At 55.1% G+C, this 57671-nt stretch carries 47 protein-coding genes, 3 rRNA genes and 2 pseudogenes (2 of these 52 cut by a window edge); 24 read left to right on the forward strand and 28 right to left on the reverse strand.

Annotated features, from left to right (window positions below; genetic code table 11):
• The 6 genes from mnmG to rpmH all read right to left on the reverse strand — a co-directional run.
• Positions 1-258, reverse strand: the 5' end (the start) of a protein-coding gene (gene mnmG, locus KZH41_RS01065) for a tRNA uridine-5-carboxymethylaminomethyl(34) synthesis enzyme MnmG (protein WP_094949098.1). Its footprint begins 1635 nt before the window's first position; 258 of the gene's 1893 nt are visible here — the first part of the coding sequence; its start codon is at positions 256-258; its stop codon lies beyond the left edge, outside the window.
• Positions 259-810: 552 nt separating this feature from the next.
• Entirely contained in the window at positions 811-2181 is a 1371-nt protein-coding gene (mnmE, locus tag KZH41_RS01070) for a tRNA uridine-5-carboxymethylaminomethyl(34) synthesis GTPase MnmE (RefSeq protein ID WP_263274227.1), read from the reverse strand.
• Positions 2182-2260: 79 nt separating this feature from the next.
• Positions 2261-3940 carry a membrane protein insertase YidC gene (gene yidC, locus KZH41_RS01075; protein ID WP_263274228.1) on the reverse strand — a complete coding sequence of 560 codons (1680 nt, stop codon included), beginning with the start codon at positions 3938-3940 and terminating at the stop codon, positions 2261-2263.
• A 2-nt stretch (positions 3941-3942) separates the two neighbouring features.
• Positions 3943-4188: a membrane protein insertion efficiency factor YidD gene (gene yidD / locus KZH41_RS01080; protein ID WP_083355989.1), complete on the reverse strand. Its 246-nt coding sequence runs from the start codon at positions 4186-4188 to the stop codon at positions 3943-3945.
• Positions 4181-4585, reverse strand: a complete 405-nt coding sequence (gene rnpA / locus KZH41_RS01085; protein ID WP_218193654.1) for a ribonuclease P protein component — start codon at positions 4583-4585, stop codon at positions 4181-4183. Before rnpA ends, yidD begins: the two co-directional genes overlap by 8 nt.
• A 16-nt stretch (positions 4586-4601) precedes the next feature.
• Positions 4602-4736, reverse strand: a complete 135-nt coding sequence (rpmH, locus tag KZH41_RS01090; protein WP_003213577.1) for a 50S ribosomal protein L34 — start codon at positions 4734-4736, stop codon at positions 4602-4604.
• A 585-nt stretch (positions 4737-5321) separates the two neighbouring features.
• Between rpmH and dnaA the strand changes: the two genes are divergently transcribed.
• From dnaA to rrf, 7 genes are all read left to right on the forward strand, one after another.
• A complete protein-coding gene (dnaA, locus tag KZH41_RS01095; protein ID WP_083355988.1) occupies positions 5322-6842 on the forward strand; it encodes a chromosomal replication initiator protein DnaA in 1521 nt (506 codons plus the stop codon).
• A gap of 38 nt (positions 6843-6880) precedes the next feature.
• Positions 6881-7984 (forward strand): DNA polymerase III subunit beta, encoded by a 1104-nt coding sequence (gene dnaN, locus KZH41_RS01100; RefSeq protein ID WP_083355987.1) that lies wholly within the window; start codon positions 6881-6883, stop codon positions 7982-7984.
• A 20-nt stretch (positions 7985-8004) separates the two neighbouring features.
• Complete coding sequence (gene recF, locus KZH41_RS01105) at positions 8005-9108, forward strand: DNA replication/repair protein RecF (protein ID WP_094949093.1); 1104 nt, start codon at positions 8005-8007, stop codon at positions 9106-9108.
• Between the two features lie 4 nt (positions 9109-9112).
• A complete protein-coding gene (gyrB, locus tag KZH41_RS01110) occupies positions 9113-11530 on the forward strand; it encodes a DNA topoisomerase (ATP-hydrolyzing) subunit B (RefSeq protein ID WP_094949094.1) in 2418 nt (805 codons plus the stop codon).
• Between the two features lie 907 nt (positions 11531-12437).
• Positions 12438-13974, forward strand: a 16S ribosomal RNA gene (locus KZH41_RS01115).
• Between the two features lie 280 nt (positions 13975-14254).
• Positions 14255-17146 (forward strand): 23S ribosomal RNA (locus tag KZH41_RS01120).
• 170 nt (positions 17147-17316) lie between these two features.
• Positions 17317-17432 (forward strand): 5S ribosomal RNA (rrf, locus tag KZH41_RS01125).
• Together the 16S, 23S and 5S rRNA genes form the textbook arrangement of a ribosomal RNA operon.
• Positions 17433-17998: 566 nt before the next feature.
• Here the strand turns inward: rrf and KZH41_RS01130 are convergent.
• Positions 17999-18721 (reverse strand): response regulator transcription factor, encoded by a 723-nt coding sequence (locus tag KZH41_RS01130; protein ID WP_094949734.1) that lies wholly within the window; start codon positions 18719-18721, stop codon positions 17999-18001.
• A gap of 335 nt (positions 18722-19056) precedes the next feature.
• Here KZH41_RS01130 and KZH41_RS01135 point away from each other — a divergent pair, with 335 nt between their 5' ends.
• Complete coding sequence (locus KZH41_RS01135) at positions 19057-21333, forward strand: CHASE2 and HATPase_c domain-containing protein (RefSeq protein ID WP_263274229.1); 2277 nt, start codon at positions 19057-19059, stop codon at positions 21331-21333.
• A 182-nt stretch (positions 21334-21515) separates the two neighbouring features.
• Here the strand turns inward: KZH41_RS01135 and KZH41_RS01140 are convergent, their stop codons facing one another.
• The 4 genes from KZH41_RS01140 to glyQ form a co-directional block, all read right to left on the reverse strand.
• Positions 21516-22286 carry a lysophospholipid acyltransferase family protein gene (locus KZH41_RS01140; RefSeq protein ID WP_094949733.1) on the reverse strand — a complete coding sequence of 257 codons (771 nt, stop codon included), beginning with the start codon at positions 22284-22286 and terminating at the stop codon, positions 21516-21518.
• A gap of 82 nt (positions 22287-22368) precedes the next feature.
• The gene (gene gmhB / locus KZH41_RS01145; RefSeq protein ID WP_242155984.1) at positions 22369-22908 is read right to left on the reverse strand and encodes a D-glycero-beta-D-manno-heptose 1,7-bisphosphate 7-phosphatase; all 540 of its coding nucleotides are present in this window, start codon (positions 22906-22908) and stop codon (positions 22369-22371) included.
• Complete coding sequence (gene glyS, locus KZH41_RS01150) at positions 22908-24962, reverse strand: glycine--tRNA ligase subunit beta (RefSeq protein ID WP_094949732.1); 2055 nt, start codon at positions 24960-24962, stop codon at positions 22908-22910. Before glyS ends, gmhB begins: the two co-directional genes overlap by 1 nt.
• Positions 24959-25912 (reverse strand): glycine--tRNA ligase subunit alpha, encoded by a 954-nt coding sequence (gene glyQ / locus KZH41_RS01155; protein WP_003213601.1) that lies wholly within the window; start codon positions 25910-25912, stop codon positions 24959-24961. The genes glyS and glyQ overlap by 4 nt, the downstream gene beginning before the upstream one ends.
• 81 nt (positions 25913-25993) lie before the next feature.
• Here glyQ and KZH41_RS01160 point away from each other — a divergent pair, with 81 nt between their 5' ends.
• From KZH41_RS01160 to KZH41_RS01170, 3 genes are all read left to right on the forward strand, one after another.
• Positions 25994-26551 (forward strand): DNA-3-methyladenine glycosylase I, encoded by a 558-nt coding sequence (locus KZH41_RS01160; protein WP_094949731.1) that lies wholly within the window; start codon positions 25994-25996, stop codon positions 26549-26551.
• 40 nt (positions 26552-26591) lie between these two features.
• Positions 26592-27479 carry a lysophospholipid acyltransferase gene (locus tag KZH41_RS01165; protein ID WP_094949730.1) on the forward strand — a complete coding sequence of 296 codons (888 nt, stop codon included), beginning with the start codon at positions 26592-26594 and terminating at the stop codon, positions 27477-27479.
• 113 nt (positions 27480-27592) lie between these two features.
• Positions 27593-28968 (forward strand): IS3 family transposase gene (locus tag KZH41_RS01170; protein WP_406991834.1). Its coding sequence is split into 2 segments (ribosomal slippage): positions 27593-28072 and positions 28075-28968, totalling 1374 coding nucleotides; the frame shifts between segments, so codons are not numbered across the junction.
• A gap of 105 nt (positions 28969-29073) precedes the next feature.
• Here KZH41_RS01170 and KZH41_RS01175 read toward each other — a convergent pair.
• The 5 genes from KZH41_RS01175 to def form a co-directional block, all read right to left on the reverse strand.
• The gene (locus KZH41_RS01175) at positions 29074-29385 is read right to left on the reverse strand and encodes a hypothetical protein (protein WP_094949729.1); all 312 of its coding nucleotides are present in this window, start codon (positions 29383-29385) and stop codon (positions 29074-29076) included.
• 136 nt (positions 29386-29521) lie between these two features.
• On the reverse strand, positions 29522-30895 hold the full coding sequence (gene trkA, locus KZH41_RS01180; protein ID WP_094949728.1) for a Trk system potassium transporter TrkA: 1374 nt from the start codon (positions 30893-30895) through the stop codon (positions 29522-29524).
• Positions 30896-30916: 21 nt separating this feature from the next.
• The gene (rsmB, locus tag KZH41_RS01185; RefSeq protein WP_094949727.1) at positions 30917-32227 is read right to left on the reverse strand and encodes a 16S rRNA (cytosine(967)-C(5))-methyltransferase RsmB; all 1311 of its coding nucleotides are present in this window, start codon (positions 32225-32227) and stop codon (positions 30917-30919) included.
• Positions 32224-33177, reverse strand: a complete 954-nt coding sequence (fmt, locus tag KZH41_RS01190) for a methionyl-tRNA formyltransferase (RefSeq protein WP_263274230.1) — start codon at positions 33175-33177, stop codon at positions 32224-32226. Before fmt ends, rsmB begins: the two co-directional genes overlap by 4 nt.
• Before the next feature lie 69 nt (positions 33178-33246).
• Positions 33247-33753 (reverse strand): peptide deformylase, encoded by a 507-nt coding sequence (gene def, locus KZH41_RS01195; RefSeq protein WP_094949725.1) that lies wholly within the window; start codon positions 33751-33753, stop codon positions 33247-33249.
• Between the two features lie 135 nt (positions 33754-33888).
• Between def and KZH41_RS01200 the strand changes: the two genes are divergently transcribed.
• The 4 genes and pseudogenes from KZH41_RS01200 to KZH41_RS01215 all read left to right on the forward strand — a co-directional run bounded on the left by KZH41_RS01200 (position 33889) and on the right by KZH41_RS01215 (position 37293).
• Positions 33889-34668, forward strand: coding sequence for a peptidoglycan-binding protein (locus tag KZH41_RS01200; protein ID WP_263274231.1), 780 nt, complete (start codon positions 33889-33891; stop codon positions 34666-34668).
• Positions 34669-34731: 63 nt separating this feature from the next.
• A pseudogene (locus KZH41_RS01205) lies at positions 34732-35418 on the forward strand (DNA-processing protein DprA); the annotation flags it as partial.
• Positions 35419-35505: 87 nt separating this feature from the next.
• The gene (locus tag KZH41_RS01210; RefSeq protein WP_263274232.1) at positions 35506-36402 is read left to right on the forward strand and encodes a nucleotide-binding protein; all 897 of its coding nucleotides are present in this window, start codon (positions 35506-35508) and stop codon (positions 36400-36402) included.
• A 501-nt stretch (positions 36403-36903) separates the two neighbouring features.
• Positions 36904-37293: a hypothetical protein gene (locus KZH41_RS01215; protein WP_263274233.1), complete on the forward strand. Its 390-nt coding sequence runs from the start codon at positions 36904-36906 to the stop codon at positions 37291-37293.
• A gap of 21 nt (positions 37294-37314) precedes the next feature.
• Here the strand turns inward: KZH41_RS01215 and KZH41_RS01220 are convergent, their stop codons facing one another.
• From KZH41_RS01220 to KZH41_RS01255, 8 genes are all read right to left on the reverse strand, one after another.
• Positions 37315-37557, reverse strand: a complete 243-nt coding sequence (locus tag KZH41_RS01220; protein ID WP_263274234.1) for a hypothetical protein — start codon at positions 37555-37557, stop codon at positions 37315-37317.
• 292 nt (positions 37558-37849) lie between these two features.
• A complete protein-coding gene (locus KZH41_RS01225; RefSeq protein ID WP_263274235.1) occupies positions 37850-39259 on the reverse strand; it encodes a hypothetical protein in 1410 nt (469 codons plus the stop codon).
• Between the two features lie 246 nt (positions 39260-39505).
• On the reverse strand, positions 39506-41278 hold the full coding sequence (locus KZH41_RS01230) for a hypothetical protein (RefSeq protein ID WP_263274236.1): 1773 nt from the start codon (positions 41276-41278) through the stop codon (positions 39506-39508).
• Between the two features lie 329 nt (positions 41279-41607).
• Positions 41608-41832 carry a hypothetical protein gene (locus KZH41_RS01235; RefSeq protein WP_263274237.1) on the reverse strand — a complete coding sequence of 75 codons (225 nt, stop codon included), beginning with the start codon at positions 41830-41832 and terminating at the stop codon, positions 41608-41610.
• 70 nt (positions 41833-41902) lie between these two features.
• The gene (locus KZH41_RS01240; RefSeq protein ID WP_263274238.1) at positions 41903-42703 is read right to left on the reverse strand and encodes a zinc ribbon domain-containing protein; all 801 of its coding nucleotides are present in this window, start codon (positions 42701-42703) and stop codon (positions 41903-41905) included.
• 32 nt (positions 42704-42735) lie between these two features.
• Positions 42736-44247: an IS66 family transposase gene (gene tnpC / locus KZH41_RS01245; protein ID WP_263273809.1), complete on the reverse strand. Its 1512-nt coding sequence runs from the start codon at positions 44245-44247 to the stop codon at positions 42736-42738.
• A gap of 17 nt (positions 44248-44264) precedes the next feature.
• The gene (tnpB, locus tag KZH41_RS01250; protein WP_242151908.1) at positions 44265-44624 is read right to left on the reverse strand and encodes an IS66 family insertion sequence element accessory protein TnpB; all 360 of its coding nucleotides are present in this window, start codon (positions 44622-44624) and stop codon (positions 44265-44267) included.
• Between the two features lie 70 nt (positions 44625-44694).
• Positions 44695-45594, reverse strand: coding sequence for a recombinase family protein (locus tag KZH41_RS01255; protein ID WP_263274239.1), 900 nt, complete (start codon positions 45592-45594; stop codon positions 44695-44697).
• Between the two features lie 44 nt (positions 45595-45638).
• Here KZH41_RS01255 and KZH41_RS01260 point away from each other — a divergent pair.
• Both KZH41_RS01260 and KZH41_RS01265 read left to right on the forward strand, forming a co-directional pair.
• Positions 45639-46052, forward strand: a pseudogene (locus KZH41_RS01260) (DNA-processing protein DprA); the annotation flags it as partial.
• Positions 46053-46106: 54 nt separating this feature from the next.
• Positions 46107-46664 carry an L-threonylcarbamoyladenylate synthase gene (locus tag KZH41_RS01265; protein ID WP_094949722.1) on the forward strand — a complete coding sequence of 186 codons (558 nt, stop codon included), beginning with the start codon at positions 46107-46109 and terminating at the stop codon, positions 46662-46664.
• A gap of 133 nt (positions 46665-46797) precedes the next feature.
• On the opposite strand, the gene KZH41_RS01270 is transcribed toward KZH41_RS01265, so the two are convergent.
• Complete coding sequence (locus KZH41_RS01270) at positions 46798-47775, reverse strand: NADPH:quinone reductase (protein WP_242153675.1); 978 nt, start codon at positions 47773-47775, stop codon at positions 46798-46800.
• 159 nt (positions 47776-47934) lie between these two features.
• Here KZH41_RS01270 and hemF point away from each other — a divergent pair, with 159 nt between their 5' ends.
• Positions 47935-48867, forward strand: a complete 933-nt coding sequence (hemF, locus tag KZH41_RS01275; RefSeq protein WP_094949720.1) for an oxygen-dependent coproporphyrinogen oxidase — start codon at positions 47935-47937, stop codon at positions 48865-48867.
• On the forward strand, positions 48867-49685 hold the full coding sequence (gene aroE / locus KZH41_RS01280) for a shikimate dehydrogenase (protein ID WP_263274240.1): 819 nt from the start codon (positions 48867-48869) through the stop codon (positions 49683-49685). Before hemF ends, aroE begins: the two co-directional genes overlap by 1 nt.
• 128 nt (positions 49686-49813) lie before the next feature.
• On the opposite strand, the gene KZH41_RS01285 is transcribed toward aroE, so the two are convergent.
• The 3 genes from KZH41_RS01285 to betC form a co-directional block, all read right to left on the reverse strand.
• Entirely contained in the window at positions 49814-51382 is a 1569-nt protein-coding gene (locus tag KZH41_RS01285; RefSeq protein ID WP_094949718.1) for a SulP family inorganic anion transporter, read from the reverse strand.
• A gap of 172 nt (positions 51383-51554) precedes the next feature.
• On the reverse strand, positions 51555-52469 hold the full coding sequence (gene choX / locus KZH41_RS01290; RefSeq protein ID WP_094949717.1) for a choline ABC transporter substrate-binding protein: 915 nt from the start codon (positions 52467-52469) through the stop codon (positions 51555-51557).
• Between the two features lie 18 nt (positions 52470-52487).
• Positions 52488-53999, reverse strand: a complete 1512-nt coding sequence (gene betC / locus KZH41_RS01295) for a choline-sulfatase (RefSeq protein WP_242153679.1) — start codon at positions 53997-53999, stop codon at positions 52488-52490.
• 103 nt (positions 54000-54102) lie between these two features.
• On the opposite strand from betC, the gene KZH41_RS01300 reads away from it, so the two are divergent.
• The 5 genes from KZH41_RS01300 to dgoD all read left to right on the forward strand — a co-directional run.
• Positions 54103-55053: a choline sulfate utilization transcriptional regulator gene (locus tag KZH41_RS01300; RefSeq protein WP_263274241.1), complete on the forward strand. Its 951-nt coding sequence runs from the start codon at positions 54103-54105 to the stop codon at positions 55051-55053.
• A 30-nt stretch (positions 55054-55083) separates the two neighbouring features.
• The gene (locus KZH41_RS01305) at positions 55084-55410 is read left to right on the forward strand and encodes a DOPA 4,5-dioxygenase family protein (RefSeq protein ID WP_242153681.1); all 327 of its coding nucleotides are present in this window, start codon (positions 55084-55086) and stop codon (positions 55408-55410) included.
• A gap of 162 nt (positions 55411-55572) precedes the next feature.
• A complete protein-coding gene (locus KZH41_RS01310; RefSeq protein ID WP_263274242.1) occupies positions 55573-56532 on the forward strand; it encodes a 2-dehydro-3-deoxygalactonokinase in 960 nt (319 codons plus the stop codon).
• A 1-nt stretch (position 56533) separates the two neighbouring features.
• The gene (locus tag KZH41_RS01315; RefSeq protein WP_242153685.1) at positions 56534-57154 is read left to right on the forward strand and encodes a 2-dehydro-3-deoxy-6-phosphogalactonate aldolase; all 621 of its coding nucleotides are present in this window, start codon (positions 56534-56536) and stop codon (positions 57152-57154) included.
• Positions 57155-57215: 61 nt separating this feature from the next.
• Positions 57216-57671, forward strand: partial view of a galactonate dehydratase gene (gene dgoD, locus KZH41_RS01320; RefSeq protein ID WP_017137927.1) — the start only. The gene runs 693 nt beyond the window's last position; only the first 456 of its 1149 coding nucleotides appear in the window; the start codon lies at positions 57216-57218; the stop codon falls past the right edge of the window.

Raw genomic sequence — 57671 nt, forward strand, 5'->3', positions numbered from 1 at the left:
GCTGTTGAGCACGCGAAATTGAATACCACCTTTGTCGGTAGCCGTGGCCATGACGCCGCCCAGGGCATCGATTTCCTTGACCAGGTGGCTTTTGCCGATCCCGCCAATGGCGGGGTTGCAACTCATGGCACCGAGGGTTTCCACGTTGTGCGTCAGCAACAGGGTTTTGACGCCCATGCGTGCTGAGGCCAGTGCTGCCTCGGTACCGGCATGACCGCCGCCGATGACGATCACTTCAAAACGGGAAGGGAAATCCACCACGCACCTCGTGCCTGCTTATGTAGGTAATTAGGAATTGATTGGTTGAGCTGGTTTTAGAGCAATGGCCGCAAGTATAGGGACTTAGCCCTTCCTAAAGAACCCTTTGCACAAAATTTAACCAGCTGTGGATGAATCACAGACAATAGAATTTAAAAGAGAGAACTTTATAAGCTCTTTGTTTTTATGTTTATTTCTACTGAGCCTACTTTCTGTGGATAGATCTCTACAGCCCTTTATTTACGTTGTGTACAGCGATTCAAAAGTCTGTGGTCATGTGCCAATGTGGCCCTTGGATAAGTGCTTTAAGCCTGTGGATTAAACAGGTGGTTATCCACAAGGGGGTTTTTACTCAGGTTTCAAGCCCTGTTATCAACTGGGCACAGGGACGGTTATTCACAGGGCTTAATCCACAGAAAAGTGCTCACGCGACCAAATAACGCCCACGCAAAAACCGCCACAACCTGGGTGGTGAATCAGAAGATGCAATGGAATGCCCTCGAGCGGGCGAAACAGACAGGCGCGAATGGCCTGTCTGTGGACAACGAAGGGTTATTTACCGATACAGAAGCTGGAAAAGATCCGCCCCAGCAAATCATCTGAGCTGAATGCGCCAGTGATCTCACCCAACAGCTGCTGCGCCTGACGTAAATCCTCAGCCAGCAGCTCCCCTGCCCCCGCCAAGGTCAGCTGTGCCCGACCGTGCTCCAACGCCGCGCTGGCATGGCGTAGCGCCTCCAGGTGCCTGCGGCGTGCACTGAAGCTGCTTTCCGAGGTTTGCTCATAGCCCATGCAAGCCTTGAGGTGGTCGCGCAGCAATTCCAGACCATCGCCGGCCGACTTTGCACTCAGGCTGATGGTGACGTGGCCATCCTCGCTGGTTTCCATGGAGATGGCTTCACCCGTCAGGTCGGCCTTGTTACGGATCAACGTCACGTTGGCCGGGTCCGGCCGCTGCTCGAGGAATTCCGGCCACAAGGCAAAAGGATCCACAGCCTCTGGCGCCGTGGCATCCACCACCAGCAGCACCCGATCTGCTTCGCCAATGGCCTTGAGGGCGCGTTCTACCCCGATCTTTTCCACCTGGTCATCGGTGTCGCGCAAACCGGCAGTGTCGACCACGTGCAGCGGCATGCCGTCGATGTGGATATGTTCACGCAGAATATCCCGGGTGGTGCCGGCAATCTCGGTAACGATGGCCGCCTCGCGACCTGCCAGGGCATTCAGTAGGCTCGACTTGCCGGCATTCGGTCGGCCGGCAATCACCACCGTCATACCGTCACGCAGCAGGGCGCCCTGCCCGGCTTCGCGCAGCACTGTGGATAACTCATCACGGACTTTATCCAGCATCGCCAGCACATGCCCATCGGCGAGGAAGTCGATTTCTTCCTCCGGAAAATCAATCGCGGCCTCGACGTAGATACGCAAGCTGATCAATTGCTCGGTCAGGTTATGCACACGCAATGAAAAGGCGCCCTGCAATGAGCGCAAAGCGTTGCGGGCTGCCTGTGCAGAACTCGCTTCGATCAAGTCGGCAATGGCTTCAGCCTGAGCCAGGTCGAGTTTGTCATTCAGGAATGCACGCTCACTGAATTCTCCCGGACGCGCCAAGCGGCAACCCAACTGCAGGCAGCGCTGCAGCAACATATCCAGCACAACCGGGCCGCCGTGGCCCTGAAGTTCCAGCACATCTTCACCGGTGAACGAGTTGGGGCCTGGAAAATACAGCGCCAAGCCTTCATCCAACACCGTTTCATCGGCATCCAGAAAGGGGCCGTAATGCGCGTATCGGGGTTTCAACTCGCGGCCGCTGATGGCCTGGGCTGCCACGCTGGCCAGCGGCCCGGAAATTCGAACGATACCGACACCGCCGCGACCTTGAGCGGTAGCGACAGCAGCGATGGTTTCACGAGGAGCGCTCATCAGCAGGTTCCAGAATAAAAGTGACGGAAAGCAAAACGCCCCACTAGGGGGCGTTTTGAGTGGTTATCCACAGAGTAAACTACGCCGCAGCTTTGGTAGCCGCTTCGATTTTACGCGTGATGTACCACTGTTGAGAGATCGACAACACGTTGTTGACCACCCAGTACAGCACCAGACCGGCTGGGAACCACAGGAAGAAGAAGGTGAAGATGATTGGCATCATTTTCATTACCTTGGCCTGCATCGGATCCGGCGGAGTCGGGTTCAAGCGCTGCTGGATGAACATGGTCGCGCCCATGATGATCGGCAGGATAAAGAACGGGTCTTTGATCGACAGGTCAGTTATCCACAGCATGAACGGAGCCTGGCGCATTTCCACGCTTTCCAGGAGAACCCAGTACAGCGACAGGAACACGGGCATCTGTACCAGAATCGGCAAGCATCCACCCAGCGGGTTGATCTTCTCTTTCTTGTACAGCTCCATCATGGCCTGCGACATTTTCTGCCGGTCATCACCATGTTGCTCTTTCAGAGCGGCCAGTTTCGGCGCCACAGCACGCATGCGTGCCATCGACTTGTAGCTGGCTGCCGACAGAGGGAAGAAGATCCCTTTGATCAGCATGGTCAGGAAGATGATCGAGAAACCCCAGTTACCGACGATGCTGTGGATATGTTGCAGCAGCCAGAAGATCGGCTGGGCAATGAACCACAGAATGCCGTAATCCACAGTCAGTTCCAGACCTGGGGACAACTCTTTCAGTACAGCTTGGCTTTTCGGGCCGGCATACAGCGTGGCGCTGGTTTCAGCCTTGGCACCTGGCGCGACGGTCAACGCCGGGCCAGTAAAACCAATGATGTAGTTGCCTTGGCTGTCTTTGCGGGTTTGAACCAGGTTGGCTTCACCCTTGTTCGGGATCCATGCGGTCACGAAGTAGTGTTGCAACCAGGCAACCCAGCCGCCTTGTACAGTCTCTTTCAGCGAGCCCTTGTCGATATCTTTCATCGACACTTTTTTGTACGGCTCGCCACTTGTCCACAGGGCTGCGCCCAGGTAAGTCGCGGTGCCGGTGGCGGTGCTGGAAGAAGGATCGGCACTGTTGTCCCGCTTGAGCTGGGCAAACAGGTTGCCCGTCCACGGTTTGGCGCTTTCGTTGTCGATCAGGTAAGTGACCTTCAAATCGTACAAACCACGGGTGAAGCTGAAACGTTTGATGTAGTTGATGCCGTCCTGACTGAATTTCAGGTCAACATTCAACTGGTTCTGGCCATCCGCCAGTTGATAAGTCTTCTGTTCGGTCGAATAAACCGGACGACCGGTAGCACGAGCATCCGGACCGTCAGTGCCGGTCAGGCCACTTTGTGCCAGATAAGTACGTTCACCACCGTTGTCGAACAGTTGGAACGGTACATCTGGATGGTCTTGACGACGTGGATACAGCGGCAGTTTCAACTGCGCGATATCACCACCTTGTGGGTCGATAGCCAGGTCGAGCACATCCGTTTTCACGTGGATGAGGTCTTTGTTGGTGACCACTGGCGTTTCTAGAGGGGCGCTTGTCTCGCCATTCGCGCTGGGAACATCGGCACTCGCGGACGCATTGTTACCCAGCGGGGTGTCCGGAATAGCCGGCGCAGCCTGATTGGTAGCAACATTCTGAGTCGGCAGGGCAGCTTGGCCGTAGTCCTGGTTCCACTTAAGAACCATGACGTAGGACACGATTGCCAGGGCGACGATCAGGATCGTGCGTTTAATATCCATGATTACTCGGCCATCGAAGAAGAACGGGAGGTAGGGATAGGCGGAACCGGGTCATAACCACCGGGATTCCACGGATGACAGCGGCCTAAACGACGAAAGGCCAGCCAGCCACCGCGCAGAAGACCATGATTTTCTATGGCCTCTAACGCGTAGCAGGAACAACTGGGGTAGAAACGACAGTGGTCAGCCATCAGAGGACTAATGGCATAGCGGTAAAACTGGATCGGAACGAGGGCCAGTTTACGCATTGGTGCTGTCTACCCCTACAGTTTCGGTGCTGACTGCTGGTGCTGGCTTGTTGGTACGCGCCAAACGTTTCCAGAGCTTGCCGAAATGCTGAATCAATTCGGGGTTTTCTACGTCCCCCAAGCCTTTGCGCGCGACGATAACAATATCCCAACCAATCAGAGTTTCCTGGTGGAGGCGAAACGATTCGCGCATCAGACGCTTGAGGCGATTGCGCTCAACGGAGAGCTTTACGCTCTTCTTGCCGATCACCAACCCGAGACGGGGGTGATCCAGATCGTTGTTACGCGCAAGGAGCAGGAGATTTTTCCCCGGAACCTTGCCGGTGGGGGAGTCAAAGACTGCCTTGAAATGCCGGGGGGTTAGCAGACGCTTTTCCCGACTGAAGTCCTGACTCACCACCAGTACCGGATTATCAAACTGCCAGACGCGCACGACCTTTGGCGCGGCGACGCGACAGGACAGCACGGCCGTTCTTGGTAGCCATGCGAGCACGGAAGCCGTGAGTACGGGCGCGTTTGATGGTGCTTGGTTGGAAAGTACGTTTCATGGCGTTGTTACCTGGTTCGTCCACAACGGGCCGGAATGGCCCCCGTTTTAAGAGACCGGCGATTCTAGAGAAAGCAAGCCTCTAGGTCAATTTCCAACCAGCTTTTCCTTTAATTAGTTCTTCGCAGGCATTCCGGCCTTTTCTGTTCGCTGGCCGTTCATGAGCAATGCCATAGATATAAAAATAAAGAAGGAAGTTATTTAAAGCTTTTCTGTAAAGCTTATAAAAGCTAGGGAGGCGGTTATCTGTGGATAACCGCCTTGAGCCCATATTCTGCCTGATGTACAGAGGATGACAACTAGGCGGGGAAACGGTGCTTAGCCTGTGCTGCGCTATCGGATAAGCTGTGGGTGGAATGGCTTGTTATCCACAGGCCAGTTACCCACAGACTTTCGACCCCACTTGTACAACGAGCTTAGGGGCGCTTATCCACAGAGCTTATGCACAGACCATTGGTCGCCTTTTTTACGGTTAACGCATTGATTTTGGGTGCCCTGTGCGCAACCTACATGTGGATAAGTGGACGGCTGGCCGCTACAATGGCGGCTGTTTTTGCCTCACCGGCTTTCAACTTAGGGGATATCCGTGTCAGTGGAACTTTGGCAGCAGTGCGTGGAGCTTTTGCGCGAAGAGCTGCCTGCCCAGCAATTCAACACCTGGATCCGTCCGCTACAGGTCGAAGCCGAAGGCGACGAGTTGCGTGTCTACGCGCCGAATCGTTTTGTTCTCGATTGGGTTAATGAGAAGTACCTGAGCCGCGTTCTCGAATTGCTCGATGAACACGGCAACGGCCTTGCGCCTGTGCTTTCTTTATTAATAGGCAGCAAACGTAGCTCTGCACCTCGTGCAGCGCCGAATGCACCGTTGGCGGCGAGCGCCTCGCAGGCTCAGGCCGCAGCGGCACCTGTTAATAACTCGCCTGCGCAAATTGCCCAGACGCCTTCGAAATCCTCGGCACAGAAAAACGCGCCTATAAATGAAGAGCCGTCCCGCGACAGCTTTGACCCGATGGCCGGCGCCAGCTCTCAACAGGCACCAGTTCGTGCCGAACAGCGCACCGTCCAGGTAGAAGGCGCGCTCAAGCACACCAGCTACTTGAACCGCACGTTCACCTTTGAAAACTTTGTCGAAGGTAAATCCAACCAGTTGGCCCGCGCGGCTGCCTGGCAGGTCGCCGACAACCCCAAGCACGGTTACAACCCGCTCTTCCTTTATGGCGGCGTCGGTTTGGGTAAAACTCACTTGATGCACGCTGTGGGTAACCACCTATTAAAGAAGAACCCAAATGCCAAGGTCGTGTACCTGCACTCGGAGCGCTTCGTCGCTGACATGGTCAAGGCCTTGCAGCTCAACGCAATCAACGAGTTCAAGCGGTTCTACCGCTCCGTTGATGCCTTGCTGATCGATGACATTCAATTTTTCGCTCGCAAGGAACGTTCTCAGGAAGAGTTTTTCCACACCTTCAACGCCCTGCTCGAAGGCGGCCAGCAGGTCATCTTGACCAGCGACCGTTACCCGAAGGAAATCGAAGGCCTGGAAGAACGCTTGAAGTCGCGTTTTGGCTGGGGTCTGACCGTTGCGGTAGAGCCGCCGGAACTGGAAACCCGCGTCGCGATCCTGATGAAGAAGGCCGACCAGGCGAAAGTCGATTTGCCGCATGACGCTGCTTTCTTCATTGCCCAACGCATTCGCTCCAACGTGCGTGAGTTGGAAGGCGCGCTCAAGCGCGTCATCGCTCACTCGCACTTCATGGGCCGCGACATCACCATCGAGTTGATTCGTGAATCCCTGAAAGACCTGCTGGCGCTGCAAGATAAGCTGGTGAGTGTGGATAACATCCAGCGCACCGTGGCTGAGTACTACAAGATCAAGATTTCCGACCTGCTGTCCAAGCGCCGCTCGCGTTCGGTGGCACGTCCACGTCAGGTAGCGATGGCGCTCTCCAAAGAGCTGACCAACCACAGCCTGCCGGAAATCGGTGATGTGTTTGGCGGTCGCGACCACACCACGGTCTTGCACGCGTGCCGCAAGATCAACGAACTTAAGGAATCCGACGCGGATATTCGCGAGGACTACAAGAACCTGCTGCGTACACTGACTACTTGATGACACCAGCGCAGCTTATTAAGGCAAGGGACTAGACCATGCATTTCACCATTCAACGCGAAGCCCTGTTGAAACCCCTGCAACTGGTCGCAGGCGTCGTCGAGCGCCGACAGACCTTGCCGGTGCTCTCCAACGTATTGCTGGTTGTCGAAGGCCAGCAACTGTCCTTGACCGGTACCGACTTGGAAGTCGAGCTGGTCGGTCGTGTGCAGCTGGAAGAGCCTGCTGAACCGGGCGAAATCACTGTGCCGGCGCGCAAGCTTATGGACATCTGCAAAAGCTTGCCTAATGAAGCGCTTATCGACATCAAGGTCGATGAGCAGAAGTTGGTGGTCAAGGCCGGTCGTAGCCGTTTTACGCTGTCCACGTTGCCAGCCAATGACTTCCCGACTGTCGAGGAAGGCCCTGGCTCGCTGACCTGCAGCCTGGAGCAAAGCAAACTGCGCCGTTTGATCGAGCGCACCAGCTTCGCCATGGCTCAACAGGACGTTCGCTACTACCTCAACGGTATGTTGCTGGAAGTCTCGGAAGGCATTATCCGCGCCGTGGCCACCGACGGACACCGTTTGGCTATGTGCTCAATGCGTGCCGATATTGGTCAGCCGGATCGGCACCAAGTGATCGTCCCGCGCAAAGGTATCCTCGAATTGGCGCGTCTGCTTACCGAGCCGGATGGTAACGTCAGTATCGTTTTGGGCCAGCACCACATTCGCGCCACCACCAGTGAATTCACGTTCACTTCCAAATTGGTCGACGGCAAGTTCCCGGATTACGAGCGCGTACTGCCTAAAGGCGGCGACAAACTGGTGATCGGTGATCGTCAGGCCCTGCGTGAAGCGTTCAGCCGTACCGCGATTCTGTCGAACGAAAAGTACCGTGGTATCCGTCTGCAACTGGCCAACGGTCAGCTGAAAATCCAGGCGAATAACCCGGAGCAGGAAGAAGCGGAAGAAGAAGTGGGCGTTGACTACAACGGCGGCTCGCTGGAGATCGGCTTCAACGTGAGCTACCTGTTGGACGTACTGGGTGTAATGACCACCGAACAGGTTCGTCTGATTCTGTCGGATTCCAACAGCAGCGCCCTGGTGCAAGAATCCGATAACGACGACTCGGCTTACGTTGTTATGCCGATGCGTCTGTAATCATGTTCAGCAGAAGCTAGATGTCCCTCAGTCGTGTCTCGGTCACCGCGGTGCGCAATTTGCACCCGGTGACCTTCTCCCCTTCCCCCCGCATCAATATTCTCCACGGCGCCAACGGTAGTGGCAAAACCAGCGTGCTGGAAGCCATTCATTTGCTTGGGCTCGCCCGTTCCTTTCGCAGCGCCCGTCTGTTGCCAGTGATTCAGTACGAGCAATTGGCGTGCACAGTGTTTGGCCAAGTCGAATTGGCTGAAGGCGGCCATAGCAGCCTGGGGATATCTCGCGATCGCGGTGGGGAGTTTCAAATTCGCATTGACGGGCAAAATGCCCGCAGTGCAGCGCAACTGGCGGAAATTCTGCCATTGCAACTGATCAACCCCGACAGCTTCCGCCTGTTGGAAGGTGCACCAAAAATCCGCAGGCAATTCCTCGATTGGGGAGTGTTCCACGTGGAACCGCGGTTCATGGCCACTTGGCAGCGCCTGCAGAAGGCCCTGCGGCAGCGGAACTCATGGCTGCGGCATGGTACACTTGACGCCGCTTCACAAGCAGCCTGGGACCGGGAACTGTGCCTGGCCAGCGATGAAATAGATGAATACCGCCGCGCCTATATCAAAGCCTTGAAACCAGTCTTTGAGCAGACCTTGAGTGAGTTGTTGGATCTCGAGGGGCTGACGCTGAGCTACTACCGTGGTTGGGATAAAGAGCGTGACCTGAGCGCAGTGCTCGCCACGTCCTTGCAACGGGATCAGCAAATTGGCCATACACAGGCAGGCCCCCAACGGGCTGATTTGCGCCTTAGATTAGGCGCACACAATGCCGCGGATATCTTGTCCCGTGGCCAGCAGAAGTTGGTGGTGTGCGCACTGCGTATTGCCCAAGGGCATTTGGTTAGCCAAGCCCGACGCGGTCAGTGTATTTATCTGGTGGATGACTTGCCGTCCGAACTCGACGAGCAACATCGACGGGCGTTGTGCCGCTTGTTGGAAGACTTACGCTGCCAGGTGTTTATCACCTGTGTAGACCACGAATTATTGAGGGAAGGCTGGCAGACGGAAACGCCAGTCGCCTTGTTCCACGTGGAACAAGGCCGTATCACCCAGACCCACGACCATCGGGAGTGAAGGCATGAGCGAAGAAAACACGTACGACTCGACCAGCATTAAAGTGCTGAAAGGTTTGGATGCCGTACGCAAACGTCCCGGTATGTACATTGGCGACACCGATGATGGTAGCGGTCTGCACCACATGGTGTTCGAGGTGGTCGACAACTCCATCGACGAAGCTCTGGCCGGTCACTGCGACGACATCAGTATTATCATCCACCCGGATGAGTCCATCACCGTGCGCGACAACGGTCGCGGTATTCCGGTAGATGTGCACAAAGAAGAAGGCGTTTCGGCGGCAGAGGTCATCATGACCGTGCTCCACGCCGGCGGTAAGTTCGACGACAACTCCTATAAAGTCTCCGGCGGTTTGCACGGTGTAGGTGTGTCGGTGGTGAACGCCCTCTCCGAACTGTTGGTGCTGACCGTGCGTCGCAGTGGCAAGATCTGGGAGCAAACTTACGTTCACGGCGTTCCGCAAGAACCGATGAAAATCGTCGGCGAAAGCGAAACGACCGGTACCCAGATTCACTTCCGTCCCTCCGACGAAACCTTCAAAAATATCCACTTCAGCTGGGACATCCTGGCCAAGCGGATTCGTGAACTGTCCTTCCTGAACTCCGGTGTTGGCATCGTCCTCAAGGACGAGCGCAGCGGCAAGGAAGAGCTGTTCAAGTACGAAGGCGGTCTGCGTGCGTTCGTTGAATACCTGAACACCAACAAGACTGCGGTCAACCAGGTGTTCCACTTCAACATTCAGCGTGAAGACGGCATCGGCGTGGAAATCGCCCTGCAGTGGAACGACAGCTTCAACGAGAACCTGTTGTGCTTCACCAACAACATTCCACAGCGCGATGGCGGTACTCACTTGGTGGGTTTCCGTTCCGCACTGACGCGTAACCTGAACACCTACATCGAAGCCGAAGGCTTGGCCAAGAAGCACAAAGTCGCCACCACCGGTGACGACGCACGTGAAGGCCTGACCGCGATTATCTCGGTAAAAGTACCTGATCCTAAGTTCAGCTCCCAGACCAAAGACAAGCTGGTGTCTTCCGAAGTGAAGACCGCAGTGGAACAGGAGATGGGTAAATACTTCTCCGACTTCCTGCTGGAGAACCCGAACGAAGCCAAGCTGGTTGTCGGCAAGATGATCGACGCTGCACGTGCCCGTGAAGCGGCGCGTAAAGCCCGTGAGATGACCCGCCGTAAAGGCGCGCTGGATATTGCCGGCCTACCGGGCAAACTGGCTGACTGCCAGGAGAAGGACCCTGCCCTCTCCGAACTGTACCTAGTGGAAGGTGACTCTGCTGGCGGTTCCGCCAAGCAGGGTCGTAACCGTCGCACCCAGGCCATCCTGCCGTTGAAGGGTAAGATCCTCAACGTCGAGAAGGCCCGCTTCGACAAGATGATTTCCTCTCAGGAAGTCGGCACCTTGATCACGGCGTTGGGCTGCGGTATCGGCCGTGACGAGTACAACATCGACAAGCTGCGCTATCACAACATCATCATCATGACCGATGCTGACGTCGACGGTTCGCACATCCGTACGCTGCTGCTGACCTTCTTCTTCCGTCAGTTGCCGGAACTGATCGAGCGTGGCTACATCTACATCGCTCAGCCGCCGTTGTACAAAGTGAAAAAGGGCAAGCAAGAGCAATACATCAAAGACGACGACGCCATGGAAGAGTACATGACGCAGTCGGCCCTGGAAGATGCCAGCCTGCACTTGAACGACGAAGCACCGGGTATCTCCGGTGAGGCGCTGGAGCGTCTGGTTAACGACTTCCGCATGGTGATGAAGACTCTCAAGCGTTTGTCGCGCCTGTACCCTCAGGAGCTGACCGAGCACTTCATCTACCTGCCATCGGTAAGCCTGGAGCAGTTGGGCGATCACGCTCACATGCAGAACTGGCTGGCTCAATATGAAGTTCGCCTGCGCACTTCTGAGAAGTCCGGCCTGGTGTACAAAGCCAGCCTGCGTGAAGACCGTGAGCGTAACGTGTGGCTGCCGGAGGTTGAATTGATCTCCCATGGCCTGTCGAACTACGTCACGTTCAACCGCGACTTCTTCGGCAGTAACGACTACAAAACCGTCGTTACCCTCGGCGCGCAATTGAGCACCCTGCTGGACGACGGTGCTTACATTCAGCGTGGCGAGCGCAAGAAGCAGGTCAAGGAATTCAAAGAAGCCCTTGATTGGCTGATGGCAGAAAGCACCAAGCGCCACACCATCCAGCGATACAAAGGTCTGGGCGAGATGAACCCGGATCAGCTGTGGGAAACCACTATGGACCCAGCCCAGCGTCGCATGCTGCGTGTGACCATCGAAGACGCCATTGGCGCAGACCAGATCTTCAACACCCTGATGGGTGATGCGGTCGAGCCTCGTCGTGACTTCATCGAGAGCAATGCCTTGGCGGTGTCCAACCTGGACTTCTGATCAGGTGTAGGTTCACAGATTAAATGGTGACATTAACAAATAGATGGTTCGGCTAAGCCCCAATGATTAGCTGACCATTCGAAGGAGAGCCCGCTGAAAGCGGGCTTTTTTTCGCGTCAATAAAAGTGGTTTTCCCCCTGTGTCGTGAGTCGGTAGCGGGAGTCAGCTGACAGGCGAGAGGCGTGTTTCAAGAGTGGTTTGCCAGAGTACGAGTGTTGCAGGAGTTTATGGCGAGGTTCCCTAAGCCAGCGCGTACCTCCAGCGGTTCTTAGGGCATTGAGGGTCGGCGGCTGATGTTTTAAAGCGTAGAGCTACGTCAGCCAGAGGATAATAATCCTGCCGTCATTACGGCGAATCGTAGAGTTTTTTTTTCAGTGAGGTTACGAGGGTTCTAGAGAATTCGGGGCGATTCACCGTGAACATCAGTCAGACCGGGTGATATGGCTGCTTTATAACGGCATGGCGATGATGTGGTATGTGCTCTCCTCCGCCCTGATCCTTTGTACAGACCTTTGGAAATTTCATAATGACAAACCAAGCTTTTTTAGTATGTGGAAAATAATTTTAGATGGGGGTTGACCAAGTATTTTAATACTGTATTATTCGCCTCCCGCTGACAAGCAACTTGAAGAAAGTTGCTACATAAATCTCTGATTTTATTGAAAAAATCTTATGATTTAAGTGTGTTAGCTGAGGTGCTGCTTTGGAAAGCACGCCTGGGTTTAGACGAAAGATCTTAACCAACCGCTCTTTAACAACTGAATCAAGCAATTCGTGTGGGTGCTTGTGGAGTCAGACTGATAGTCAACAAGATTATCAGCATCACAAGTTACTCCGCGAGAAATCAAAGATGTAACCAACGATTGCTGAGCCAAGTTTAGGGTTTCTTAAAAACCCAAAGATGTTTGAACTGAAGAGTTTGATCATGGCTCAGATTGAACGCTGGCGGCAGGCCTAACACATGCAAGTCGAGCGGTAGAGAGAAGCTTGCTTCTCTTGAGAGCGGCGGACGGGTGAGTAATGCCTAGGAATCTGCCTGGTAGTGGGGGATAACGTTCGGAAACGGACGCTAATACCGCATACGTCCTACGGGAGAAAGCAGGGGACCTTCGGGCCTTGCGCTATCAGATGAGCCTAGGTCGGATTAGCTAGTTGGTGAGGTAATGGCTCACCAAGGCTACGATCCGTAACTGGTCTGAGAGGATGATCAGTCACACTGGAACTGAGACACGGTCCAGACTCCTACGGGAGGCAGCAGTGGGGAATATTGGACAATGGGCGAAAGCCTGATCCAGCCATGCCGCGTGTGTGAAGAAGGTCTTCGGATTGTAAAGCACTTTAAGTTGGGAGGAAGAGCAGTTACCTAATACGTGATTGTTTTGACGTTACCGACAGAATAAGCACCGGCTAACTCTGTGCCAGCAGCCGCGGTAATACAGAGGGTGCAAGCGTTAATCGGAATTACTGGGCGTAAAGCGCGCGTAGGTGGTTTGTTAAGTTGGATGTGAAATCCCCGGGCTCAACCTGGGAACTGCATTCAAAACTGACTGACTAGAGTATGGTAGAGGGTGGTGGAATTTCCTGTGTAGCGGTGAAATGCGTAGATATAGGAAGGAACACCAGTGGCGAAGGCGACCACCTGGACTAATACTGACACTGAGGTGCGAAAGCGTGGGGAGCAAACAGGATTAGATACCCTGGTAGTCCACGCCGTAAACGATGTCAACTAGCCGTTGGGAGCCTTGAGCTCTTAGTGGCGCAGCTAACGCATTAAGTTGACCGCCTGGGGAGTACGGCCGCAAGGTTAAAACTCAAATGAATTGACGGGGGCCCGCACAAGCGGTGGAGCATGTGGTTTAATTCGAAGCAACGCGAAGAACCTTACCAGGCCTTGACATCCAATGAACTTTCTAGAGATAGATTGGTGCCTTCGGGAACATTGAGACAGGTGCTGCATGGCTGTCGTCAGCTCGTGTCGTGAGATGTTGGGTTAAGTCCCGTAACGAGCGCAACCCTTGTCCTTAGTTACCAGCACGTAATGGTGGGCACTCTAAGGAGACTGCCGGTGACAAACCGGAGGAAGGTGGGGATGACGTCAAGTCATCATGGCCCTTACGGCCTGGGCTACACACGTGCTACAATGGTCGGTACAGAGGGTTGCCAAGCCGCGAGGTGGAGCTAATCCCACAAAACCGATCGTAGTCCGGATCGCAGTCTGCAACTCGACTGCGTGAAGTCGGAATCGCTAGTAATCGCGAATCAGAATGTCGCGGTGAATACGTTCCCGGGCCTTGTACACACCGCCCGTCACACCATGGGAGTGGGTTGCACCAGAAGTAGCTAGTCTAACCTTCGGGAGGACGGTTACCACGGTGTGATTCATGACTGGGGTGAAGTCGTAACAAGGTAGCCGTAGGGGAACCTGCGGCTGGATCACCTCCTTAATCGACGACATCAGCTGCTCCATAAGTTCCCACACGAATTGCTTGATTCATGCGTTTGTAAAAGTGCAGAGCTAACTATTCGAATCGAATAATTAGCTCTGATCTTTTTCAGAACCGTTCTTTAAAAATTTGGGTATGTGATAGAAAGATAGACTGAACGTTACTTTCACTGGTAATGGATCAGGCTAAGGTAAAATTTGTGAGTTACTCGTAATTGAGTATTATCGAATTTTCGGCGAATGTTGTCTTCACAGTATAACCAGATTGCTTGGGGTTATATGGTCAAGTGAAGAAGCGCATACGGTGGATGCCTTGGCAGTCAGAGGCGATGAAAGACGTGGTAGCCTGCGAAAAGCTTCGGGGAGTCGGCAAACAGACTTTGATCCGGAGATGTCTGAATGGGGGAACCCAGCCATCATAAGATGGTTACCTTACACTGAATACATAGGTGTAAGGGGCGAACCAGGGGAACTGAAACATCTAAGTACCCTGAGGAAAAGAAATCAACCGAGATTCCCTTAGTAGTGGCGAGCGAACGGGGACTAGCCCTTAAGTGGCTTTGAGATTAGCGGAACGCTCTGGAAAGTGCGGCCATAGTGGGTGATAGCCCTGTACGCGAAAATCTCTTAGTCATGAAATCGAGTAGGACGGAGCACGAGAAACTTTGTCTGAATATGGGGGGACCATCCTCCAAGGCTAAATACTACTGACTGACCGATAGTGAACTAGTACCGTGAGGGAAAGGCGAAAAGAACCCCGGAGAGGGGAGTGAAATAGATCCTGAAACCGTATGCGTACAAGCAGTGGGAGCCCACTTTGTTGGGTGACTGCGTACCTTTTGTATAATGGGTCAGCGACTTATTTTCAGTGGCGAGCTTAACCGAATAGGGGAGGCGTAGCGAAAGCGAGTCTTAATAGGGCGTCTAGTCGCTGGGAATAGACCCGAAACCGGGCGATCTATCCATGGGCAGGTTGAAGGTTGGGTAACACTAACTGGAGGACCGAACCGACTACCGTTGAAAAGTTAGCGGATGACCTGTGGATCGGAGTGAAAGGCTAATCAAGCTCGGAGATAGCTGGTTCTCCTCGAAAGCTATTTAGGTAGCGCCTCATGTATCACTGTAGGGGGTAGAGCACTGTTTCGGCTAGGGGGTCATCCCGACTTACCAAACCGATGCAAACTCCGAATACCTACAAGTGCCGAGCATGGGAGACACACGGCGGGTGCTAACGTCCGTCGTGAAAAGGGAAACAACCCAGACCGTCAGCTAAGGTCCCAAAGTTATGGTTAAGTGGGAAACGATGTGGGAAGGCTTAGACAGCTAGGAGGTTGGCTTAGAAGCAGCCACCCTTTAAAGAAAGCGTAATAGCTCACTAGTCGAGTCGGCCTGCGCGGAAGATGTAACGGGGCTCAAACCATACACCGAAGCTACGGGTATCACTTAGGTGATGCGGTAGAGGAGCGTTCTGTAAGCCTGTGAAGGTGAGTTGAGAAGCTTGCTGGAGGTATCAGAAGTGCGAATGCTGACATGAGTAACGACAATGGGTGTGAAAAACACCCACGCCGAAAGACCAAGGTTTCCTGCGCAACGTTAATCGACGCAGGGTTAGTCGGTCCCTAAGGCGAGGCTGAAAAGCGTAGTCGATGGAAAACAGGTTAATATTCCTGTACTTCTGGTTATTGCGATGGAGGGACGGAGAAGGCTAGGCCAGCTTGGCGTTGGTTGTCCAAGTTTAAGGTGGTAGGCTGGAATCTTAGGTAAATCCGGGATTCTAAGGCCGAGAGCTGATGACGAGTTAACTTTTAGTTAACGAAGTGGTTGATGCCATGCTTCCAAGAAAAGCTTCTAAGCTTCAGGTAACCAGGAACCGTACCCCAAACCGACACAGGTGGTTGGGTAGAGAATACCAAGGCGCTTGAGAGAACTCGGGTGAAGGAACTAGGCAAAATGGCACCGTAACTTCGGGAGAAGGTGCGCCGGTGAGGGTGAAGGACTTGCTCCGTAAGCTCATGCCGGTCGAAGATACCAGGCCGCTGCGACTGTTTATTAAAAACACAGCACTCTGCAAACACGAAAGTGGACGTATAGGGTGTGACGCCTGCCCGGTGCCGGAAGGTTAATTGATGGGGTTAGCTAACGCGAAGCTCTTGATCGAAGCCCCGGTAAACGGCGGCCGTAACTATAACGGTCCTAAGGTAGCGAAATTCCTTGTCGGGTAAGTTCCGACCTGCACGAATGGCGTAACGATGGCGGCGCTGTCTCCACCCGAGACTCAGTGAAATTGAAATCGCTGTGAAGATGCAGTGTATCCGCGGCTAGACGGAAAGACCCCGTGAACCTTTACTATAGCTTTGCACTGGACTTTGAATTTGCTTGTGTAGGATAGGTGGGAGGCTTTGAAGCGTGGACGCCAGTTCGCGTGGAGCCAACCTTGAAATACCACCCTGGCAACTTTGAGGTTCTAACTCAGGTCCGTTATCCGGATCGAGGACAGTGTATGGTGGGTAGTTTGACTGGGGCGGTCTCCTCCTAAAGAGTAACGGAGGAGTACGAAGGTGCGCTCAGACCGGTCGGAAATCGGTCGTAGAGTATAAAGGCAAAAGCGCGCTTGACTGCGAGACAGACACGTCGAGCAGGTACGAAAGTAGGTCTTAGTGATCCGGTGGTTCTGTATGGAAGGGCCATCGCTCAACGGATAAAAGGTACTCCGGGGATAACAGGCTGATACCGCCCAAGAGTTCATATCGACGGCGGTGTTTGGCACCTCGATGTCGGCTCATCACATCCTGGGGCTGAAGCCGGTCCCAAGGGTATGGCTGTTCGCCATTTAAAGTGGTACGCGAGCTGGGTTTAGAACGTCGTGAGACAGTTCGGTCCCTATCTGCCGTGGACGTTTGAGATTTGAGAGGGGCTGCTCCTAGTACGAGAGGACCGGAGTGGACGAACCTCTGGTGTTCCGGTTGTCACGCCAGTGGCATTGCCGGGTAGCTATGTTCGGAATAGATAACCGCTGAAAGCATCTAAGCGGGAAACTAGCCTCAAGATGAGATCTCACTGGGACCTTGAGTCCCCTGAAGGGCCGTCGAAGACTACGACGTTGATAGGTTGGGTGTGTAAGCGCTGTGAGGCGTTGAGCTAACCAATACTAATTGCCCGTGAGGCTTGACCATATAACACCCAAGCAATTTGACTACTTCGGACTTGGAAACAAGTAGAGGCATCAGATTGCGGTGTGTGAAGACGATAGAACCGAAAGTTCGATCTCACAAAACACCGAAAGCTATCACATACCCAATTTGCTGAAGCGAGGCCATAAGGTCACGACTCAGTACCCGAATTTCTTGACGACCATAGAGCATTGGAACCACCTGATCCCATCCCGAACTCAGCAGTGAAACGATGCATCGCCGATGGTAGTGTGGGGTTTCCCCATGTGAGAGTAGGTCATCGTCAAGATCAAATTCCGAAACCCCTATCTGCGCATACAGTTAGGGGTTTTGTTTGTCCTCAAAAAACATCCCAATTGCCAAAATATAGATCAAATACCTAGCTATGTTTAGCTGGGATTATCTGCTCGAGTTTGAAAAGTAGGCCGGGCCTCTTAGGTCAATGAGACCCTACCCCGCCACCAATGGTGTTGGCGGGACCAAGCTCAAGAACTCGGCGGCATGGGCGCTCACCTTGCGGCATTACCGGCATGCGCACTCTTATGGCTTCCTCTGCTGAGTGCACAAACCTCGTTGATGAACTGCCAACCTGTGAAAACTACGCCCGTTCCGATAGATCATCTATTTTGTGAATCCAGCAGGCTTTTCTCATCTTTTCTGTTACTCCTCCCCCGCTCCGCACTCACAGAAAAGATGATTTTTTCCCAGCGTTTGCCGGGCCTCCTGAGTCAGCTATTTTGTGTACCTACATCAGGCAAACCCGCTAATACAAAAAGGCCAACGCTTAGCGTCGGCCTTTTTTATTGGGTGTTAAACCAGCAATTTTTTAATGCTCCACGTGGAACATCGAGGTTTTCAACCCGACGTTGCCGCCGCGACACTCTCCAACCGGTAGCCATATCCGTAGATCGTCAACAGCTGCCAGCCCCGGTCGGCGGTTAAACCCAGCTTGTTACGCAGACGGTAGATGTGCGTATCCAGCGGCCGCGACGACACCATTTCTTCATGCGACCAGAACCGCTCGTACAGATATTCCCGGGACAGCGGGCGGGCCAGGTTGGCGAACAAGCAACTGGCCAAGCGGTATTCACGCTCGGTGAGGTTGATAGGTTTGCCCGCGCGGGTGACGGTCAATTCAGCATCGTCGAAGGTCAGGTCGTTGAAGCTCTGTACTTCATGGGTAGTGGACTTCTGCAGGCCATGGCGACGCAGAACGGCACTGACCCGGGCCTTGAGTTCATTCGGTCGAAAGGGCTTGCTGACGTAATCATCCGCCCCGCTGTTCAGCGCCGTGACGATATCGCTCTCGGCATCCCGGCTGGTGAGCATGATGACGGCGGGCGGTGACTCCATGTGTTCACGGGTCCAGCGCAGCAATGCTATACCGCTGATGTCCGGCAGTTGCCAGTCGAGTATCAGCAGGTCGAAGGTTTCCCGGCGCAGTTGTCGCAGCAGGTCTTCACCGCGTTCGAAGCAATGCAATGACCAGGGTTGTTCTGCGGTGCTGGGGATTTGTCGAAGTGTCTGCTCAACCCGACGCAATTCCGCGGGCTCGTCATCCAATATTGCGACACGCATGGGTGGGTCCTTTCTACTTAAAAAATACGGCGCAAATGCCAGTCATTGAATCTGAATAATTGTGGTCAGATTCATCGACCCTTGAATCTCTCGATACGCTGATATCAAAGAGCCTTTAATCCATTGAAAGACCTCGATACCTTGGAGGAAAGATACCGACTCCTGCCCGTAAGGAAAAGGTTCTGCACCAAGCACTCAGGAAAGTCTAACAATGAGACCGAAATGAGCTTCACTGGGTTCAGTACGCCGTACACATCGAACAGGGAGACGCCAGGGCATATGGCACGTTCAATTATCCATTATCAGCGTAGATGCAAACCTGCGGCGGTATCCCGATGATGCTCTGGCGCAAAGCCGAAAAACGCCAACCCACCCGGGCGCAACTGCTGTTCCATGGTTTGGTACGCGAATGGCTGTGGATTGGCCTGGTCTTGCTACCCTTCACCGCCTATCTGTCCCTCAGCCCGGGCCTAGCCCTCAACAACCCGCTGTATGACAGCCTTCGGCGCCTGACCCCGTTGCCGGTCGACCCACGCATCTTGCTGGTGACCATTGATGACCAGAGCCTGAAACAACTCGGCCATTGGCCATGGCCGCGTAGCCTGCATGCAGACCTGATCGAGCGGCTGAGTGCCGCTCGGCCAGAGGGTATATTGTTCGATGTCATCTTCAGTGAACCCGGCGATGCAGCGGATGACCAACGACTGGCCGACGCCGTGTGCAACGCCGGCAATGTGTTATTGCCGCTGGTGAACGATGGCGCTGCGAGCGCTGACTCACTAGGTGAGCACTTATTGCCGCTGCTCAAGTGCGCCAAAGGCGTGGGGCATATCAACGTCGAAGCGGATAACGATGGCGTCGTCCGCAGCCTATACATGCGTGAGGGGCCGCCAGGTAAGACGCTTCCGCAATTAGCGTGGCTGGCTTATACGTTAAGTGGGCAAACAGCTCCCATGCCGGGGCTGCCCGAGGAACCGAGCAGTGAGCATTGGCATCGTGAGCACGCGATTCGTGTGCCGTTCACCGCGCAGAGTCATTTTCCCAGTGTGTCCTATGTCAGCGTATTACGCGGCGAGGTGCCGCCCGAAGTATTACGTGGTCGGCTGATACTGGTCGGCGCGACCGCCTATGGCATGGGTGATAGGTTTGTCACGCCGCTCTCCTCCACCGTCGGGTTCACTGCCGGGGTGGAGCTGCAGGCCAATATCCTTAATGGTTTGTTGCAGGGGCGTAGCATTGTCGATCTTCCCGGTTGGCTCGCGGCGCTGCTGGCAACTGCCTTGGTGGCGCTGCTACTAGGCCTGCTGCTGTACCGGCCGCGTTATGCGCTGTGGATGACCTTCGCGTGCATGGGCACCGCGTTGCTCGGCTCATGGGCCCTATTGATCCTGGGGTATTGGTGGTCGCCCGCAGCCTGTCTGATCGGCCTGCTGCTGAGTTATTTGATCTGGAATTGGCGCCGCCTGAGCGTGATCCTTGCGTACTTCGGCTGGGAACTGGCACGGCTGGATAACGAACCCAAAGTGCTGCCAGAGCGCCGCCGTGCGCCGGCCAGCAAAGGCGACGTGTTGCAGGGGCGCATCTTTGCGCTTGAACAGGCGGTAAGCCGTACGCGCGACACGCGACGCTTTATGGCAGATGGCTTGGAATGCCTGCCGGTGGCGACATTGATTACCGATCCACAGGGCAGCATTCTGCTGGCCAACCGTATTGCGCGTGATGTGTTCGGTAATGATTTGGTGAGTAGAAACTTGCTGGAACAACTCGCTGACCTGGGCTATCCGCCTCTGCACAACGGTGTACGCCCTGCCCTTTCAGCGTTGGAGCTCATCGAGTTTCGTGACATCCATCAGCGCAGCCTGCGCATGGAGCTGGCGCCCTTGCTGCCGGCCGAGGGTGACGTCGCCCTCGGCTGGCTGCTGAGCCTCACGGACTTAAGCAAAGAGCGCAAAGCCCAGCAACACCGCGAGACGATGCTGCGCTTCCTTTCCCATGACCTGCGTGCGCCACACTCGGCCATCCTGGCGTTGCTGGATGTGCACGACAGTGAGTCACCGATATTTGCCCAGATCGAACAACAGGTGAAGCGCGCCTTGAGCCTCACTGAATCCTTCGTGCAATTGGCCAAAGCCGAAGCCGATGGTTACCACTTCCAGACTACGTTGTTTGCCATGTTGGTCATGGATGCTTTTGACCAGGTGGCAGTGATCGCCCAGCTCAAGGGCATTCACTTGGTCCACGACCTGGATGAAGCGGATGAGGGCATGGTCTCAGCCGATCAATCACTGCTGACCCGAGCGCTGTTCAACGTGCTGGAAAACGCCATCAAATACTCGCCGTCAGGCACCACCGTCACGTTGAGCCATGGCAGCGCGCAAGGGTGGTTGGAATGCCGTATCAGCGATCAAGGGCCAGGCATCGCGCCTGAGGATTTGCCGGAGCTGTTCAGCCAGTACCGACGTTTTGACTCGGCCCAAGGCAGTGAAGGTTTAGGGTTGGGCCTGACCATGGTCAAAGCGGTGATTGAGCGTCATGGCGGCCGCATCCTGTGTGAAAGCGAGTTGGGTAAAGGCTCGACCTTCACCCTGCAACTGCCCCTGCTCGATGACTGAAAAAACGTACTTTTTGGCTGTGCATAAAAAACCGGTCACAAGGACCGGTTTTTTAATGCTGAAAAAACTTATGCACGTTTTTAGCGATTTTATGAGCTTAAGAAATATGTAAGTAAATCAGCTTGTTATGAATAAAAAAGGCCGATTTTCCAACAAACCGTACACAGGTTATCCACAGAAGCTCAAATCGCCGGCGTCTCGACAACAACAGGCTCCGGAGGCAATGAACCCATGGCCCGTTGCTGTGCTTCGTTCCACGCTGCGGCGCGGTCATTCAAGGCGGCAATGGCGCGCGGCCCTTCGCCTTCTACGTACATCGGCTCGCCAATCACTACGGTGATAGTGCCTTCGCGTTTAGCCCAGCCAGTCTTCGGCCAGAACTTGCCGGCGTTATGCGCAATTGGCAACACCGGCAGGTTGGCGTTGACCGCCAAGGCGGTGCCGCCCCGCGAAAATTTACCCACGGTGCCGTAAGGCACTCGCGTGCCTTCCGGGAAGATCAGCACCCAAACGCCATCCTTGAGCAGCTCATCGCCTTTCTTGGCTACGTGCTTAAGCGCCGCCTTGGGGTTGTCACGGTCGATGGCGATCGGTCGCAACATCGCCATGGCCCAGCCGAAGAACGGCACGTACAGCAGTTCACGCTTGAGCACTTGGCTCAGCGGCGAGAAGTACGCCGAGAGGAAAAAGGTTTCCCAGGTGCTCTGGTGGTTCGACAGAATCACGCAGGGCTGGTCCGGGACGTTTTCAGCGCCTTTAATCTCGTAGCGAATGCCCAAAAACACCTTGGACAACCACAACGCACAGCGGCACCAATAGACGTTGATAAAGCGATAGCGCGCCTTGAACGGCAGGAACGGCGCAATAAAAAAGCTCAGGGTGCACCAGAGAAGCGAACTGGTGCCCAGCAGCAGGTAAAAGAAAAAGGTTCTGATGGCCTGCAAGATCGACATGGCGGCATTTACCGTTGCGGGACACGGCCCGCCTGTTAAAAGCGCACTCCCGAACAATCCTTGGTCAGGAAGTCGAGGGCGGCTAGTTGTTGATAAGTTCTGCGGCAACCGCCGCCAGATCGTCAAAAATCAAAGTGCCTACCGGCAGGTTTTTCGCCTGGGTCTTTTCGCCTTTCCCGGTCTTAACCAAAACTGGCTGAGAGTCGACGGACTTGGCCGCCTCCAGGTCACCGAGGCTGTCGCCGACGAACCATATCCCAGCCAAGGGCACCTTGTAATGTTCTGCAATGGTTTTCAACATGCCAGGCTTGGGTTTGCGGCAATCGCAGCCCTCGTCCGGCCCGTGGGGGCAGTACACCACCAACCCCACCTCACCGCCCTGCTCGGCCACCAACGTGCGCAAGCGCGCGTGCATGGCGTCCAGGGTGGCGATGTTGTAATAGCCACGGGCGATGCCGGACTGGTTGGTGGCGATGGCCACCGTCCAGCCGGCTTTGCTTAACTGCGCGATGGCCTCGATCGAGCCGGGCAGTGGAATCCACTCCGCCACCGACTTGATGTAAGCGTCGGAGTCGTAATTGATTACTCCGTCCCGATCGAGAATCAGCAGTTTCAACATGATCAGCCCAGTACGGAAATGTCAGCGATGTTGATGAACAAGCCACGCAGACGCGCCAACATGGCGTAGCGGTTTTTCCGCACGTCGGCATCTTCGGCATTGATCATCACCGCTTCGAAGAACGCATCCACCGGCTCACGCAAGGTGGCCAGGCGCGCCAGTGCTTCGGCGTAGTTGCGCTCGGCGAGCAGCGGCTTCACCGCGTTTTCTGCCTTGGCGATGGCCGAGTTCAGCGAGAACTCCTTGGCATCGGCGAACAGGCCCGGGTCAACCTCAGCATTGCCGAGGTTGTCGGCCTTGCTCAAAAGGTTCGACACGCGCTTGTTCACGGCGGCCAGTGCATCGGCTTCCGGCAGCTTGCGGAAGGCCTGTACGGCCTGCACACGCTGATCGAAGTCCAGCGCCGAACCCGGCTGTAGGGCGCGTACCGACAGGTACACCGAAACGTCCACGCCTTCGTCTTCGTAACGCGCACGCAGGCGGTCGAACACGAACTCCAACACTTGCTCGGCCAAACCGGCTTGCTTGACCTTGCCACCAAACTGGCCGACCGCAAACACCACGGCCTGGGTCAGGTCGAGGTCGAGTTTCTTGTCGATCAGGATGCGCAGCACGCCCAGGGCGGCACGGCGCAGGGCATACGGGTCTTTGCTGCCGGTAGGCAGCATGCCGATGCCGAAGATACCCACGAGGGTGTCCAGCTTGTCGGCGATGGCCACGGCCGCACCGGTCAGGGTGGTCGGCAGTTCAGCACCGGCACCGCGCGGCATGTACTGCTCGTTCAGCGCCAGGGCCACATCGTCCGGCTCGCCGTCGTTGAGGGCGTAGTAGTAACCGGCAACACCTTGCATCTCCGGGAACTCGCCAACCATCTCGGTGGCCAGGTCGCACTTGGACAGCAGGCCTGCACGCGCAGACCAGGCGGCATCACCACCAATGCGCGGCGCGATGTAGGCGGCCAGCTTGGAAACACGTACGGCTTTGTCGTAGACGCTGCCGAGTTTTTCCTGGAACACCACGTTTTGCAGGCGCAGGTTGAAGTCTTCCAGCTTCTGCTTCTTGTCTTGCTTGAAGAAGAACTCGGCGTCGGTCAGGCGCGGGCGCACGACTTTCTCGTTACCGGCGATGATCTGCTGCGGGTCCTTGCTTTCGATGTTGGCCACGGTGATAAAGCGCGGCAGCAACTTGCCGTCCACGTCCAGCAGGCAGAAATACTTCTGGTTGTCCTGCATGGTGGTGATCAGGGCTTCTTGCGGCACGTCGAGGAAACGCTCTTCGAACGAGCACACCAGCGGCACCGGCCATTCAACCAGTGCGGTCACTTCGTCAAGCAGGCTTGGCGGCACGATGGCAGTGCCTTCCTGCTGGCGAGCCAGCTCTTCGGTGCGCTTGCTGATCAGCTCACGACGCTCGTTGGCATCGGCCAGCACGTAAGCGGCGCGCAGGTCGGCGGCATAGTTGGCGGGCGAGGTGATACGCACCGCTTCTGGGTGATGGAAACGGTGGCCACGGGAATCACGGCCAGCCGTCTGGGCAAGGATCGTGCAGTCGATCACTTGGTCACCTAGCAGCATCACCAGCCATTGGGTTGGGCGTACGAACTCTTCCTTACGCGCACCCCAGCGCATGCGCTTAGGGATCGGCAGGTCGTTCAGGGAATCTTCAACGATGGTCGGCAACAGGCTCGCCGTCGGCTTACCGGTGATGACCTGGCTGAAACGCAGTTTCGGGCCGCTCTGGTCGATCTCGCTCAGCTCGACGCCGCACTTCTTGGCAAAACCCAAGGCTGCTTGAGTCGGGTTGCCTTGCGCATCGAAAGCGGCTTGGCGCGGCGGGCCGTCGAGGTTGATGCTGCGGTCCGGCTGCTGGGTTTCCAGCGCGGTCAGCAACACCGCCAGGCGACGTGGCGCGGCATAGACTTTCTTCGCCGCGAATTTCAAGCCGGCGCTGTGCAGGCCTTTTTCGATACCGGCCAGGAACGCGTCGGCCAGGGTGTTGAGTGCCTTGGGTGGCAGCTCTTCAGTGCCCAGTTCAACCAGGAAATCTTGAGCACTCATTGTGCAGCCTCCAGCTTAGCCAAAACTTCATCACGCAAATCCGGGGTTGCCATCGGGAAGCCCAGCTTGGCGCGAGCCAGCAGGTAGGCTTGGGCGACGGAACGCGCCAGGGTGCGTACACGCAGGATGTATTGCTGGCGCGCGGTAACCGAGATGGCACGGCGAGCATCCAGCAGGTTGAAGGTATGGGACGCCTTCAACACCATTTCATAGCTTGGCAACGGCAGCGGCTGGTCGAGTTCGATTAGGCGCTTGGCTTCGCTTTCATAGAAGTCGAACAGTTCGAACAGCTTCTCGACGTTGGCGTGTTCGAAGTTGTAAGTCGATTGCTCCACTTCGTTCTGGTGGAACACATCGCCATACGTCACTTTGCCGAACGGGCCGTCAGCCCAGACCAGGTCGTAGACCGAATCCACGCCTTGCAGGTACATGGCCAGGCGCTCGAGGCCGTAAGTGATCTCACCGGTCACCGGGTAGCACTCGATGCCGCCCGCTTGCTGGAAGTAAGTGAACTGCGTCACTTCCATGCCGTTGAGCCAGACTTCCCAGCCCAGGCCCCAGGCGCCCAGCGTTGGCGACTCCCAGTTGTCTTCGACGAAACGGATGTCGTGCACCAGTGGGTCAAGGCCGACATGTTTCAGCGAGCCCAGGTACAGCTCCTGGAAGTTGTCCGGGTTCGGCTTCAGTACCACCTGGAACTGGTAGTAGTGCTGCAGACGGTTCGGGTTTTCGCCGTAGCGGCCGTCAGTCGGGCGACGACTGGGCTGCACATAAGCGGCGTTCCAGGTTTCCGGGCCGATGGCCCGCAGGAATGTTGCGGTGTGGAAAGTGCCGGCGCCTACTTCCATATCGTAGGGCTGAAGTACCACACAACCTTGCTCGGCCCAGTATTGCTGGAGGGCGAGGATCAAGTCTTGGAAGGTACGCACGGCTGGCGTAGGCTGGCTCACGAAATTCACCTGTTACTTGGGCTGCGATTTAAAGAGCGGGAGTATACCCGATTCGGCCCTGCCACCACTCCCTGGAGCCTTATGCCACGCTGCTTTTGGTGTTCTGAAGATCCGCTGTACATGGCTTATCACGATCAGGAGTGGGGAACGCCGCTGCGCGATGCGCAGGGTCTGTTCGAGTTGCTTTTGCTCGAAGGGTTCCAGGCGGGCCTGTCCTGGATCACTGTTTTACGCAAACGCGAACATTATCGAAAGGTCTTGTTCGGCTTTGATGCACCGCGTTTGGCCAAGCTGACCGATGCTGAAATTGAAGCACTGATGCTCGACCCGGGTATCGTACGCAATCGTCTGAAGCTCAATGCTACCCGCCGCAATGCCGCGGCCTGGCTGGCGCTGGAAGACCCGGTGGGCTTGCTCTGGTCGTTTGTCGGCGGCGTGCCCAAGGTCAATCACTTTACGGATCGCAGCCAGGTCCCGGCTATCACGCCAGAGGCCGAAGCCATGAGCCGTGCCTTGAAAAAAGCCGGTTTCACGTTCGTCGGGCCGACCATTTGCTACGCGTTCATGCAGGCCTCGGGGATGGTCATGGATCACACCCAGGACTGCGACCGTTACGCGGACTTGGCCAACGCCGGTTAGAATGGCGGCTTTGCGCACCACACACGATCAGGAGTGACCTGTGGAAAAGTTTAAAGGCGCCTTGCTGGTAGGCGCTCTTCGGTTGTTTGCCCTGTTGCCTTGGCGGGCTGTTCAAGCCGTCGGCACGGCGATTGGCTGGATCATGTGGAAAACCCCCAACCGCTCCCGCGAGACGGTGCGGATCAACCTCTCCAAGTGCTTCCCGGACATGGACCCGGCCGCGCGTGAGCGCCTGGTTGGCCAGAGCCTGATGGACATTGGCAAGTCCCTGACTGAAAGCGCCTGCGCCTGGATATGGCCGGCCCAGCGCTCCATCGACCTGGTGCGTGAAGTCGAAGGCCTGGAAGTGCTGCATGAGGCCCTGGCCTCTGGCAAAGGCGTGGTCGGCATCACCAGCCACCTGGGCAACTGGGAAGTGTTGAACCACTTCTATTGCAACCAGTGCAAACCGATCATTTTCTACCGCCCGCCCAAGCTCAAGGCCGTGGACGACTTGCTGCGCAAACAGCGTGTGCAACTGGGCAACCGTGTAGCCGCGTCGACCAAGGAAGGCATTCTGAGTGTGATCAAGGAAGTGCGCAAAGGTGGCCAGGTGGGTATTCCTGCCGACCCGGAGCCAGCGGAATCGGCCGGTATCTTCGTGCCGTTTTTCGCCACCCAGGCACTGACCAGCAAGTTTGTGCCGAACATGCTCGCAGGCCATAAGGCCGTGGGCGTGTTCCTGCATGCGCTGCGGCTGCCGGACGGTTCGGGCTACAAAGTGATCCTCGAAGCGGCGCCGGAAGACATGTACAGCACCGACACCGCCACGTCCTGCGCGGCGATGAGCAAAGTGGTGGAGCGGTATGTCGGGGCTTATCCGAGCCAGTACATGTGGAGCATGAAGCGCTTCAAGAAACGCCCACCGGGTGAGGCGCGGTGGTACTGATATACGACTGACTTACGGTCGATGCAAAACCAATGTGGGAGCGGGCTTGCTCGCGAATGCGGTGTGAAGTGCGCCCCAGAAGTTGGACACCCGTCCAACTCCTGAGGCTTTTCATGAGCAAATACACGACGCAGTTCAAGCTTTCCGCCATTACCACTTTCCTTGAGCAGGGCCGAGGCTTTCGCCGCATAGCCGCTCAATTTCAAATGGATCCCACCTTGCTTCGTCGTTGGGTGGAGGCTTACCGATTACATGGCGAAGCCTGTCTAAGCAGAACCGGCGAACGCTACAGTCCCTTGTTCAAGTTTTCAGTGCTGCAACGCATGTGGCGCGACTCCTTATCCTTGCGCCGCGCAGCGGCGCTCTTCAACCTGGGTAACTCAAGCCAGGTGGGCAGATGGCAACAGCAGTATTACAGTGGCGGTATTGAAGCCCTGGAGTCAGGGAAAAAAGGATCGATTACCGCTATGCCCAAGCCGCCTTCTAAACCGCGTAAAACTACCACCCCACTCACCGACGCACAGCTTGCACACAAGGCATTACTCGATGAACTGCAGTATTTGCGCATGGAGAACGCCTACCTAAAAAAGCTTGGAGAGTTGGGCGAGGCGGTGATGAGGCGAGAGAGAGAAGCGAAGAAAAAGCCCGATTAGTCACTGAGCTCAAACAAGCTTTCCCCTTGAGTGATTTGCTCAAGCTGGTAGGTCTTGCGCGAAGTACGTACTACTACCAACTCAAGGCGATGGGCGTTGCGGACCGGTTTATCTCGATCAAAGCCTCTATCCAGACGATCCAAGACGAGAATGAGGGCCGCCTTGGTTACCGTCGGATGACTTTAGAGCTACGTAAGCAAACGCCGTTGATCAACGGTAAAACGGTACGACGGCTGATGGGAGAGTTAGGCCTGAAATGCACAGTGCGACCGAAAAAATACAAATCGTATAAAGGGCCAATGGGAGAGGTATCGCCCAATATCCTGGCTCGTCAGTTCGAAGCTGAGCAACCAAATCAGAAATGGGTGACCGATGTCACCGAGTTCAAAGTGGCCGGCAAAAAGCTGTATCTGTCCCCAGTACTGGACTTGTACAACGGAGAGATTGTGGCCTATAAGACCGCCGTCCGCCCCCAATACGCCTTGGTAGGCGACATGCTGGAGCTGGCCCTTGAGCGCTTGCCCGAAGGCGCCAAACCCATGCTGCACTCGGATCAGGGCTGGCACTATCGACACTCAAAGTATCGGGAAAAACTGGAAAAAGCTGGGTTGGAACAGAGCATGTCTCGCAAAGGGAACTGCTATGACAACGCCACAATGGAAAGCTTTTTCGGTACCCTGAAGTCGGAGTTTTACTATCGGGAAAGCTTCGACAGCGTTGCTCAGCTGCAGGCCGGGCTGGATAAGTACATCCATTACTACAACCATAAGCGAATCAAAACGAAGCTTGGCGGACTGAGCCCTGTGGCTTACAGAACCCGGTCCGCGGTAGCCTAACCATTAGCTGTCCAACTTTTGGGGCGCACTTCAGTGTATCAGACACACATTAGGTGGCTGACACTATGCCTTCGCGAGCAAGCCCGCTCCCACATTTGGTTCCGATTAAGCCTGGCGGTCGAGTTTCTTCAGGAACACCGTCATCTCTTTTTCGGCCTGCTTGTCGCCATGGGCCTGGGCCGCTTCGATGCCCTTCTCCCAAGCGTTACGTGCTGCGGCGCTATCGCCCAACCCTTGCTGCGCCTTGCCCAACAACTTCCACGCCGCCGAATACTTCGGGTCAAACTCGACACACTTTTGCAAATGCTCTGCCGCCTTGGCGTTGTCCTTCACGTCCAGATAACCCTTGCCCAAGCCAAAGCGCAGCAATGAATTATCCACACCCTTGGCGAGCATTTTTTCCAGGGATTCGAGCATGGCTGTGTGTCCTTTAGCTAGGTAGGGCTTTCAATATCGTTATCGCGGGCAAGCCCACTCCCACAGTAGGAACGCGATCGCCTGTGGGAGCGGGCTTGCCCGCGATGACGGCGGCAGGCTCACCTGAATGTTTTGATCAGAAGAAGCTCAACCCCACGTGGAACAGCTTCTCCACATCGCGGATATGTTTCTTATCCACCAGAAACAGGATCACATGGTCACCCGTGGCGATCACGGTGTCGTCATGGGCGATGATCACCTCTTCGTCACGAATAATCGCACCAATGGTGGTGCCCGGCGGCAGGCCGATGTCGCGGATGGCCTTGCCAATCACCTTGCTCGATTTCGAATCGCCATGGGCAATCGCCTCGATGGCTTCCGCCGCGCCCCGGCGCAGGGAGTGCACGCTGACGATATCGCCACGGCGCACGTGGGTGAGTAAGGTGCCGATGGTCGCCAACTGCGGGCTGATGGCGATGTCGATATCACCGCCCTGGATCAGGTCGACATAGGCCGGGTTGTTGATGATGGTCATCACCTTCTTCGCCCCCAACCGCTTGGCTAACAGCGAGGACATGATGTTGGCCTCGTCATCGTTGGTCAGGGCCAGGAAGATATCGGCGTCGGCGATGTTCTCTTCCATCAACAGGTCGCGGTCCGAGGCGCTGCCTTGCAGTACGACGGTGCTGTCCAGGGTGTCGGACAAATGCCGGCAACGTGCCGGGCTCATCTCGATGATCTTCACTTGGTAGCGGCTCTCGATGGCCTCGGCCAAACGCTCGCCGATTTGCCCACCGCCGGCGATGACGATGCGTTTGTAAGTCTCATCCAAACGGCGCATTTCGCTCATCACCGCGCGAATATTCGCTTTGGCGGCGATGAAAAACACTTCGTCGTCTGCTTCGATCACCGTATCGCCCTGAGGCAGGATCGGCCGGTCGCGACGGAAAATCGCCGCTACGCGGGTTTCCACATTCGGCATGTGTTCGCGCAGCTGGCGCAATTGCTGGCCCACCAGCGGGCCGCCGTAATAGGCTTTTACAGCGACCAATTGCGCCTTGCCTTCGGCGAAGTCGATCACCTGCAAGGCACCCGGAATTTCGATCAGGCGCTTGATGTAGTGGGTCACTACTTGCTCAGGGCTGATCAGCACGTCCACGGGAATCGCGTCGTTGTCGAAAAGCCCTGCACGGGTCAGGTAGGCCGCCTCACGGACGCGGGCGATCTTGGTCGGCGTGTGAAACAGGGTGTGAGCGACCTGGCAGGCGACCATGTTGGTCTCGTCGCTGTTGGTCACCGCCACCAGCATGTCGGCATCGTCGGCACCGGCCTGGCGCAGCACCGTCGGGAATGACGCGCGGCCTTGCACGGTGCGGATGTCCAGGCGGTCGCCGAGGTTACGCAGGCGCTCGGCATCAGTGTCGACCACGGTGATGTCGTTGGCTTCGCTGGCCAAATGTTCGGCCAGCGTGCCGCCAACCTGCCCTGCTCCAAGGATGATGATTTTCATCCGGTCACTCCCTTAAAACCATTAGCCGCGCGCGGCGGCAATCTTGATCAGTTTGGCGTAGTAGAAGCCATCGTGTCCGCCTTCCTGTGCGAGCAACTGGCGGCCGTGGGGCTGCTTGATGCCGGCTGCCGTGGCGAGGTCCAGTTCGCGCGCGCCGCTGGTGCGCGCGAGGAAGGCTTCGATCACCTCGGTGTTCTCGGTGGGCAAGGTGGAGCACGTGGCGTAGAGCAGGATGCCGCCCACTTCCAGGGTTGGCCACAGGGCGTCGAGCAGTTCGCCTTGCAGCACGGCCAGGGCGGCGATGTCGTCGGGTTGGCGGGTCAGCTTGATGTCCGGGTGGCGGCGGATGACGCCGGTGGCGGAACAGGGTGCATCGAGCAGGATGCGCTGGAAGGGTTTGCCGTCCCACCAGGTGGCGGTGTCGCGGCCATCGGCGGCGATCAGGTCGGCGCTCAGCCCCAGGCGCGCGAGGTTTTCGCGCACGCGCACCAGGCGCTTGGCTTCAAGGTCGACAGCAACCACACCGGCGAGGTCTTTTTCGACTTCCAGAATGTGACAGGTCTTACCGCCCGGTGCGCAGCAGGCATCAAGCACGCGCTGGCCGGGCGCCAGGTCGAGCAGGTCGGCGGCCAATTGCGCGGCTTCGTCCTGCACGCTGATCCAGCCTTCGGCAAAGCCCGGCAAGGCGCGCACGTCGGTGGCCGCTTCCAGCACGATGCCGTCGGGGCTGTACACGCACGGCGTGGCGTTGATGCCGGCGGCGGTGAGCAATTGCAGATAAGCGTCACGGCTGTGATGACGACGGTTGACCCGCAGGATCATCGGCGGATGCGCATTGTTGGCCGCGCAAATGGCTTCCCATTGCTCAGGCCAGAAGGCTTTCAGGGATTTTTGCAGCCAGCGCGGGTGAGCGGTGCGCACCACCGGGTCATGTTCCAGCTCGGCCAGCAGCGCTTCGCTCTCGCGCTGGGCGCGGCGCAGCACGGCGTTGAGCAGGGCTTTGGCCCAAGGCTTTTTGAGCTTGTCGGCGCAACCGACGGTTTCACCGATGGCGGCGTGGGCCGGCACGCGGGTGTAGAGCAACTGATAAAGACCGACCAGCAGCAGTGCCTCCACATCGGCATCCGCCGCTTTGAACGGCTTTTGCAGCAGCTTGGCCGCCAGCGCCGACAAGCGCGGCTGCCAGCGGGCAGTGCCAAAGGCCAGGTCCTGGGTGAAACCGCGATCGCGGTCTTCAACCTTATCCATCTGCGTGGGCAATGAGCTGTTCAACGAAGCCTTGCCGTTGAGCACGGCGGCGAGAGCCTTGGCGGCGGCCAGACGCGGGTTCATTGAGCGATCGCCCCGAGAACCGTGCCCAGGGCAAATTTCTCACGACGGCTGTTGAACAAATCGCTGAAATTAAGCGCTTTACCGCCGGGCAATTGCAGACGCGTCAGGCACAGCGCCTGTTCACCGCAGGCGACCAACAGGCCTTCTTTGCTGGCGCCGATGATTTCACCGGGGGCGCCCTTGCCTTCAGCCAAGGTGGCGGCCAGCACTTTCAACGCTTCGCCGTTGAGGGTGCTGTGGCAGATCGGCCACGGGTTGAAGGCGCGCACCAGGCGCTCCAGCTCTACGGCCGGGCGGCTCCAGTCGATGCGCGCTTCGTCTTTGTTGAGTTTGTGGGCGTAGGTGGCGAGGCTGTCGTCCTGCACTTCGCCTTCCAGGGTACCGGCAGCCAGGCCAGCGATGGCTTGGATTACGGCCGGCGGGCCCAGCTCGACGAGACGGTCGTGCAAGCTGCCGCCGGTGTCTTGGGCGGTGATCGGGGTGGTGACTTTCAGCAGCATCGGGCCGGTGTCCAGGCCCGCCTCCATGCGCATCACGGTCACACCGCTTTCGCTGTCACCGGCTTGCACGGCGCGCTGGATCGGCGCCGCACCGCGCCAGCGTGGCAGCAGCGAAGCGTGGCTGTTGATGCAGCCCAGGCGTGAGATATCCAGCACGGCCTGGGGCAGGATCAAGCCATAGGCCACCACCACCAGCAGGTCCGGTGTCAGCGCCGCCATCTCCGCCTGAGCCTCGGCGTTACGCAGGGTCGGCGGTTGCAGCACGGGAATGTTGTGCTCCAGCGCCAACTGCTTGACCGGGCTCGGCATCAGTTTTTGCCCGCGACCGGCCGGGCGATCCGGCTGGGTGTACACCGCGACGATGTCATAAGGGCTGGCAAGCAGCGCCTTAAGGTGTTCGGCAGCAAATTCAGGAGTGCCGGCAAAAACAATGCGCAGTGGCTCGGTCATGGGAGGTCTCGGTTAAAAACAGTCACAAAAGAAAAAGGCTTGCCGCAGCAAGCCTTTGGAAGAAGGGCATCAAGCTTGCTGGCGATGCTTTTTTTCCAGCTTCTTCTTGATCCGGTCGCGTTTAAGCGTGGACAGGTAATCAACAAACAGCTTGCCGTTGAGGTGGTCGCATTCGTGCTGGATGCACACCGCCAGCAGGCCTTCAGCGATCAGCTCGTAGGGCTTGCCGTCACGGTCCAGCGCCTTGATCTTCACGCGCACCGGGCGTTCAACGTTCTCGTAGAACTCCGGCACCGACAGGCAGCCTTCTTGGTATTCGCCCATCTCATCGGTCAGCGGTTCGAACTCAGGGTTGATAAACACCCGCGGTTCGCTGCGATCTTCCGACAGGTCCATGACCACGACGCGCTGATGCACGTTGACCTGGGTCGCGGCGAGGCCGATGCCCGGGGCTTCATACATTGTTTCAAACATGTCATCGACCAACTGACGAACCTTGTCGTCCACTACGGCCACCGGTTTGGCGATCGTGCGCAGGCGCGAGTCGGGAAATTCGAGGATGTTCAAAATAGCCATAAGCGTAATTGCTGCACATGTGAGGTAGAGGCAAATCGGCGGTGGGATGGACCCAGGCAGCCGGTGTGAAAGGTTCGAAAGCCGCGAAGGCTATGGCATTTCACGCGAACGTACATAATAAAGGAGATTCACCCCATGAGGAAATCGCTACTCGTCTTGCTGTTGTGGGCGCCGCTCACCATGGCCATGATTCCACAGCCCGGCCAGCGCCTGGAACAGGCGACGCAACAGGCTATCCAGCACTTCTTACTGCACAACCGCATTCTCGATACGGCCCAGGACCTGGACAAAGCGCCTTACATTGTCGCGGCCGACGCGGGTCGAGTGCTGGGCGCCAACGGCGAGCGTGTGTATGCACGAGGCGTCCTGGACCCGACCCAGCCACAGTATGGGATCTTTCGCCGTGGCAAGGCCTACACCGACCCCGACACCCAGGAACTGCTGGGCATCAACGCCGACGACATCGGCACCGCACGCTTTGTGATGGCGGGCGACCTCACCACCCTGGCGGTGCAACGGGTCACCCAGGAAGTACGTCCTGGCGATCGACTGCTGCGCGCCGAACCGCCCGCCGAACCGCCCGCCGAGCCGGCCACCCTGAAACCTGCGCGCTTTGTCCAAGGGCACATCATCGACGTTCCCAAAGGCGTCACCCAGATAGGTGTGCTGGACGCCGTGACCTTGAACAAGGGCCGCCGCGATGGGTTGGTTGAAGGCCAATTGCTGGCCGTGATCAAAGCGGGCGCCAGTGTACGCGACACCCTTACCGGCGCTTCAACCCAACTCCCCGACGAGCGCGCCGGCACCCTGGTGGTGTTCCGCACCTATGAAAAGCTCAGTTATGGCCTGGTGCTAAGTGCCTCACGCGCCCTGGCCGTGAGGGACAGATTCGAGACTGCCCAACAAACACAATAAATAGGCTGCTAAATAAGTTACCAACAGAGTTATCCACAGCTTGTTCCGGTCAAGGATGATCAAATGTATCCGATAAACAGCAGTGAAATTTCCCCGTCAGAACTGGAAGCCCGACTACGCTTGCACAGGCTGCCAGAACTGGGCCCCAAGCGTTTTGGTGTATTGATCGAGGCGTTTGGGTCTGCTTCAAAGGCCATCAGCGCCCCGGCCAGTGCTTGGCGTTCCCTCGGGTTGCCGGCCATCAGCGCCGATGCCCGGCGTAGCCCTGAAATTCGTGACGGTGCCGCTCACGCTTTGGCGTGGTTGGAGCACCCGGCCCAGCATTTGCTGATGTGGGACCAGCCTGAGTACCCTGCCTTGCTCGCCCAGATAGACGACGCGCCACCGTTGTTATTCGTCGCCGGCGACCCGAAAATCCTCGAAAAACCGCAGTTGGCCATGGTCGGCAGCCGCCGTGCTTCGCGCCCCGGCATGGACACTGCCGCCGCCTTTTCCCGCAGCCTGGCGAGTGCTGGTTTTGTCATCACCAGTGGCCTCGCGTTGGGCATAGATGGCGCGGCGCATCAGGCAGCCCTGGACGTTGGCGGCCAGACAATCGGTGTGCTCGGCACTGGGCTTGAAAACTTTTATCCACAGCGCCACCGAAAGCTCGCCGTCGCGATGATTGCCCAAGGCAGCGCGGTGGTTTCCGAGTTTCCGCTGGATGCTGCGCCCCAGGCCGCGAACTTCCCCCGGCGCAACCGGATCATGATTCGGTAAACGATTTATCCGAGTGAAAAATCTAACAAATTCACCTGCATGTGAGCAACATAGTGGTGATGATGGAGGCATTTCGCTATGCTCAAAAAATGGTCAATTCGCCACGCACACGGATCGGTAAAAATGAGGAAACCTCGGATATTTTTGGCCTCTTCAGTTGAAGGCCTTGGTGTAGCTAATGCTATCAATGAGTGCCTCGACTATGACTCCGAGATTGTGCATTGGAAGGCCGGGTTCAGTCTGTCCAGCAATACAATAGACAGTTTGATGGAAAAGTCTCGAACGGTAGACTTTGCGATATTCGTTTTCACCCCTGATGACGTATCAACTATTCGAGAGCAGAGCCATATTGTAGTAAGGGATAACGTCCTATTCGAACTTGGCCTTTTCATCGGCAGGCTAACAAAAGAACGCTGCTTTATTATTAAGCCTAGGGATATTGAACTTCACTTCCCTACTGACCTGCTAGGTCTAACTCCGGCTGACTACGATGGTAACCGTTCAGATAAGGACTTAACGCAGGCAGTTGGCGCACCGTGCAATAAAGTTAAGAAAGAGATTGTACGACTAGGTTTAGCTACGGATGATATTGAGATCATTAAGGCTCAAACCAAAAAAACTGGTTTCGATTACGAAGTTGGTGATACCGAGTTACGTCTACTATTAGAAATTTTCGAAAAAGGACTTCATAGTGTGGAGGGCGTAGCTTCGAATGAGATATTTAATGATTCTCGTCAGAGCGATTTCAGCTCCATTGCAATTATTAAGATAGAAAGGTTAGGCCTTATTGAAAAAGAAGTACGCGCCTACAACATGCACGAGTACTACACATACTCTATAACACCTGATGGATTAGAATACATTTTAACTAATGAAACAAAGTTAAAGGCTTCTAGGAAACCCACGCCTGCTGTGAGACCAAGCAAAACCAAAGACAAGACATTTGACTCTTTCGACGATGACATACCATTTTGACCCTCATACACAGCCAAGCGGTTTTGGTTGTGTGTTGGCGCTGTAATCAGCCTTCTAGTAGCGTTGACCTGGGGGACTAGGTTTACAGGTCTTACAATTGCAATGACTGGATGAATTTGTAGAAAATTTAGTAGGTTAATACACACCCACTAAAAAAGTAAAAATGCCGTTTATTTATCCAGAACGGTGCCTACTAGTGCAAACACTAGTGCAAACACTAGTGCAATACCAAGAAACGAACCGAATGCAGTGGCTACACTGCCAGAGGCAAACCCAATTATCACACTAATAACTGCACTTGACACCAAAATCATAGCGGCTTTTTGTTCATTCTCTTTTTCGCGTGCCATTTTCAAAGCTCTAAATAATGGATTAAAAGTACACATATCTTAAAACGGTAAAGCAGAGATTACAATAAATATTATTTGATACTCGCAGCAACCAGAGTTAGACGCAAATAAAAATGCTATTATTCAAGACATATAATAAAAATAATTACACATGGAAGACTTCTTTAAATTTATTCTTGTGCTTGTTGGTCTCTGCATTGCAGTAAGGGTTGGCTATTTTGAAAACACAAGCAATGTCCCTGTCGGAACTGTTATTGAAACTAAAATATCAGCAAAAGATAAAATGACAGATAAAGAAAGAAAAGAGTCTGAAAGAGCCTATCAAGCTGCATCTCGTGATTGTAAAAACAAAGACAAATTCAATGAGAGCGGTAGTACGCTACTTCAAATAAGTCATTCATTTAATTTTAAGACCGGAAGTTGTGAGCAAGCCAAGACGCTTTGGAAAGACCAAGACGATAAATTCTGGAGAAACCCAACTTATTTAAGTAAAGGCGTGATTGTAAAAACTTATACATTACCGACAAACCCATATTACTAAAAAAGCCCGAAGGGCTCTTGATTAGAATTTGTGTGTTTTTCTATTGGCTTTTCTTTCATCAATCGCCGCTTGCATAGCCGCTGCCTGTTCTTTTGTGAAAATCTCAACCCAACGAATACCTTGATATTGTCTTTTGCGCCATACGCCGAACGTTTTTTTGTGTGTGTTTTCTTTTAGAAGCTTTAGGCACCACTTGCCGATGTTCTTTTCATAAACATTAAAATCAATGTGATTGATAAACGTAGCGTCTGGGTAATGGCTCATCCAGTAGCATTCTTTATGTGCCTCTAATTGCTTTTGGATAGATTTAGTTTTGGGATACATAATATAAGCATTTGTTATACTCTGATTTTACCATTTATTTTGCTGTTCAATAGAGAACCTGAACTTAACGTCTAGACACGGGCATGTACGGAGCAATGTATAGCGGAATAGCTTTTGTGTTTTTTGCTCTTGACTTTGCTTTGGCTTTTGATGTTCGCTTGTAAGAAAGACTCTTTTTCTCTCTTTTTTTTATAGTAAACAGGACAAAAAGTCCGCGCATAAAAAAAGCCTTCTAAATAAGGCCATTTTTCTTCATCTCGTAATATTTTGTTCTTCCGACTCCAAGCGAAATCCAAGGTTTCTTTTCTTTGTCGCCCTCCTGTTCTTTCATACCTAGTGAACGCCTCATTAGTGTTTTTCGGTCTTTGTTCCTTCTTCTTTTTTCATCAGCCGATATGATAGTTTTCAAGCTTTTTTGCTCATCCTCACTGATATTGAAAATACTTATTAGAGTATCGTTCTTCGGTGTATATAAAGGGATGTATGATTTATTACCTATTTTTGTAGTGGTTTTAAGATTGTATTCTTTAAGCTTATCTTCAAGCGTTGACAAGTCCGCAAAGCGCCAATCAGTGTCTTTGAATATCTTGTTACCTAGCTTTGTCGCTTGCTCTTCAAATTCTAAATAATTCATCTTTCCGGTAATAGACTGAAAATTACAGAGCCAAAACAAAAAGCTCATTCGCTCACCAACAATATCGCCCCTGATTTCGATTAATTTTAACAAGTCATCGTATCTTGCTTTTGCCAAGCTTCTTGTATTTTTAGCTATGAAATTAGGATTTGCATCACGCTTTTCAACGTCATTAATCGCTATCAACGATTTATTATCACTTTTAAGCTTCACAGCCTTTATCTGGGGAGCTTTAACTTTGTTCTGCTTCGGTAGTACGCCATCCTGGTCTTCTTGCGTTGTGTGAGCTTTAAGCACGCCTAGCATGTAGTCAAAGCTATGCTTGTCATGCGTTTCTAGTAGTTCAGCACGCTTGCCTGTCTTGCTGTTAATCGTTCCACAGAGACGCAATAGACGCGCTACATCTAGGGCTTTGGTATCAGAACCAAACTCTTCAAACAATTTGTTTATTACTCGCTGCGCTATTTTCCATTTTTTAGTAGTAGTTGAGGTTGACTTCTGGATTTTTGGAGCTTGAAAAACTCTGACTTTTTCAGTGAATATCCACTTTAAATAATAGCCGTTTCCCGAGTACATAATGATTGTTGGGAAAGGTAAATTGTTAGCAATGCAAACAGCTTTCACATCACGTATCAATTCATCATGAGTAGTATTTTTGTATTTGTCTGTTTTGTAAGTGTCTAAATCGCAGGAGAACATGACGAGATTGCACAGTTTTGCTTCGCTACGACCGTAATAAAATTGATTAGATGTTATGTAGCAATCAACGGCATTGCCAAATTTAAAAAGCGCATCTTTGAGTTTTTGAACTGCGATAGTATTTTGTTCAAAGCCGTTTTTGTACTGTTCGCCTTTAAGGCATATGGAGACTTTAGATGAGTTAGGGGATTCTTTTAATTCTTTTTCGGATTGAACATGATAATTCAAAGGTTCAAAAATACTTGAAAAAACATGAGGTTTAGAATTGCTTTGTAAAACTGAAATGTTATAGTTATATTGTGAGTGCATAGTTATAATTAGTTGTGGTGATTTAATTATAACTTTTAAAACTAAAAAGAAAGAGCCTAGGGGCTCTTTTTTATTGTCTATGAATTAAGTTGTCGCTTTTATATAAGAATGTCGCATATGTGAATAAATGTCGCTTTTATGTAACTTTCAATTAAATAGAAAGTTATCCATATAAAAGCAAAGTCAAAAGCAAGTCTGCGACGCTTCCGCTTCTGACACCGCTGGTTGTAAGCTCATCAATCCATTTCATGGCTTTATCGAATGGGTAGTATTTTTCTTTTGCTCACGATGCTGTTCAATTTCTTGTTCGTCAAATAGCTCCCTAGCAATTTCAACGTTTGATTTTTTTGTATTAAAAGCTTTGTCGTATATATCTATTTCTTTATCAATGTATAATTTTCTTTCTCGACGTTCGGGGTGGTTTCTTTCTTCAATTACTTTCGCTTTGAAGCTTTGTGCTATCGGCTCTTTGGGTGTGAGAAAATCAGTATCAATATATGTATCCAAAGCCTCGTCAGCTGTAAGACGAACAAGCTTTTCTATGCTTTCATCGAACTCCTTTAAATCGTTTGGTTCTCCCTTCATTTTTTTATTAAACATTCCGAAGGTGAATCTCTCTTTCCCCCATGCTTGTAGTCCCCACATGACCGTGAGGATTTCTCTAATTCCATCCTTAATCTGTGTCTTTGCTTTATTTACAATCTCTTGATAATTCGTAAGCATGTGATTGTATTTAGGTTCCATCTCATCAAAATCTTGTTTCATATTATCGTAACGTTTAGAAAGTGGAGTTAATTCCTCATTCTTGCGTTTCAACTCAATATTTGATTGTTTAAGATTAGAACTTTCATCACGAAGCGCTGGAAGGTTTTCATTTAAAGTACATAGTTCTTCTCGCGCTTCGGAGATTGCTTTTTGTATATCTGATAGGTCTTTATTGCTTTCTACCTTCTTGGCATTAAAGAAACTATATTCACGTTCGATTTTAGGCTTTTTAGCATCTGCTTCAATCAACGCCATTCGAGCATTATTTTCTTTTGTCTTTTCAAGTTTTTTTGCTTCAATATCGTACTTATTAAGCATCTTGTTTGAATGTTGATAAAACAACGTTTGGAAATATTGTGCTTGAAGTTTTTTTGCAGAGTAATCTCTTTCTGAAAAATCTAACCTTTTAGCGTCAGGATATTCATCTTTTAGCTTTTCAATATTGTCATTTACAAAGTTCTTTTGCGCAGTTAGCAAATCGTATTTTCCAGTGCGTTGATTCTTTGCGCCTATGAAAATGTGTGGGTGATTTCCAACCTCGTCGCCGTGAAAAACGATTAGCTTTACTGGGTAGTCTGGAAAATTATCCTTGTAGAACGAATGAATATTAGTCACCAAATCGGAAGTTGATATGTTGACGTTATTGTGCGAAGGGATTTTGAAAAAAGCTTCTTGTATAAAAATTTTATTTCGAGAAATGTCAGATTTATTTTCGATAACTTCATTGTGTAGCTCTAAAAACTTTCTGACTGTTTCAGTCTTTTGATTTTTGCGGGCAAACTCAAATTGGGTTAAAGTATTAATCTCACTATCTATCTGAACAAAGCTTTTTTCATCGAGAATTTTATCGAGAAAAATCTTTATCGGGTCGGTATTATCAGTGATTGATTTTGACCATTTATTTACTTTCGCTTTATACTTTCTTAACGTGTCAAGAGTCTCGGAATTACTATCTTTTTGTTTTTGCTCGTCATTGATTTTACCGATAAATCCGGTTTGAATTTTTACTTTTTGCTCTTCTGTTAGACTGTCCAGTCGAACTGGTTTTGAACCTAAATGAGCCGCAAAAATTAAATTTGTATGAGCTAGGTCTTCATCCCACTCCAACGCTTTTGTTTTGTTTATTTTGTTTTTATCAGATGGGGAAATGCGGAGCGAGTGAGCGAGACTCTTTAGAAGCTTGGATTTTCCGAGTCTGTCATTTTGAAAATTTAGATGTTTGTAAATCATCGTTACTGTTTTTTTTGTAGCCATTATGTTCACCGGTTTTTAGTTTTTTAGTTTTCCTTTTGTGATTAATTTGAAAAAAATTATGAGCGATAGAGCGACATTTTTTGCAAAGCTATCCGAAGAAACTGGATAAAAAATAATGAGCATCGCGATATTTTTTAATCAGTTTCGTGTGATGTTTTTTGCACTTGCGTTGCTTTTGCTTTGGCTTCTGTCCTGCTGACAAGCACGAGTGAAACTTGGAGACTCATCTTTTGCGCAGCAAAAGTGTGTCGGAAAGTGTAGCGAGTTACTTATTACCTCACATATTTAGAATAACATATTGAAATGGCTAAATAGGGTATTGAGAAGAATTAGGTATCTAGCTTCTCGACGACAAACTTATACCCTATAGCCTGCAATGCTTTTTGAATAGAGACGAAGCTGTCATCAAGATTTAGATCAATGCTTTTGACGCGGACGATTGCTCTTATGCACGCTATCAGACCTTGCTGACTACCTTCCTCAATGACAATATTCAAGAGTGCTTGAATATCAGAATCACTATTCAGATAATCCTCGATTAGAAACTCTTTCATAGACCTCACGCCTTAAATTTGAGTCCTCGAAAAATCAGAATTTTAATTCTGGTTTTTGAGGGCTGGATTATCAATTTGTTTTAAGGTCGAACATTGTCTGTAAATCCCCGAGACCAAATTCTTGGAGAATATTTTTCAAAGGGAATACTTTTGTCGTCCCACTAATACGCTCATCTACATTCGAATTTTTGCGGTGCATTCTGAATACCGTGCTATGTGTACTCTTAATATGTGAAGCATAGAATACAATATCGTTCGATTTAAAAAATCGATTGAGTTTAGCCCTGCCATCATCTGTCTGAAACAGGTCAATTATTGTTTGAGTGTCTTCAATGTTTATACCGTCGCTGCCAGCGTCATCAAGAAGAGCAATAGATTTTTTAAGTGATTCAATCTCTAATTCCAAACTCGACATTTGACGCATGTATTCTGTTGGTACGTTGTAGTCCGCCTCAATCATTCGGAGATTCATGCCGTCGAGCTTTGTTCTGGAAGCGACTAGCTTTTTCCGCTTTTCTTCCAGTTCAATACTCTGTTGGCTATCATCGATTTTTAATAGATTCTTTATCCTAGGATTCAGATACCGAGCTTGGGTCGAAATTCCTTTAAAATCTTTTGTGATACCTGTCGCTACTCGATTGACAAGATATATGCATTCTAATAACGAACCGAAAACGTATTCAAACCTTATGTTATCTGCTGTGCAGATATGCTTTTGAATCCGTGCATTATCGCATTTAAAAAACGGGTATATTTTTTCCTTGTACCTACTGCCTCTGTGGTCGTAGTACATTTTTCCACCGCATTGCTCGCAATATATGCAATGCTTGAAAATATTGAAGTCCTGCTCTGTTCTTCGTATCCGATCCATGAAGGACACCTACCGCAAGATGGGTTGTTCGTTTACCGTGGCATTTCCGGTGAGCAGTTCCATGGTAACAACGCTTCGTAGTCTTCTACCGTCGACACATGCGGTAGCCGCTCCAGTACGTGGCGCAGCCACGTATAGGGCTCTTGGCCGTTGATCTTCGCGGTCTCGACCAAACTATAGATCTGCGCACTGGCGCTCGCCCCTTTGGGTGTGTCGCTGAACAGCCAAGCCTTGCGTCCAATAACAAACGGCTTTATTGCGCGCTCTGCCGCGTTGTTGTCGATCGGTAAAAAACCAGCCTCAACGTAACGCTCCAGCCGACTCCAGTTGTTCGCCAGATAATTAACTGCCTTGCCCAGCGCACTTTGCGGCGTCACTTGGGATTGGGTTTTATCCACCCAGCTTTTCAGTTGGCCCAGGATCGGCAGGCTCTTTTCCTGACGACCGGTGAACCGCTGTTCATCGCTGACGTCCTTGAGATCACGCTCGACGCCGTAAAGCTTATTGATCATCGCCAGCGCGATATCGGCACGCCCAGTCTTGCCCTTTGGCTGCACTTTTTGTGCGTCCACGAACTTGCGCCGCGCATGAGCCATACACGCCAGCCGCTCCACACCCGGTTGCAACGCCAATGCGTTGTAACCCGCGTAATCATCAGTCATCACGTAACCGCGATAACTTTCCAGCAGACGCAATGGCACATCCTGCGCTCGGCTGGAGGTGTAATCAAACAATACGACTTTGCGATACGGCGGGCCGCTGGCTTGTACCCACATCCAGGATTGGCTGGTCGGGTCTCGATCCGGTTCCTTGAGTACCTGGACGCGGGTTTCATCGCAATGGATCACCGGACTTTCCAGTAATCGATCACGCATCAGGTTCAGCAGTGGCTGGAAATGCTCGCTGCACTGGATCACCCAGCGCGCCAAGGTCTGGCGCGGGATATCGATGCCGTGACGGCCAAGGACTTTTTCGAATCGATGCAGGGGTAGGCCATCGACGTACTTGGTCGTCAGCAACATCGCCAACACGCTCGGGCTGGCCATGCTCTTTTCAATCAACTGAGACGGTTTGTCGGCGGTGACCGGGGCCGTTTCGCAGCCACGGCAGCCGTAAACCTTGCGGATATGTTTGATCACCCGGATCTGCATCGGCACGATATCCAGCTGCTCGCTGGTTTCTTCGCCGATGGCATGCTTGCGGCAACCGCAGGCACAGGTCAGTTCGTGTTCGGGCAGGTCATGGATGACTTCGATGCGCGGCAGGTCAGCGGACAGAGGCTTGCGTTTGCCACGGCGTTTCGCCGGGCCGACAACGTCCTCTTCGGTGTCGTCGGTGGCGTGTGCAGCAACATTTTCTGCTTCGTCAAACAGCACCAGTTGTGGTGTCGTCGAATCAGCACTTTGCTCAGACTTGCGCCCGAATAGACGCTGACGAAGCAGCGCGTTCTCTTCTTCGAGAACAGCGACCTTGGACTGCATATAGGCAAGCAATTGCTTGAGCGCAGCAGGGTCATCAGGCAGTTGATCGGGCAGGGAAATCATGCCGCGGATTATACCTGTCAGGCGACAAATCTTGGAGTCACAACCTGATGCGGACGGTTGCGCCAGAGGTCAAAGCCGTCGAGCAACCAGTTCAATTCCTGGACGCTCAATACGATAGCCTCATCGGTGGCCTCTGGAGAGGTTTTGAACCGTTCGGATTCAAGGCGTTTGAGCCAAAGGCAGAAGCCGTTGCGCTCCCAATAAAGGATTTTCACTCGGGTGCGGTGGCGATTCAGAAAAACAAAAAGAACGGGGTCGAATACCGCCACTTTAATATCCAGTTCGACGAGAGCGGCGAGGCCGTCAATGGATTTTCGGAAGTCTACGGGCTTGGGGTAGAGGTAGACTTTTTCGACTTTGGCGTCGGGACGCATCATAGGATGCTGGCTCCTGAAAAGAATCGGGAGGACAGCATCGGCGATCAACTCTGATCTTTGAATGTGGGGATCATGGATCCCTTACTGTTCTTCTACCCGACCAGTTTTTTTGTTTGCGGTTTGACATAGTATCAACAACTTTATAGAACAAGCTCGGCTCTATAAGATTGGGATAGTAGTTTTCGATAAAGCCAGTTAATTTTTTCCTGGCTTTACCATCTGCGGTATATTCAATGCGGTGTGTCGCCATACAGCCGATAACAGTTTTATTCTTAAGGATTTTATTAACTGTACCGTTATTCCATTTTTTTAGAGACGTTTCGTTTATTTTCGTGATTGCAGTATTAAGTCCAAATTTTAGCAGTGATTCAAAAAGCTTTTGTATTTCTTCTTGTTCTTCTTTTTGAATGACAAACTTATCGTGTTCAACACGCAAGCCGTAAGGGACAGATTTGCCCTTTTTAATGATGACTTCGCCATTTTTTGCTTTGGCTTTACGTGCTTTCCAAGCAGATAACAAACGACCAGATTTTGTTTCAGATTCCTCGTTAGCCCTTTTAGCAATAAGACTAATCATTAGTAGGTTTTCAAAGTCTCTTGAAGGGTCATTATACGAGTAGGTTTTTTTATCCACAGTCGTATAAATATTTATTCCTTTTTTGAGAATGCCTTGAAGAAGCTCAACACCGTCCAGAACACGTTGCCGGGTGATACGGTCAATACTCTCAACAACGAGGTAGTCACCACGGCAAATAGCGCCGCTCTGCATTCTTTCTAACATCTCTTTGAAATTGCCAGACCGGGCGTTGTCGCCCCTGAACGCCGATTTGCCCTTGTCGTATACGACCTCCACGATTTTGGTCCCTGTGGACGTCTCAAACAGTTCTAGAGCCGTTAACTGACGGTTTTCACTATCCCCCGTGGCTTGGATAGCACGGGAATATCTGATGTATGCGTATGCTTTTGGCATGATGTAGAGACCCAAAAAGTTCACTCGGAAAACTATATCACCTGATGATCAGTGGCCTGTCACTGGGCGTGCTGGTGGTGGAAGCCAGCATGGCCAGCGGTTCGCTGATCACCGCGCGGTTGGCGGCTGAGCAAGGGCGTGAGGTGTATGCGATCCCGGGTTCCATCCATCATCCCGGCGCCAAGGGCTGTCACCAGTTGATCCGCGATGGCGCGACACTGGTGGAATCCATCGAGCATATTTTGGACGGGTTACGCGGCTGGCAGGCGCTGTCCCGTCCGGCACCGATGCCGGTCACTCATCCGCTGGTGGCGCTGCTGCACGCCGCGCCTCACACCAGTGAAGCCTTAGCCATTGCCAGTGGGCGACCTTTGTCCCAAGTGCTGGCGGCCCTCACCGAGCTTGAGCTCGAAGGCCAGGTGATCTGCGAAAGCGGGCGCTGGCTTGCGCGCTGCTAGGTTTTGTAACGAAGATCGGTAAACTGCGCAGAGCTTTAGTCCGGAGAGTGAGCAATGGTCAACAGGTGGCGTGTGCTGGAAACCGCACGAGAAATTCGCGCAGGCGCGGTGATCGCCTACCCGACCGAAGCGGTCTGGGGCCTTGGCTGCGACCCGTGGAATGAAGCAGCGGTGGACCGGCTGCTGGCGATCAAGAATCGGTCGGTGGACAAGGGGCTGATCCTGGTGGCGGACAATATCCGCCAGTTCGATTTTCTCTTTGAAGACTTCCCGGACACCTGGATCGAGCGCATGGCCAGCACCTGGCCTGGGCCTAATACCTGGCTGGTGCCGCATCAGGACTTGTTGCCTGAATGGGTCACCGGTGTGCATGACACGGTGGCGCTGCGGGTGAGTGATCATCCGCTGGTGCGGGATCTGTGCTCGCTGGTGGGGCCGCTGATTTCCACGTCTGCCAACCCGCAAGGCCGCCCGGCGGCGCGCACACGGCTTCGCGTGGAGCAGTATTTCCGTGGCCAGGTCGATCGGGTGTTGGGTGGCGCCTTGGGTGGGCGCAAGAACCCGAGCCTGATTCGCGATTTGGCGACGGGTGAGGTGGTGCGGCCTTCTTGAGACCGAGGCGCGGCCATCGCGGGCAAGCCCGGCTCCCACATTCGACTGCATTCCAACTGAAGGAACACAGTCAAAATGTGGGAGCGGGCTTGCCCGCGATGGGGCCCTTCAGACCAACAACTGTCTTAAGCCTTTATGGCAGGAGGATGGTCGACCCAGTCGTCCGCCGCCCCGACAACTCAGTCTGCGCCTTCGCCGCATCCGCCAGCGAAAACCGCTGGTTGATATCAATGCGCACCTTGCCGCTCTTGATCATCGAGAACAGGTCATCGGCCATCGCCTGCAGATCCTTCGGATTGCTGGCATAGGTCGCCAAGGTCGGCCGGGTGACATACAGCGAGCCCTTGGCCGCCAGAATTCCCAGGTTCACCCCATCCACCGCGCCCGATGCATTCCCGAAGCTCACCACCAGCCCACGTGGCGCTACGCTGTCCAGCGAGGTCAGCCAAGTGTCCTTGCCGACGCCGTCGTACACCACCGGCACCTTTTTGCCGTCGGTCAATTCCAGTACACGTTGTACGACGTTTTCCTTGCTGTAGTCGATGGTTTCCCAGGCGCCGAGGGATTTGGCCAGCGCGGCTTTTTCCGGCGAACTCACCGTGCCGATGAGCTTCACGCCCAAGGCCTTGGCCCATTGGCAGGCCAGCGAACCGACGCCACCAGCAGCGGCGTGGAACAGGATGGTTTCGCCGCCCTTCAATTCATAGGTCTGGCGCAGCAGGTACTGCACGGTCAGGCCCTTGAGCATCGCGCCGGCGGCTTGTTCGAAACTGATATCGTCCGGCAAGTGCACCAGATTGGCTGCGGGCAACACATGCAGCTCGCTGTAGGCACCCAGCGGGCCGCTGCCGTAGGCCACACGGTCGCCGACTTTGAATTGCGTGACCTCGCTGCCCACCGCGTCGACCACGCCGGCACCTTCGGCGCCCAAGCCCGATGGCAGCGCGGGCGGTGCATAAAGGCCACTGCGGAAATAAGTGTCGATGAAGTTCAGGCCAATGGCCTCGTTGCGCACACGAACCTGCTGCGGGCCAGGCTCTGCCGGCGTGTAGTCCACATACTCAAGTACTTCGGGGCCGCCATGGGCACGGAACTGGATACGTTTGGCCATCTGCACTTCTCCTGAGGTCGAATCGCGTAGCCCTCTATCCCACTCCTAAGCTTGACCTTCGTCAACTGCGGCGAAGCCGGGTGCGGTGGTATCCTGTGCGCCCATTTGCCGCCGACGCCCAATGGCCTCGCGTAGCTTTGCCCGATTCAAGGTGATGCCATGACTACCCGCACCGAGGCTGTTAAAGCCTACCTGCTCGACCTGCAAGACCGCATTTGCAGCGCCCTGGAAACCTTCGAGACGGACACTCGCTTTATCGAAGACGCCTGGACCCGGCCTGCCGGCGGCGGCGGTCGCACCCGTGTGATCGAAAACGGCACGGTCATCGAAAAAGGCGGCGTTAACTTTTCCCACGTATTCGGTAGCGGCCTCCCACCGTCCGCCAGTGCCCATCGCCCTGAGCTGGCCGGTCGCGGCTTCGAAGCCCTGGGCGTGTCGCTGGTGATCCACCCGCACAACCCGCATGTGCCGACGTCTCACGCCAATGTGCGCTTTTTCATCGCCGAAAAAGACGGCGAAGAACCGGTGTGGTGGTTCGGTGGCGGCTTCGACCTCACGCCCTACTACGCCAATGAAGAAGACTGCATCCACTGGCACCGCGTGGCCGAGCAGGCCTGCGCGCCGTTCGGGCCGCACGTGTACTCGCGCTACAAGGCGTGGTGCGACACCTACTTCCATATCAAGCACCGTAACGAACCGCGCGGCATCGGCGGCCTGTTCTTCGATGACTTGAACGAGTGGGACTTCGACACCTGCTTCGCCTTCATCCGCGCCATCGGCGATGCGTACATCGACGCCTACCTGCCGATCGTGCAGCGCCGCAAGGCCATGGCTTACACCGAACAGCAGCGTCAATTCCAGGAGTTCCGCCGTGGGCGCTATGTCGAGTTCAACCTCGTCTACGACCGTGGCACCCTGTTCGGCCTGCAATCGGGCGGGCGCACTGAGTCGATCCTGATGTCGCTGCCGCCGCAAGTACGCTGGAGTTACGACTGGAAGGCTGAGGCCGGCAGCGAAGAGGCGCGCCTCACCGATTACTTCCTGCAAGACCGCGACTGGCTTGGCCTCGCCACGCCCACGGCGGCTGTCTGATGGACCGTTATGTCGTGTTCGGCAACCCCATCGGCCACAGCAAGTCGCCGCTGATTCACCGCATGTTTGCCGAGCAGACCGGTGAGCAACTGGACTACAGCACCTTGCTCGCGCCGCTGGAAGATTTCACAGGCTGTGCCCGTGAGTTTTTTCAGCAAGGCCGTGGCGCCAACGTCACCGTGCCGTTCAAGGAAGACGCTTACCGTTTGGCCAACAGCCTGACCGAACGCGCCCAGCGCGCCGGGGCGGTGAATACCCTGAGCAAGCTGGCCGACGGCACGTTGCTGGGTGACAACACCGACGGCGCCGGCCTGGTGCGCGACCTGATGGTGAATGCCGGGTTGAGCCTGCAAGGCAAACGCATCCTGCTGCTGGGCGCCGGTGGCGCGGTACGCGGGGCGCTGGAGCCGTTGCTCGCCGAGCGGCCGGCGTCGCTGATCATCGCCAACCGCACGGTAGAAAAGGCCGAGTTGCTCGCCGAGCTGTTCGACGACCTGGGCCCGGTGTCGGCCAGCGGTTTCGACTGGCTGCGTGAGCCGGTGGACCTGATCATCAATGCCACGTCCGCCAGCCTGTCAGGCGATGTACCGCCGATTGCCGGCAGCCTGATCGAACCGGGTAAGACGTTCTGCTACGACATGATGTACGCCAAGGCGCCCACCGCGTTCTGCCGATGGGCTACAGAGCAAGGCGCAGCCGTGGCGATGGATGGTTTGGGCATGCTCGTGGAGCAGGCGGCGGAAGCGTTCTTCCTGTGGCGCGGTGTGCGCCCGGATTCGGCGCCGGTGTTGGCTGAGTTGCGCCGCCAGTTGGCCTGACACAAAGCCAATGTGGGCACGGTCAAAATGTGGGAGCTGGCTTGCCTGCGATTGGATCGCCTCGGTCTAACTGACTGACCGAGTCGTCTGCATCGCAGGCAAGCCAGCTCCCACAGTTTTAACTGCGTTCAGTCTTCGAAATGGAGGGGGCAGTTGTCGGGCCCTTCAAGTTTTTTTAACTCTTCCACCACCTGCGGCCGGGCCCTGCGCAACGTCAGGCTACGCCCCAACCCCTTAAGCCGCCGCGCCTCCTGATGCAGCATCTCCACCCCGGAATAGTCGATAAAGTTGATCTGCTGCGCCTCGATCACCACCCGCTCGCCCTGCAAGCTTTGCAGGCGCACTTGCAGGTAATGGCTGGCGCCAAAAAAGATCGAACCCCCCACCCGCAACACATCCTCGTCGCCATCACGCCACTGCTGCACGCGCGGCTGCGAGGTGCGCTTGAGGTAGAAAAACAGCGAGGCCAGCACCCCGGCGTAAATCGCTGTTTGCAGCTCCAGCAGCAAGGTGGCGACGCACGTCAGGCTCATCACCACAAATTCGGCACGGCTCACGCGGAACAACGCGCGAATGCCGCGATGATCCACCAAGCCCCAGCAAATCAGCAGGATGCTCGCCGCCATGCTGGGGATTGGAATGTGCGCGATCAACACCGCGCCGAACAGCGCGAACAACGCCACCCACAAGGCGGAAAACACGCCTGCCAAGGGTGAGCATGCGCCCGCTTCGTAGCTCAGGCCGGAGCGGGTAAAGGAACCGGCTGACAGGTAGCCGGAGAAAAATCCGCCGACGATATTGGATAAACCCTGCGCACGGACTTCCTGGTTGGCGTCGAGCAATTGCTGCGAACGCGCCGACAACGAGCGCGCAATCGACAGGCTGGTCACCAGCCCCAGCATGCCCACCGCCACGGCACTGGGCAGCAGGCGCAGGAGCATGTCCAGGTCCAGCGGCAATGGGCTGAACGGCGGCAGCTTGCCCACAAACGAACTGACCCGCGCCACATGCCCGAACATCGCCGGCCACAGCCACGCCACCAAGCTGCTCAACGCCAGGGCGATCAATAGCGTCGGCCAGCGTGGGACCCAGTACTTGAGCAACGCGCCCACCAGTAAGGTGCTCAAGCCTAGGACGAGGGAGGCATGGTCCCACTCGCCGCCGTGATCGATAAGCGCCAGCAAACTTTTGATTGCCGTGGCTTGGCTCGGCAAATCCAGCCCAAGCAGGTTGGGTAGCTGCCCCAAGGCAATCACCACGGCGGCGCCCAAGGTGAACCCAAGTACCACCGAATGGGAGACGAAATTCACCAGTGCGCCGAAGCGCAGCATCCCCAGCAGCCACTGGAAAACCCCGGCGAGAAAGGTCAGCAACAGGATCAACGTGATGTAGTCCTGAGACCCAGGCACGGCCAAGGGGCTGACGCTGGCGTAGAGCACGATGGAAATCGCCGCCGTCGGGCCGCAGATCAGGTGCCAGGAGGAACCCCAGAGGCAGGCGATCAATACCGGAATGATGGCGGCGTACAAGCCGTATTCAGGTGGGAGACCGGCGATCAGCGCGTAGGCAATCGACTGCGGCAGCGCGAGCACGGCGCCGCTGAGGCCGACCATCGCGTCCCGGCCGACGCTGGCGCGGGTTTGGCGTGGCAGCCAGGCGAGGAAGGGGAAGAGTGTATGGCGGTTGGGCCGGGGCATCGCAGACTCGGGTTGAAAGGTTTGAGCCAGGGTATCAGGCTGCTAATGATCGTTCCCACGCTCTGCGTGGGAATGCCGGTCCAGGGACGCTCCGCGTTCGCTCTTAAGGTCGTGACGCGGAGCGTCACAGGATGCATTCCCACGCGGAGCGTGGGAATGATCATTTCGGGGGTTAGAGCTTGGCTTTTACCGCCGCCAACGCATCCTGGCCATCCACGGTTTTTACGCCATCGAGCCACTTGTCCAGCACCGCCGGATTCGCCTTGATCCACGCCTTCGCCGCATCGGCATTGCTGACCTTTTTGTTGACCACCTCGGCCATGATGCTGTTCTCCATGTCCTGGGTGAAGCTCAGGTTGGTCAGCAGTTTCCCGACATTCGGGCAGGCCTGTGCATAACCCTTGCGGGTCAAGGTATACACGCTGCCGGTGTCGCCGAAGTACTTCTCGCCGCCCTTGAGGTAATGCATTTTCAACTGCACGTTCATCGGGTGCGGCGTCCAGCCTAGGAAGGTCACGAATTTCTGTTTCTTAACCGCCCGCGACACTTCGGCCAGCATCGCCTGTTCACTCGACTCGATCAGCTTCCATTGGCCGAGGTCGAAGTCGTTCTTCTTGATGATCTCCTGCAGCGAGATATTCGCCGGTGCGCCGGAGCCGATGCCGTAGATCTTCTTATCGAATTTGCCCGCGAATTTATTCAAGTCGGCAAAGTCATGCACACCGGCGTCCCACACGTAGTCCGGCACGGCGAGGGTGAACTCGGTGCCGTCGAGGTTTTTCGCCAGTTGCACCACGTCACCGTTAGCCACGAACTTGTCATAGAAGCCCTGCTGCGCCGGCATCCAGTTGCCCAGGAACACATCCACCTGGCCGTCCTTGAGCCCGCCAAACGTGATCGGCACCGCCAGGGTGTCGACCTTGGCCTTGTAGCCCATGCCGTTCAACAGAAAACCGGTGATGGCATTGGTGGCGGCGATATCGCTCCAGCCGGGGTCGGCCATCTTCACCGTGTCACAGCGGGTGTCCGCGTACACATTGGCGCTAGTCAGCACCAACATACCCAACACTGCAGTCAACTTTTGCATGGCCTTCTCTCTGTTTTATTAGTGTTGGCAGGGTTGTGGATAACGTGCCTTGCGCTCCAGGTCGTCGAGGTCGATATGGTTGCGCATGTATTGCTGACTGGCGTCCACCAGTGGCTGGTGATCCCAGCTCTTCAGCTTGCCTTGGGTCAGCGCCTCAAACACCAGGCGACGACGGCGTTGGCTGGCGAGCACCTGCTGGTGGATCGCCGGGATGTCCCATTTGGCCCGCGCCTCACTCAAAAACGCCTCGAACAGTGCTCGGTGTTCCGCTGACTGGCTGAGGTTCTCCCGCTCGTGCGGGTCGTTGTGTAGATCGAACAGTAGACAAGGGTCGTCTTCGCTGTAGATAAATTTGTACGCGCCACGGCGAATCATCATCAGTGGGCTGATGGTGCCTTCGGCCATGTATTCGCCGAACACTTCGTCGTGCCCGCCCTGCCCCTGCAAGTGCGGGACCAGTGAGCGGCCGTCCAGCGGCAAACGCGGGTCCAACTCGCCGCCGGCCAGTTCCACCAGGGTCGGCAACAGGTCGGCGGTGGACACGGCTTTGCTCACGCGGCCAGCGGCAAACTGCCCCGGCGCACTGACCAGCAGCGGCACGCGGGCGGCCATTTCAAACCAGTGCATTTTGTACCAGAGGCCGCGCTCGCCGAGCATGTCGCCGTGGTCGCCCGAGAAGATGATGATGGTGTCGTCGGCAAGGCCGGTGTCTTCCAGGGTTTGCAGGAGCTTGCCGACATTGCTGTCGATGTAGCTGCACGCGCCGAAATACGCGCGGCGCGCATCGCGGATCTTGTTCAGTGGCAGCGGTTTGTCCCACAGGTCGTAAACCTTCAGCAGGCGCTGGGAATGCGGGTCGAGGTCGGCCTGGGCTGGTGTCGTAGGCATTGGGATGTCGCTGTCGTCGTACAGGTCCCAGAACGGCTTGGGAATGGTGTACGGGTCGTGTGGGTGAGTCATCGACACGGTCAGGCAGAACGGCTGGTCGCCGTCTTCACGAATATGGTCGAACAGGTATTGCTGGGCCTTGAACACCACCTCTTCATCGAAATCCAGCTGGTTGGTGCGCACGCACGGCCCGGCTTGCAGCACCGAGGCCATGTTGTGGTACCAGGTGGGGCGCACGTCCGGCTCATCCCAGTTCACCGCCCAGCCATAGTCGGCGGGGTAGATGTCGCTGGTCAGGCGCTCCTCAAAGCCGTGCAATTGGTCTGGCCCGCAGAAATGCATCTTGCCCGACAGCGCGGTGCGGTAGCCGAGGCGGCGCAGGTAGTGGGCATAAGTCGGTACATCAGCGGGAAAATCCGCCGCGTTGTCGTAGGCGCCGATCTTGCTCGGCAACTGGCCGCTGACCAGGGTGAAGCGCGACGGCGCGCACAACGGGCTGTTGCAATAGGCGGCGTCGAACACCACGCCCTGCTCGGCGAGGCGGCTCAGGTTGGGCAACTTGATCGGAGAAGGTCCGTAGAACGGAAGCATCGGCGCGGCCATTTGATCGGCCATGATGAAAAGAATGTTCTTGCGCTTCATGAGTCTTCGGCATTCCATAGGCGGTGTTTATGCGAATCAGCATGCGGCCCATTGAAAATGGGGTAAAGCCCATGAAAAGCAATGTCTAGGATAAGCACAGCTTATGTATGAAGCCCTCGGCGATTTATCCCTCGACCTGCTGCGCGCTTTCGAGGCCGCGGCGCGCCACCGCAGCTTTACCGCTGCCGCGATGGACATGGGCACTACCCAACCGGCCATCAGCCAGCAGATCAAGCGCTTGGAAGAACAGCTTGGGCTGCGTTTGTTTGATCGGATCTACCGGGGCATCGAGCTGACCGACGCGGGCGCGCTGTTATTCGAGCACGTCCAGGGCGGCTTGCAGGCCATCAACCACGGCCTGAGCGTGATCACCCAGCAGGACCAGCATGAAGTGCTGCAAGTGGCCACCGACTTCGCCTTCGCCGCCTACTGGCTGATGCCGCGCCTGCACCGCTTCCACGCCGCCAACCCGCAAGTGGACGTCAGCCTGGTCACCAGCCAGCGCAACCACGCGACCTTGCGCAGCGATATCGATGTGGCGGTGCTGTTTGGCGACGGCCGCTTCAAGCAAGGCGACAGCCTGTGGCTGTTCAACGAGGAAGCGTTTCCGGTGTGCAGCCCGCAACTGCTCAAGGACCGCACCACGCCGCTGACCGTGCAGACGTTGCAGGACTACCCCTTGCTGCACCTGCGCCAGGAAAACAACAGCCAGTGGTTCGATTGGAACGGCATATTTCGCGAGCTGGGCATTACCACCGCACCCACACCCGGCCAGTTGCGCTTCGACAACTACACCCTGCTGATCCAGGCCGCCATTGCTGGCCAGGGCGTGGCCATCGGCTGGCGCCACCTGGTGGATAACTTGCTGGAACAGGAGTGGCTGTGCCGGCCGATCAGCGACACGGTGACCTCGCGCTTCGGTTACTACGTGGTGCAGCCGCAGCGCAAACGTCGGGGGCAATTGGTTGAGCGCTTTGTCGACTGGCTGGTGGCCGAGCAAGCCAGCAACGTGCAGTCGCTGACTGGGCTGGCCCTGCCGTCGATTGCGGTCTAGGATCGGCGCATATCGGATCCGGATTTCGCCATGCAACGTATCAAGGGCTACCACGCCCATATCTACTTCGACGCCAGCACCATCGACCAGGCGCGCACGCTCTGCGAAGACGCGGCCAAGCTGTTTCCGCTGCGTATGGGCCGCGTGCATGAGCGCCCGGTGGGCCCGCACCCGGACTGGAGCTGCCAGCTGGCGTTCGAGCCGGAATACATCGGCGTGGTGTTGCCGTGGCTGGCCCTGCATCGCGACGGGCTGGTGGTGTTCCTGCACCCCGAGACCGGCGATGACTTGAAGGATCACACCGATTACGCGATCTGGATGGGGGCGATGCGCGAGCTGGATTTGTCTGTTTTTTAACCACTGCTGATAAAAATCCCATCCCCTTATGCAAAGGCGATGGGATTTTTTATGTTTAAACCCTATATGTGGGACTGATATTTATATATTGAGATATTGCCAGGCATAGGTTTATATTCGCCCATCTGCTTTTTTCAGCACCCACTCATTTCAGGTGAAGCGATGCAGGCGCAATTGATCGCGCTCGACTGGGGGACCAGCTCCCTTCGTGCTTATAAACTCGGCCCAGCCGGCAGGGTGCTCGAACAGCGCGCGCTGGGGTTTGGCATCATGCACCTGCCCAGCGAACCCCGGGAGATTGCTGGCGTGCGTTGCAGCGATGGCTTCGAGTTGGCGTTCGATGCAGCTTGCGGCGACTGGCTGGATGCCGAGCCCGGCCTACCGGTGATCGCCTGTGGCATGGTCGGCAGCGCCCAAGGCTGGAGCGAAGCGGCCTATCGCAATACGCCGGTTGATGTCGCCAGCCTCAGCCAGGCCCTGCACTCCGTACGCAGCCTGCGCGGTGTGGAGGTGCATATCGTGCCCGGCGTGATCGAACAGGTCGGCTTGCCCAACGTGATGCGCGGTGAAGAAACCCAGGTACTGGGCGTGCTGCAAGGTCTCGCTGCGCAGGTATTGATCGGCCTGCCCGGCAGCCATTCCAAATGGGTCGAGGTGGCGGATGGCTGCATCACACACTTTGACACCTTCATGACCGGCGAGCTGTTCGCGGTGCTGAGCAAGCACAGCATTCTGGGGCGTACGCAAAAGCCCTCCGAACACTTCCAGGCCGAGGCTTTTGATCGCGGCGTGAACGTGGCGCTCTCCAAAGACGGGCAGCGCGGCGTGCTCTCAACCGTGTTCAGCGCCCGCACCCTGGGGCTGACCGCCGAACTGGCCCCCGACCAGCAAGCGGATTACCTGTCCGGCCTGCTGATTGGCCATGAACTCGCCGGTTTGTCCGAGCACGCCAAACATAAACCCATCGTTCTGGTCGGTAACGCCCCGCTCTGCGCCCGCTACCAACGTGCCCTCGCCCTCTGCGGCTTCGCCCACGTCAGCCTGGCGCAAGAGGCCAGCGAACGCGGCCTGTGGCAATTGGCAGTGGCCGCCGGGCTTACTCAACCTGTCTTGGAGGCCTGACATGCTCAAGCAAGCACTCGCACACAACGGTTTGATCGCAATCCTGCGCGGCGTACGGCCAGACGAAGCCGAGGCGATTGGCCAGGTGCTCTATCAGGCCGGCTTTCGCGTGATCGAAGTGCCGCTCAATTCGCCGGACCCTTACACCAGCATCCGCACCCTGCGCGACAGCCTGCCCGCCGATTGCCTGATCGGCGCAGGCACGGTGTTGACGCCTGCGCAGGTCGAGCAGGTCAAAGCCGCCGGCGGCCAAGTGATCGTCATGCCCCACAGCGATGCCAAGGTGCTGCGCGCAGCGAAAGCGGCGGGCTTGTACCTGTCGCCGGGTGTGGCCACGCCCACCGAAGCCTTCGCCGCACTGGCCGAAGGCGCCGACGTGTTGAAGCTGTTCCCGGCTGAGCAAATGGGCCCGGGTGTAATCAAGGCGTGGCTGGCGGTACTGCCGACGGGCACGTTGTTGCTGCCGGTGGGCGGTGTGACCCCGGACAACATGCAGGTGTATTTCGACGCGGGCGCCAAGGGCTTCGGCTTGGGTTCCGGGTTGTTCAAGCCGGGCATGTCCGTGGATCAAGTGGCGAGCAGTGCCCAGGCGTATGTCGCTGCCTGGAACGCGTTGAACTGATGCCCTGAATTGATTTCAAGCTTTGCGCCTTCGGCGCTGCATCGACAAGAGAGATAAGAAGATGAAAATCACTAAACTGACGACCTTCATCGTCCCGCCGCGCTGGTGCTTCCTTAAGGTCGAAACCGACCAAGGCGTGACCGGCTGGGGTGAGCCCGTAGTCGAGGGCCGCGCCCACACCGTGGCCGCTGCCGTCGAAGAACTTTCCGACTACCTGATCGGCAAAGACCCACGCAATATCGAAGACATCTGGACAGTGCTCTACCGCGGCGGCTTCTACCGTGGCGGCGCGGTGCACATGAGCGCCCTCGCCGGTATCGACCAGGCGCTGTGGGACATCAAGGGCAAGGCGCTGGGCGTCTCGGTCAGCGACCTGCTCGGCGGCCAAGTGCGCGACAAGATCCGCGTGTATTCGTGGATCGGCGGCGATCGGCCGGCCGACACTGCGCGGGCTGCCAAAGAGGCGGTGGCGCGTGGTTTTACCGCGGTGAAAATGAACGGCACCGAAGAACTGCAG

Origin of the sequence: Pseudomonas sp. YeP6b (genome assembly GCF_025642995.1) — a bacterium.
Lineage (GTDB): Bacteria > Pseudomonadota > Gammaproteobacteria > Pseudomonadales > Pseudomonadaceae > Aquipseudomonas.

What these genes read in the sequence shown, in the direction of transcription:
- mnmE (WP_263274227.1), bottom strand. Translation starts at nt 2,181, where the DNA reads ATGAGCGCTCCTCGTGAAACCATCGCTGCTGTCGCTACCGCTCAAGGT.
- yidC (WP_263274228.1), bottom strand. Translation starts at nt 3,940, where the DNA reads ATGGATATTAAACGCACGATCCTGATCGTCGCCCTGGCAATCGTGTCC.
- yidD (WP_083355989.1), bottom strand. Translation starts at nt 4,188, where the DNA reads ATGCGTAAACTGGCCCTCGTTCCGATCCAGTTTTACCGCTATGCCATT.
- rpmH (WP_003213577.1), bottom strand. Translation starts at nt 4,736, where the DNA reads ATGAAACGTACTTTCCAACCAAGCACCATCAAACGCGCCCGTACTCAC.
- dnaN (WP_083355987.1), top strand. Translation starts at nt 6,881, where the DNA reads ATGCATTTCACCATTCAACGCGAAGCCCTGTTGAAACCCCTGCAACTG.
- recF (WP_094949093.1), top strand. Translation starts at nt 8,005, where the DNA reads ATGTCCCTCAGTCGTGTCTCGGTCACCGCGGTGCGCAATTTGCACCCG.
- gyrB (WP_094949094.1), top strand. Translation starts at nt 9,113, where the DNA reads ATGAGCGAAGAAAACACGTACGACTCGACCAGCATTAAAGTGCTGAAA.
- KZH41_RS01130 (WP_094949734.1), bottom strand. Translation starts at nt 18,721, where the DNA reads ATGCGTGTCGCAATATTGGATGACGAGCCCGCGGAATTGCGTCGGGTT.
- KZH41_RS01135 (WP_263274229.1), top strand. Translation starts at nt 19,057, where the DNA reads ATGATGCTCTGGCGCAAAGCCGAAAAACGCCAACCCACCCGGGCGCAA.
- KZH41_RS01140 (WP_094949733.1), bottom strand. Translation starts at nt 22,286, where the DNA reads ATGTCGATCTTGCAGGCCATCAGAACCTTTTTCTTTTACCTGCTGCTG.
- glyS (WP_094949732.1), bottom strand. Translation starts at nt 24,962, where the DNA reads ATGAGTGCTCAAGATTTCCTGGTTGAACTGGGCACTGAAGAGCTGCCA.
- KZH41_RS01160 (WP_094949731.1), top strand. Translation starts at nt 25,994, where the DNA reads ATGCCACGCTGCTTTTGGTGTTCTGAAGATCCGCTGTACATGGCTTAT.
- KZH41_RS01175 (WP_094949729.1), bottom strand. Translation starts at nt 29,385, where the DNA reads ATGCTCGAATCCCTGGAAAAAATGCTCGCCAAGGGTGTGGATAATTCA.
- trkA (WP_094949728.1), bottom strand. Translation starts at nt 30,895, where the DNA reads ATGAAAATCATCATCCTTGGAGCAGGGCAGGTTGGCGGCACGCTGGCC.
- rsmB (WP_094949727.1), bottom strand. Translation starts at nt 32,227, where the DNA reads ATGAACCCGCGTCTGGCCGCCGCCAAGGCTCTCGCCGCCGTGCTCAAC.
- fmt (WP_263274230.1), bottom strand. Translation starts at nt 33,177, where the DNA reads ATGACCGAGCCACTGCGCATTGTTTTTGCCGGCACTCCTGAATTTGCT.
- def (WP_094949725.1), bottom strand. Translation starts at nt 33,753, where the DNA reads ATGGCTATTTTGAACATCCTCGAATTTCCCGACTCGCGCCTGCGCACG.
- KZH41_RS01200 (WP_263274231.1), top strand. Translation starts at nt 33,889, where the DNA reads ATGAGGAAATCGCTACTCGTCTTGCTGTTGTGGGCGCCGCTCACCATG.
- KZH41_RS01210 (WP_263274232.1), top strand. Translation starts at nt 35,506, where the DNA reads ATGCTCAAAAAATGGTCAATTCGCCACGCACACGGATCGGTAAAAATG.
- KZH41_RS01215 (WP_263274233.1), top strand. Translation starts at nt 36,904, where the DNA reads ATGGAAGACTTCTTTAAATTTATTCTTGTGCTTGTTGGTCTCTGCATT.
- KZH41_RS01220 (WP_263274234.1), bottom strand. Translation starts at nt 37,557, where the DNA reads ATGAGCCATTACCCAGACGCTACGTTTATCAATCACATTGATTTTAAT.
- KZH41_RS01225 (WP_263274235.1), bottom strand. Translation starts at nt 39,259, where the DNA reads ATGCACTCACAATATAACTATAACATTTCAGTTTTACAAAGCAATTCT.
- KZH41_RS01230 (WP_263274236.1), bottom strand. Translation starts at nt 41,278, where the DNA reads ATGGCTACAAAAAAAACAGTAACGATGATTTACAAACATCTAAATTTT.
- KZH41_RS01235 (WP_263274237.1), bottom strand. Translation starts at nt 41,832, where the DNA reads ATGAAAGAGTTTCTAATCGAGGATTATCTGAATAGTGATTCTGATATT.
- KZH41_RS01240 (WP_263274238.1), bottom strand. Translation starts at nt 42,703, where the DNA reads ATGGATCGGATACGAAGAACAGAGCAGGACTTCAATATTTTCAAGCAT.
- tnpC (WP_263273809.1), bottom strand. Translation starts at nt 44,247, where the DNA reads ATGATTTCCCTGCCCGATCAACTGCCTGATGACCCTGCTGCGCTCAAG.
- tnpB (WP_242151908.1), bottom strand. Translation starts at nt 44,624, where the DNA reads ATGATGCGTCCCGACGCCAAAGTCGAAAAAGTCTACCTCTACCCCAAG.
- KZH41_RS01255 (WP_263274239.1), bottom strand. Translation starts at nt 45,594, where the DNA reads ATGCCAAAAGCATACGCATACATCAGATATTCCCGTGCTATCCAAGCC.
- KZH41_RS01265 (WP_094949722.1), top strand. Translation starts at nt 46,107, where the DNA reads ATGGTCAACAGGTGGCGTGTGCTGGAAACCGCACGAGAAATTCGCGCA.
- KZH41_RS01270 (WP_242153675.1), bottom strand. Translation starts at nt 47,775, where the DNA reads ATGGCCAAACGTATCCAGTTCCGTGCCCATGGCGGCCCCGAAGTACTT.
- hemF (WP_094949720.1), top strand. Translation starts at nt 47,935, where the DNA reads ATGACTACCCGCACCGAGGCTGTTAAAGCCTACCTGCTCGACCTGCAA.
- aroE (WP_263274240.1), top strand. Translation starts at nt 48,867, where the DNA reads ATGGACCGTTATGTCGTGTTCGGCAACCCCATCGGCCACAGCAAGTCG.
- KZH41_RS01285 (WP_094949718.1), bottom strand. Translation starts at nt 51,382, where the DNA reads ATGCCCCGGCCCAACCGCCATACACTCTTCCCCTTCCTCGCCTGGCTG.
- choX (WP_094949717.1), bottom strand. Translation starts at nt 52,469, where the DNA reads ATGCAAAAGTTGACTGCAGTGTTGGGTATGTTGGTGCTGACTAGCGCC.
- betC (WP_242153679.1), bottom strand. Translation starts at nt 53,999, where the DNA reads ATGAAGCGCAAGAACATTCTTTTCATCATGGCCGATCAAATGGCCGCG.
- KZH41_RS01300 (WP_263274241.1), top strand. Translation starts at nt 54,103, where the DNA reads ATGTATGAAGCCCTCGGCGATTTATCCCTCGACCTGCTGCGCGCTTTC.
- KZH41_RS01305 (WP_242153681.1), top strand. Translation starts at nt 55,084, where the DNA reads ATGCAACGTATCAAGGGCTACCACGCCCATATCTACTTCGACGCCAGC.
- KZH41_RS01310 (WP_263274242.1), top strand. Translation starts at nt 55,573, where the DNA reads ATGCAGGCGCAATTGATCGCGCTCGACTGGGGGACCAGCTCCCTTCGT.
- KZH41_RS01315 (WP_242153685.1), top strand. Translation starts at nt 56,534, where the DNA reads ATGCTCAAGCAAGCACTCGCACACAACGGTTTGATCGCAATCCTGCGC.